This is a genomic window from Streptomyces sp. NPDC001822 (assembly GCF_042892135.1).
In the GTDB taxonomy this organism is placed as follows: Bacteria; Actinomycetota; Actinomycetes; order Streptomycetales; family Streptomycetaceae; genus Streptomyces.
The window spans coordinates 1-53,074 of sequence record NZ_JBIATW010000017.1; the positions used below are offsets into that span (position 1 = coordinate 1).

The window sequence follows — 53,074 nt, forward strand, 5'->3', positions numbered from 1 at the left end:
CCGGCTCACACCCGTCGAATACGAAACCGTCATGACCACACCGGCCCTCCAAGCCGCGTGACTGAACCTGTCACCTGAAGGTGCGGCAGACCCCATCGAGAGAAGTGTGCGCGTGCTTGGTCGGCAGTCGTTATGGCTGGAAGTCCTAGGGTTCGTGCTTACGGACCGCAGATAGGTTCGTGGTTCGTGGTTACCGAGTGCCGACTGCCGACAGGAGGCGCGCGTACTCGTCCGCCATGGTTTTCACGGTCCAGTGAGCGTTCAAGCCGCTGGGATTCGGGAGAGCCCACACACGAGCGCCGCCGACCGTGTGTTCCTGCGGACCGATCTGTGCGTGGCGGTCACCGAAGGCCGTTCTGTAGGCGGTGACTCCCACCACGGCCAGCCACGCCGGGCGAAGCTCTTCCACCTTGGCCGTCAGGGCTTTGCCGCCCTCGCGGAATTCCTCCGTGCTCAGTTCGTCGGCGCGCGCGGTGGGTCTTGCTACGACGTTGGTGATGCCCAAGCCGTAGTCCAGCAGTCTCTGCTGTTCGGACGGTTTCAGCTGCAGAGGGGTGAAGCCCGACAGATGTAGCACCGGCCAGAAACGATTGCCCGGATGGGCGAAGTGGTGTCCGGTAGCAGCCGTCATGATGCTGGGGTTGATGCCGCAGAACAACACGCGCAGGCCGCCCGCGACCACGTCGGGTACGACGCGATCGCGGGCGGCCTGAGACTCTTCCGGCGTCATTCGGTGCGATGCCGTCAGAGGATGGAACCGGGGGTGTAGCTCGCGGCCTCGGGGCGCTGCTTGGCGATCTCTTCGATCCGGGCCACGAGAGCGCTGACCTGGTCGCCAGCCGCCCCGGTGAAGGAGAGCTTGTCGGCCATCAGGGCATCGAGCTGCTCACGGGAGAGCGGGATGCGCTCGTCGGCCGCCAGCTTGTCCAGCAGTTCGTTGCGCTCCGCGCCCTGTTCGCGCATGGCGAGTGCCGAAGCGACCGCGTTCTCCTTGATGGCCTCATGGGCCACCTCACGTCCGACTCCGGCGCGCACCGCACCCATGAGCACCTTGGTGGTGGCGAGGAAGGGCAGGTAGCGGTCCAGCTCACGTGCGACGACCGCGGGGAAAGCGCCGAACTCGTCGAGCACGGTGAGGAAGGTTTCAAGCAGACCGTCGAACGCGAAGAAGGCGTCGGGGAGCGCGACCCGTCGGACCACGGAACAGGACACGTCGCCCTCGTTCCACTGGTCGCCCGCGAGCTCACCCGTCATGGACGCGTAGCCGCGCAGAATGACCATCAGGCCGTTGACACGCTCGCAGGAACGGGTGTTCATCTTGTGCGGCATCGCCGACGAACCGACTTGACCGGGCTTGAAGCCCTCGGTCACGAGCTCGTGTCCGGCCATCAACCGGATCGTCTTCGCGACCGACGACGGGGCGGCGGCCAGCTGCACCAGGGCCGTCACCACGTCGTAGTCGAGGGAGCGGGGATAGACCTGGCCGACGGAGGTGAATGCCTGGCCGAAACCGAGGTGCCCGGCGATGCGCTGTTCAAGATCGGCCAGCTTGTCCGCGTCACCACCGAGCAGGTCCAGCATGTCCTGCGCCGTGCCGACCGGCCCCTTGATGCCGCGCAGCGGGTAACGGCCCAGCAGATCCTCGAGCCGCCCGTACGCCACCAGCAGCTCGTCCGCGGCGGTCGCGAAGCGCTTGCCGAGCGTCGTCGCCTGGGCGGCGACATTGTGCGAGCGGCCAGCCATGACGAGCTCGCTGTACTCCCCGGCCAGCTTGCCGAGACGGGCCAGGACAGCCACCGTGCGGTCCCGCATCAGTTCCAGCGAGAGGCGGATCTGCAGCTGTTCCACATTCTCGGTGAGGTCCCGGGAGGTCATACCCTTGTGGACCTGCTCGTGGCCGGCGAGAGCGTTGAACTCTTCGATCCGGGCCTTCACGTCGTGCCGTGTGACCTTCTCGCGCTCGGCGATCGAGGCCAGGTCGACCTGGTCGAGCACACGCTCGTAGTCGGCCAGCGCCGCATCGGGAACCTCGATCCCGAGGTCCTTCTGAGCGCGCAGCACCGCCAGCCACAGCTGACGTTCCAGCTTCACCTTCTGCTCGGGGGACCAGAGGACGGCCAGCTCCGTGGAGGCATAGCGGCCGGCCAGGACATTGGGGATGCGAGGCTTCGCAGATACAGCAGTCACGTGTCCGGAGTTTACCTGGCGTGCGTGAGGGCTTTTCCCCGTTCATACCGTCCAGAAGTTCCAGGTGGGAGGGCTTCTGGACGGCATGGCGTGTGAGGCGTGTGAGAGATCCGTGAGACGCGGCCTCGCGCCTTCACGACTCCGCGGAGGCGTCTTCCTCGACGTTCGTGATGCGCCTGACCTGCTGTCGGGTGTACCCGGTTACCTCGCAGATGTCCTTTTGCAGGACCCCGTCTGTCTTGGCCTGCCGGATGGCTTCGGCCAGCTCCTGCCGCAGGATCTCTGTCCGGGTCTCCGACTCCCTGAATCGGCTGGCCAGGTGCTCTAGCGATCTCTTGTCCATGGCGCACAGTGTTCCACTGGAAGCGTTCATGGAACATGACGTTACGCGACGCGCGGCTGGATTCCTAGGTCAGAGACGTTGACAAGGGAACACGATGTTCCCTAAGGTTCAGGTGTTGGCAGAAACACCGCCAACGCAAACGGCCCCCGCCGGTGCTGATGACACCGAACGGAGGCCTCACGGAACACCTGCCTGAACAGGAGCCCGCTGTGAGCAATGCTCTCACGTCCCGTAAGCGTCGTATCGACGCAGCTGCGGCCGTCGACAAGGCCGTCCTCTACACCAGCATCTCGGCTGGCATGGTCCTCGCCCGCCGCTACCTCACCGGCCGCGGCATCGACCAGGGATTCGCCGACCAGTACGGCAGCCCCTTCGGCCGGACCGCCGCGAAGATCTACCGCAGCGAGACCGGCACGGAGCCCCGCAAGGCCTGGTCGAACGTCCACGGGAAGTGGCGCCGGGTCAACGGCTTCCTCCCCGCAGAGACGGACGTCCTCGACAAGGCGTTCCTGTCCTACAAGCGGACCGCCGAGTACGTCGCCCCCGCGCCGGCCGTCGAGCCCGGCCCGGCCGAGGTGTACGTGAAGGCCACCGCCGGATACGCCGCCCGCTTCGAGGGCCTGACCGGCGACATGCTGCGGGACCTGGAGACCGAGCACGGCACCGACGAGCCCGGCGACCGGGTCCGCCCGCTCCTCGACACGCTGGCCAACTGGAAGCGGCACCTGGACCGGTTCGAGGCCACGGTCACGGACGCCGACGAGAGGGCCGTTCAGGGCCTGACGGAGGACGACCCGCGCCGTGTGGCATGGCGGGCCGCCAGCACCGGTGTCGACGCGTTCCTGAAGGCGCAGGCAGCCGTCCACGGCGCCTACGTCGACTGGGCGTTCGACCTGACCGGCGACATCGAGATCGTCGACACCCCGCGCCCCGCGGCCCCGGTCGTTCCGGCCGGCTGCCGGATCCCCGGCTGTGACCAGCGCTGGCACTACGACGCGCTGTGTGTCGCGGAGCTCGGCGAGCTGCCGTTCGACGACGGATCGTCCCTGCCGGTGGAGCTGTCCGCTTCGGAGGGCAAGCCGACGAGCATCGTGGCGTTCGCGTTCGAGCCCCGGTCGATGAACCTGCGCCGTGAGATCACCACTCAGGCTGACGCCGCCGCGTTCGCCAAGGCGCTGCGGGACGCGGCTGACGCGGTCGACGACGCCGCGCAGTTCCTCGCGACCGCCTGACAGTCCCTGCTCCATCACCGTGTCCCGCGGTTTCGGGACTGCCCCGCCGGACGTGTCGCTGTCCGTCCGGCCGGGGCCCCTCACAGCCTTCGAGGAGCCCAGCATGCGTAACACCGCCCAGACCACCGTTCCCGCCACGTTCAAGCCGTCCGGTGGCATCGTCGCCCCGGCACCCGTCGAGCCCGTCGTCGAGGCCGCACCGGCCTCTCCCACCGCCACCGCTGACCTGTTCGCTGCCTGGCAGTCCATGACGGTCCGCGAGGCCGCCGAGACGCCCATCGACCAGCTGCTGATCCTGCTCGGGGTCACCGTGACCGAGGTCGAGCCGGACGCCCTGCAGGACGGGATCAACGCCCGGTTCTGCGGTCGGATCGGGTTCGCGGAGATCTGGCTGTCCCGGACCCTGCCGCAGGCGGATCGGGAGCCGGCCGTGCGGGACTTCCTCGCCACGATCAGCACCGACGACCGGATCCTCCTGCGGGGGGCCGCGGCGACACCGCACCTGGTGCGGCAGGTCACGGCCCGCCTGGACTGCTACGACTGGTGCGTCGAGGACCACGACCACTACACGGGCCACATCGAGGACATCAGCCACACCAGCTCGCAGGCGGCGCTGATGGTGGCGGAGCGGCACGGCGACGTGCCGTTGCTCCACGCGTACATCAACGTCGACCCGTTCGGAACTGCCCCAGAGTCCCGGGTGCCGCACCTGATCGTCAGCGACGAGACGGAGACGTGGCCGATGCCCCTGCTGGGGGCGATCGAGTTCGCCGCCCAGCTGACCGTGTTCGCCGACGAGGTCCGCGCGTTGGCGGTGAGGGCCGCCGGCCGTGCCGACGACACCGTCTCGAGCCCGGAGCCCGGCCACTTCCCGTGGTGCGACACCGGGGCCTGCACGACCAACGAGCACGTCGGGCCGGAGTTCAACATGCCGGTCCCGCCCGGCCTGCACGCGGAGCACGACGAGCTGCTGAACGCCAAGCTCGGAGCGCACGAGGAGTTCGGGGGCAAGCCCGAGATCAGTCTCAGCTCGAACGGTGAGGGCACTCTCCTCGACGTGGCCGCGGCCGACAAGGTCATTGCCGACCTGGAGGCCACCGTCGCCGCGATGCGTGCGATGCGCGCCCAGATGGTTCAGGGGCAGCAGGCATGAGCGACGACCGCCCGACCGTAGCCCCTCGCCCTCGCCGGAACGCGGACGGCACGACAACCGTGACCACCTTGGACGCGGGCGACGTGCGGGTCGTCTGCCCCACCTGGTGCACGGTCCAGCACGGCTACCGGCACCCGCCGGCGAAGGCGGAGATCACCCACCGCTCCGAGCCGGTGTGGGCCCTGGCCGACACCCCGGAGAGTGGGCCGACCAGCCTCGTCGAGGTCAGCCTGATCCAGTGGCCGTACAGCAACCAGCCGCAGGTCTCCCTCGGTGTCGACACCGACGACGGCTTCCTCGAGGTCGGCCCGACCGGAGGGCACCGGATCGCCGCCGCCCTCCGCGCCCAGGCCGACCACATCGACACCATGGTCGACCAGTTGGTTGCCCTGCGGGCCGGTGAGGGCCAGTGAGCAGCAAGTGGCCGATCCCCCGGCCCACCGAGAACCGGGCGCTCCGCTCCGTAGAGCGCGCACCGCGGGAGCTGCCCGACTACCCGGAGCTGTTCGCCAGCCTGATGGTCGCCAGCAGGAACACCGACCGGCACGGCTGCAACCTCCTCGGTCACCTCATCGCTCGTGTCGGCGGAGAGGTCGCCCGGTGAGCTTCCGAGACCGGGCCCGCAACGCCCTGTACGAGGCGATGACGAACGGGGACGGCTCGCCGGCATCAGCCCGGCGGGCCACCCAGGGGGCGTCGATGCTCGCCGACACCCTCGCCGACAACGGGCACCACACCGCAGCGGTCGCCGCCTCCCTCGCGGGGGCGGTGGCGGTCGCCGCGGAAGGCGCCCTCGCCGTCTACGTCTACCCGCCCGATACCTACGCCAAATTCCACTAGCAGAAAGAAGGCCTGCGATGAGCACCACGAAACCGCAGCCCAATCTCACCAAGGGACAGATCGCAGTCCTGGTGGGCGCCACCCTCCCGATGATCGCGGCCGGAGTGGCGGGCGGTTGGGGCACCTACACCAACATCGCCGCCGAGTTCCACAGGGCAGCCACCGCGCTCGGCGTGGTCTCCGCCGGCGAGGGCGTCACCCTTGTCCTCGCCCTGGTCATGGTCGGGCTCACGATGCTGGGCCAGGCCGCCCCCGCCCCGGTCCGCGTCGGCCTCTGGCTTGCACCCCTGGCCGCCGCCGTCACTGGCATCGTCGTCGCCGACGACATGACCGAGGGCGTCGTCTACGCCATCACCCCGATGGCCATGTCCGCCGCGGCCGAAGGGCTTGGCCTGCTGGCCCGCCGGATCGTCGTCTACCGCACCGGCATCGACATGGAGGTCCAGCGCCGCAACGCCGACACGATCCAGCGCCTCGCCTACCACCGCGCCCGGGCGGCCAACCACCCCGGGAAGTTCGCCAAGAAGTACTCCGCCCGCGCATCGTGGCGCCTGGCGAAGCAGGTGGGCGTCGGCGACACCGAGCTCGGCGGGAAGCTGGTCGACGTACAGCGCACCCGGATCGTCAACGGGGCGGATGCGGCACTGCTGGACATGCTCACCGTCGACACCCCGCAGCGGGTGACGGAGACCGTCGTGGAGCGGGTCGAGGTGCCCTCGGACACCCCGCAGGAAGTGCCCGACACCCAGCCCCCGGCGATCGAGCCGGCCAAGCCCAGCCCGACCGTAGAACCCCTGGTCATCTGTGGTGACCGCAAGGTGTGGCCCCTGGTGGCACCCGAGCCGGAACCGGACGACGAGGTGTCGGTCGACACCGACGACCGGTTGCCGACCGAAGCCGCCGCCAACGTCATTCGGGCGGGGTGGGTTCTGGGCACCTCGGCCACCGAAACCGCCCGCCAGGCAACCCGCAGCGCCACCTATGTGAAACGGGTCTTCGCCCGCCTCGACGAGGAACGAGACCGCCTCAACATCGAGAAAGACGCGCCCCGGATCGCCCTCGTGAAGGAGCAGGGCGCGTGACCGACTTCGACAAGGCCGCCCGTGACGCCGTCGAAGCCGCCGCGAACTCCGAGCAGCTGGCCCTCATCGCGGCGCTCCTGCAGGCGCAGCAGCTCACCCAGCAGCAGGAGCCCGTGCCGGCGCCCGCCCCCCGGCCGTCCGGTGGTGCGGCGAAGTGGATCGGTATCGGGGTCGGCGGGTCCGTGTTCCTGCTGACCGTGGCCGTGTCCGCGATGGCCGTCGCCATCTCCGCGGTCGCCCTGACGATCTGCGTCCTCGTCCTGCGCTCCGTGTGGCAGGACATCCGCAACAACACCTGACCAGCCCCCCACCCCTTGGAAGGACCCCACTATGAGCGCCCGTAACCGAGCCGCCCGCCAGCGGCAGACGTTCATCGCCCGCCTCGCCCGGACCATGCACCGCCAGCTGGGCCAGGTACACCCCGCCGAGGTCGCCCGGATCGCCGCCTGTGCCGGGCTGAAGACCAGCAACCACGAGGTCCGCTGCGTCCTGAACCGCATCCACCTGCACCGCTGACCCGCCACAACTCAAGGAGAGCCCTATGGACGCGAAGACCCCGCAGGAGATCGGCGCTTACGCCCTCTCCCAGGCCGTGCGCTACGCCGACCAGGCCGCCCACTACGTCACCAGCAGCCCGAGCGTCACGGAGGCCCACGCCCCGTTGATCGCCACCCTTGGTGGCCTGGCCGGCGCCTACGCCGACATCGCCAGGGCCGCCGCCGTCACCGCAGACAACGTCTGACCAGGAAGGACACACCATGGACAGCTACACCCGATCCGAAGCCCGCGAACGTCGCCGCCTGTTCTGGAAGGGCGCCCACCAGGCGCTCGGCGACAACCTCGACCCCGCGGTGACCCGCCGCATCCACGAGATCGACGCCAAGGCAGCCGAGCGCGGCGCCCGCGAACTGGCTGCCCTTCAGTCCAAGGCCGAGACCGACCGGCAGGCCGTCGCCAAGGCCAAGGCCGAGGTGAAGACCAGCAAGTGGGGGACCGACCGGAACGCCGCCCGCGACGCCCTGAAGGCCGCCGAGAAGCAGCTCAGGCGGTCCGAGAACGTCCTCCACCGCGCCGAACAGTCCTAGCTACGCCACGGGGCGGCCGTAAATCCGCCAAGACCACCGGCCGCCCCGTGCCACCCGCCACTCAGCAGAGAGCAGGAGACCCCATCATGACCGACGCCATCGTCCGCCCCCTGAACGGGCACACGATCGAGAAGCTGCACCCGATCCCCCCGGAAGCCCTCGACAAGCCTGAGCCCGCCCCGGCCGCGCCCGAGGAGACCACGGTCGTTGAGGCGGTCGACCGCCCTGACAACCCGCTGGCTGACTGGTTGACCGTGCCCGACGCCCCGGTCCTCCCGGCATGGGCACGTTCCGCTGCGTCGATCAAGGCGAACGTCGGTGCGTTCGTCCGCCTCACGTGGTGGCAGGCCCGCTATCACGGCATCCGCACCCCGAAGTACCTGGTCAAGACGCTGCTGCTGGCCGCCCGCGGCTTCTACCGGGCGACCGTGGGACTGTGGCCGACCCTGTCCGCGCAGGACCACAGCGCGACCGTGAAGGCTCTGCGCGCCCAGTCCAAGGCCAAGCCCGAAGACATCGAGTTGGCGCTGCGCCTGCAGCTGGCCCATGCCAAGCGCACCGAGACCCGCCGTTGGCGCTTTGGCGCCGCAGCTGTCGGCGTTGCCGCGGCCACCATCGGCATCATGCTTGCCGACCCGATGCTGCAGGTAGGCATGGCGGGGGCGATCGTCACCCCGCTCGCCTACCTCGGACGAGGGAAGAACACCCAGCTCCTTGACCAGGGCGCCCCGCCGCTGCGGGTCGACATGTCCGCGCAGCAGCTCAACGACGCGTTGAGGGCGGCCGGCCTCCTGAAAAGCGGCCGTGCCACCGACGACGAGAGGGACGCTCCGCGGGTCTCTTGCTCGATGGGTCCGGTCCGTGACGGCCGCGGCTGGGCTGTGATCTTCGACCTGCCCCGGGGTGGTGGGAAGACCGCCTCTGACGTGCTGGCGAAGCGGGAAGTCATCGCGCAGGAGCTGGGTGTCGACGAGATCCAGGTCATCATGTCCCGCGTCCGCGCGGCGAAGGGCGGCAACGCCGGCCGGGTGTCGATGTGGGTGGCTGACGACGACCCGTACCTCGGTACGCCGAACCCGTCACCCCTGGCCAAGGCGGAATCCTTCTCCATCTGGGACCCGATCCCGTTCGGCCAGGACGCCCGCGGCAACCGCATCGAGGTACCTGTCATGTGGCAGTCGATGTTCTTCGGCGGCCTGCCCCGACGCGGGAAGACGTTCACGCAGCGCCTGATGACCGCGGCCGGCCTGCTCGACGCCTACGTCAGGCACTACGTCGCAGACGGCAAGGGCGGCGCCGACTGGATGCCCATGCGGGCTGTGGCGCACCGCCTGGTCATGGGCGCCGAAGACGACGCGATCGAGGCGCTGAAGGCGATGCTGCGGGAACTCCTCGTCGAGATGGAACGCCGGTTCGCGATCCTGCGGGAGCTGCCGACCAGCATCTGCCCGGAGGGCAAGCTCACTCCGGAGCTGGTCAGGCTGAAGAACCTCCCGGTCATCTTCGTGACGATCGACGAGCTGCAGGAGTACTTCACCGCGATGGAGAAGGACGACCGCGACCAGGTCATCAACGACCTGTGCCGCATCGCCCGCCGCGGGCCGGCCGCCGGGTTCGTGTCCAACTTCGCTTCCCAGCGTCCCGACGCCGACAGCGTCCCGACGAAGCTGAGGGAGATCATCACCTTGCGGTACTCCACGCAGGTCGTCGACAAGGCCAGCTCCGACATGGTGCTCGGCAAGGGCAAGGCCGCCCAGGGCGCCGACGCTTCGGTCCTGTCCGAGGACCACGTCGGCACGGGTGTCCTGGTCACAGGGCCTGCGTCTTACGTCACCGTGCGGGCCGACTACCTCGACGGCACCGGCTTCGCTCTCCTCTGCGCGAAGGGCCGCTCGCTGCGGGAGGCTGCCGGGCAGCTCACTGGGGATGCGGTCGGCGACGTCACCGCGGCGGCCGACGCTGCCGGGATCAAGCTCGCGCCGATCCTCACCGACGTCATGGAGGTCATGCGGCACGCCCCGCGGATGTTCACCGACGAGCTCCTTGGCGGGCTCGTCAACATCGACGAGGACACCTACGGCGACTTCAACGCCGAGCGCCTTGCCGCCGAGCTTGAGGCGGCCGGCGTGAAGCGCATCAGCAAGCAAGTGAAGATCAATAACAAGGGTGGGGCCGGATACCAGCGGCGCGACATCGAGGCGGCCGTGCCCGTCGAGATCCTGCTCGACCCCAACGCGAAGTAGGGGGGTCCCCCTCTACTGGCCCCCTGTGAACGGCCCCCGCTACCGACTCCCTCCACACCCTTTGGAGGGCCCCGAAGGTAGCGGGGGCCCTCTACCAAGGTCATGGGGGAGGTAGAGGGCTGTGACCTGCAAGGTAAGGCCGGTAGAGGGGGGTTGGATCACCCCCGCCAAATCCACCAGGAGACACGTTGAAGACCACCGAGCCCGAATCCCTAGACGAGCACCTGACCAGGCTGCTCGCCCTCGAGGCCGAAGCCGACACGATCACCGGATGGCACCCGACGCTCATGCCCGGGATGCTGCAGAGCGCCGACTACGCGCGGGCCGCAATCACCGCGTCCGCACCCGCCCTTGCCCCCGAGGACGTCGACGAGCGGGCCAACGGCCGCACGGCCCGCATCGACGCTCTGGGACGCGCAGCGGGCCGTACAGCGCGCTTCGTGATTGGTGAGGACGTTCTCGCCCTGCCCGTCGGCGGGCCGGCCACCCTCGCCGCACAGCTCGACCACCTGCTGACGCTCGTTGCGCTGCGCCCGTCCCTCGAAGTGCGGGTCCTGCCCCGCGGTGACGCCCACCCCGGTCTCAACGGCGCGTTCACCATCTACCGGTCCCGCCCGGGCCGCAGCGTGTTCGTCGAGAACCTGGCCAGCACCACCGTGCTCAACCGGCCCGAACACCTGACGGCCTTCATCCACGCGGGAGATCATGTGGAGCAGCGGGCCGCCAGCCCGGCGGAGTCCCTTCAGATGATCAGAGCAGCGAGGACCCGAGTTGCATCTCACGCATGACGACAACCTCGACTGGCAGCTGTCGACCTACACGGACAGCGGGGCCTGCGTGGAAGTGGCCCGCCCGTCGGGTGCGGTCCTGGTCCGCGACTCGAAGCGGCGGACCGGACCGCGCATCAGCATGGAGCCGGCCGCGTTCGCCGCCCTCGTCGACTGGGCAAAGACGCACCAGGTGTAGCCCGACCTCGTGGATAACATCCAAGGCAGCGGGAAGCCCCTGCCGCAGGAGAGTTGCGGCGGGGGCTTCTGTGCTCACCGGCTGGCGGCTATTCCATCGCTTGCCGCAGGGACCTTGAGATAGATCTCGCGGATCCTCTCCGCGATCCTCCCTTGAGTCTCATCTAGCGCGAAGACCGCTCTGACGAGTGCATCCTCGGCCTGCTCTACTGGCGCACGATGCATGCCACTCGGCACGTTCAGGAGTGCCTGGGTCGCTTGCACTTGCTCCCTCAGGGAGTCGTCCAGCACCAAGCCCAGCAGCATGCGCACGTCCCGGTTCGCGGATCCCAAGCCGTCGCTGGCTTCCGCCCCCAACAGCGTTCCCGCATAGTGCCCCGTCTCTCGACTTGTCATGACGTCCGTGTGGTGGGCCCTGCCCACCGCTCGCCCCAAAACCTGCAGCGCTTCACCGAGTCGCTGCAGATGGTCCAACTCGAAGTCCGCGCGCCTCTGCCGAAACGCCGCTGCTGCATCCTCGGCCTTCTCTGCCTGCTGTCGCCGGTGATTCAGCAAGCCGGTTAGTTGGGTGGCCAAGCCGCCCAGGAAGAACGCTGCCACTGGCCACACGGCCATCCATCCACTGTCCATCGCGGCAGTGTACGAGCGCCCTTGTCCTCGCCATCACCGGCCAGGCAGGGGCGCTTTCGTGTGTCCGGGATCAGGTGACGCAGCCCACAAAAAGAGCCGTGCCCCATACCCTGACAGTGACGAGCTGTTCAGAGGAGGGGCACGGCCATGCCAGACGATGCTACCCCGGACCCGTATGCCGACCCGCTGAGATTCGGGCAACGGGTCAACATCCTGCGGACCCGCCGCGGCATGACCCGCGATCAGCTAGGCGGACTGATGGGCCACTCTGGAATCTGGGTGAAGGGAATCGAGACCGGACGGCGAGGAGTCCCGAAGCTCGACGTGATCCTGCGCCTGGCCGAAGTCCTCCGGGTACGGACCCTCACGGACCTGACTGGGCACCACAGCGCCTACCAGCAAGACCTGTTCGTCGGCCCCGGCCACCCCCGGCTCGGCGCCGTGCGGGCCGCTGTGGACGCGTTCCCGTTCGGAGCGGCCGACCAGGCGCCCACCGCTGAGCACCTGGCTGCGCGGCTGGCCCGGGCCTGGTCCGCCCGCCACACGTCACCGCACCACCGTGAGGTCGTCGGCGCGCTGCTCCCTGATCTCATCCGCGACGCACAGGCCACCGTCCGCCAGGCCGACACCGCTGCGGACCGCAGGGCGGCGCAGGCAGTCCTGTCCGAGGTCTACTCGCTGTCGCAGTTCTTCGTGGCGTACCAGCCCGACAGCGCCCTGCTGTGGCGGGTCGCGGAGCGGGGGATGGTCGCCGCGCAGGAATCCGAGGACCCGCACACCATCGGCGTCGCCGCGTGGCTGGCTGCGCAGGCGCACCGCGACTCGGGTCCCGGTCACTTCGACGCGGCCGACCAGGTCACCAACGACGCGCTGCGCTACCTGGCGCCGCTCCTCCCCGACGCCAGTCACGAAGTCCTCGCCATCGCGGGGGCGCTCACCCATGAGGCCGGGTACACCGCGGCCCGCAAGGGCGAGGCGGGCACAGCGTGGCGGCACTGGGACGCGGCACGGACCATGGCGCAGCGGCTGCCCGAGACGTACTTCCACCCGGTGACGAGCTTCAGCCGCGCCATCATGGGCGCGCACGCCGTGACGATCGCGGTAGAGCTGCACGCCGGCGGGGAGTCGGTCCGCCAGGCCGCAGCGGCGGACGCGTCCACCATTCCGTCCCGGCCACGCAGGGCCCGGCACCGCATCGAGGCGGCCCGCGGCTACCAGCTGGACGGGCAGCCGGACGTGGCGCTGGCGACGCTGGCACAAGCCCATGAGGCTGCGCCGGAGACGATCCGGTGGAACGGCTACGCAAAGCGCATCGTGCTCGAGGAGACCGAAGCGAAGTCGCCGGACCGCCGGCGCCGTGCCGCCGACCTCGCGGTCAAGCTCGGTCTGCTCGCCGCCTGACCGTAGGGGTGCAAAGTGCACCCCTGATCCCCTGACGCCGCCCCGACCCTGGTGTGACCAGACCACAGACCACACCAGGGGTGAGCGCATGAGGAGAGAGTGCACGTACTGCCCGGAGCCCGGGGCCGATGTGTGCGTGCGCGTACACGTCGTGTCCAGCGGGACCGGGACGACGATCCTCGCCCACGAAGCGTGCGCCAAGCGGAACAACGCCCCGGTGCTGTACCGGCTCCTCCCTGATGTGGCGGTGGCCCGATGACCGGCCGCGCCGCGTTCGCCGTGCCTGCCCGCGGTCAGGGCGCTTACGAGCGGCTCCTCGCCCACACCATCGCCTGTGAGGCTTGCTCGAAGCTGGACCGTGGGCGAGTGGCCACGTGCCCCGTCCGTGCCAGCCTGAAGCTTGCCCTGGAGAGGGAATCCCGGTGATCTGCGTGGACTGCGACCAGACCATCACCGGGCCTGCCGCGCTGGCTTCGCCTGGCGACTCGATGTCGGGCGCACGGCCACCCGCATATGCCCATCCGGCGCGCAGCCCGCACTGTCGACCGATGGAACCCAGTAAGCGGCTGCTGCGGCAAGCCATGGAGTCCAAGGCGAGCGAGCCACGGCTGAAGTACTGAACTCCTGCCCGCACTCAGGTCGAGGCCGGCCTAATGCGGGGTGTGGGCAGGGTCGTCTATGCCCGTAGTACCCCCTCGACGGGGAGCAGACGACAAGGAGCCCCGACGCTCGCGCGGTCGGGGCTCCTCTACGTGCTGCTGCCTACCGGGAGCGGCTCCTGTTCAGGTTGCGGAGCTCCTCGTTCATCTTCTCCGCCAGCTGCTCCGCCGCACGCTTCTGGTCGGCCGGCGAGGAGAAGTCGAAGGATCCAGCGACGGACACGTTCAGGTTGTGGATCGTCGTCGTCCCGCCGCCCGCGGCGCTGTCGAGGATGGCGTCGAGCCTGGCCGTGCGGGTCGCATCCAGGACGCGCTCAGGGCGCCCCGTCTCGTTGTCGACCACGGTCCGCCCCCTGCCGAGCAGCCCACCTCGGTCGTACTTGGTGGCCGGCTGGAAGCCGTACCGGTCGGTGAACAGGGGGCTGTTGTAGCCGCGGGCGCGGGAGCCGATGACGATGCCGTCGCCGCCTCTGGATTCGATGTTGACGCCGCCGATGGTCCCGGCGGTGTGGCCGACGCCGGCGTTCGTGATGCCGATCATGTAGGGGCTGTTGAGGTTGCGGACCCAGCCGCCGGGCGCGGTCGCCCCGGAGAAGGAGCCGGTGGCCCAGCGGCGGTGCGGGGACTGGCCGCGGATCACGGATTCGACGGCGGAGACCAGGCCGGAGCAGTCCCAGCTGGGGTTGCCGTTGCCGCCCCATTGGTATTTTTTGCCGCCCTGGGTGCGGGCCCAGGACAGGCCGCGCTGCACGGCGGGGCCGCCGACGGCCTTCTTGTCCTCGTTGCCGAGGAAGCCGAGCATCTTGTCGAGGATGTTGTTCGGGACGCCCTTGGCGAGCTTGCCGTACTGGCTGCCGCCGTCGGGGATCCGGTTGATGAGGGGGCGGACGAGGCTGCTGATGGCTTTCTGGGCGGCGGACTTGAGGCCGCCGATGACGAGGTCTTTCGCCCAGCCGATGCCGCCGCTGATGGCCCCACCGATGCCGGAGAGGGCGCCGACGATGCCGCCCTTGTCGAAGTGCTGCATGCCCTGGGCGGTGCGGTTGTCGGGGTTGCCGCCGGTGGGACCTTCGGAGCGGTCCTTGCCGAGCATCGCATCGATGCCCCGGTGGCCGCCGAGGCGGGCGACCTGGTCGAGGGAGAGGACGCGTTCGTTGGGGGTGAGCATGGCGGGCACGGTGTCGCCGGTTCCCTGGCCGGGGACGATGCCGCCCTTCGCGAACTTGAGGCCGATCGCCGGAAGTGTGATCTTTGAGCTGATCTTCCCGGCGATGGTGTTCCACATTTTGCGGATGCCGTCGTTGTACACATGACCGATGACCCATTTGATGGGGGTGGAGAGCTTCGACTGGATGCCGGTCCAGATCCTCCCGATGCCGTCGCGCAGTGTGGTGAACGCGGTCGTCATGCTGGCCTTGAAGTCACCGATCTTGGTACGGATCGTCGTCATGATCGACGTGACCTTGTCGCGGGCTCCGGTCCACAGGTTCGACCAAGTGGTCGTGATGGACGTCTTCAGCCCCGACACCGTGGTCGTGATCCACTTCCAGGCGTTGGCAAGACTGTTCCGGACCGTCGTCCAGGCGCTGTCCCATGCACCGCGGACCGCCTTCCACGTGGCGTTCCAGGCGTTGACGATGCCGTCCTTGACACCGTTGAAGATCCGCTTGGTGTTGTCCCACAGGTCCGTGAACCACTTGACGATGGCCTTGACGAGGTCCGGGATGATGCTGTGCCCGACGAGGACATCGAAGAGCCACTCGAACTTTTCGACGATCCACTCAACGCCGGTGATCATCATTTCGACGAACTTGGTGATCCAGCCGATCACCGTCGTCAGGACCGGCACCAGCACACCGATCCCGCCGGCCAGAGCACCGGCGAGCAGTCCGGCCAGCTGCACGATCAGCGGCAGCAAGGGCGTGATCACCGACATCGCCAGGCCCAGCAGCGACACGATCAGCTCACTGATCGGGGGCAGCAGCGGCAGGAGCGCGCCGATCAACATCGGGAAAATGGGGAGCAGCTGGTTGAGCGCGCCCATGATCGTGCCGATGACAGGGACGAGCGCCTTCAGGATCGGTTCCAACGCGGCTGCCAGCGCGTCGACCAGCAGTACGACGACCTTCATCGTCATATCGATCACCGGCTGAAGCGACGTCATGAACACCGTCGCCAACTCCATGACGACGTCGATGATCGGGGCCAGCGACTTCATCAGCTGCCCCAGGATCGGGGCCAGTGCAACCACCACGCCCAGGACCGGGTTGAACGCGAAGAGGAGAGCGCCGAGCACCGGCAGCAGGGAGTCCGAGCCGGTGAGCATCTGCGTGATGACGTCCGCGATCGGCGCGAGGGCCGGGATGAGCGCCTGCAGCGCAGTGCCGAGCGCGCCGGCCAGTACCCCGGCGATGGAGTTCACGGCCTTGAAGATGGACGTGAGCGCGGCCTGCATCTCCGGCATGGCCGTGATGCGCCGCAGCTCCTTGAAGATGGCGCCCAGGCCGCCGAGGGCGTCACCACCGGCTGCGCCCGCGGCCTTCATGACGTTGCTGACGGTGCCGAAGATGTCGCCGATCAAGTGGCCGAACTGCTTGGCAATGTCGATGGCGTTGTCGATGACCTTCTCAAGGTGACCGGACTCGAACGCCTTGGTGAGCTGGTCACTGAAGCGGGTCATGGCCCCGCCAGCAGCAGTCGTCAGCCTCTTGAGCGCAGGGGCTGCGGCAACACTGAGCTGCACAAAGGCTTGCCCGACCTGGCCGGGCACCTTCTCGAGGGGCTTCATGCCGTTGGTGAAGCCGTCGAACATGCGCTTCAGGACGCCCTGGTTGCCCAGGCGGGTGAAGGTGTCCATGAGGCCGATGCCCATGCGGTTGAGCACGCCACCCATACCGACGAGGCCGCCCCGTACAGCGGGCAGCGTCGCCGTCGACATGCGGGTGAGGGTGGCCCCGAAGTTCTTGAACAGGGCGTCCTGCACGTCCATGCGGACCGCGGACCAGGCCGGGGCGATGGACTTCACGGCCTCGACGAAGCTGCGCGCGTTCGGCGACAGCTTGCTCATCGCGTCGTTGAACTTCGTGGCCTCCGTCGACCCCTGCGCCATGGCGGCGGCAACCGCACGGTTCGCATCGGCCAACGCCTCCTGCGCCCCACGGACCTGCCGTGAAGCGGCGATCTGGGCATCCGCCACACCCTGCTGGGCTGCGGCCAGGGCCATCTGGGCGTCGTGAACCTGCCGGGCCCCGTCGGCTGCGGTCTTCGTCGCCTCTGCCTGCGCGTCACGGACACTGAGCGCCTTGTCGGCGACGGCCTGCTGGGAATCCTTCAGCCGGTCCTGAGCGGCGGTGACAGTGTCGGAGCCCTCGACGCCGGCCGCGTTCGCCTCAGCGGTCTGCTCCTGCAGCCGGACCGTCTCGATCTGCTGCTCCTTGAGCCGCTGCACCGCCCGGTCGTAGGCGATCTGGGCGTCTTCAAGGTCAGCGGCCGACGCGGCGGCACCCTTAGCCTTCACCGCGGCGAGGGACTTCTCGGCGTCCTCGACGTCACGCACGGCCTGGCGCTGGTCGATCTGCGCGCCGGCAAGCCGGTTGTTGATGTCCTCAAGCTGGTCGGCGGCTGTCTCGCGGGCTTCGTTGAGGTCTTCCTGGGCGCGCTGTGCGGCCTTCTGCGCGTCGGCCAGGTCCCGCTCTGCGTCAGCTACCCGGCGCAGCGCCGCTTGCCGGTCAGCGGCTGCCTGAACCTCTGCGTCACGGACGTCCCGGGCAGCCGATGCCACCCGCTTCTGCGCGTCCACGATCTGCCGGGCGGCATCCGCTTGGGCTTCACGGAGCGCCCGCGCGGACCGGGCTACGTTGATCTGTGCGGACTCCACCGCCCGGGCGGCGTTCACAGCAGCCGGGGCAGACGAGGCACCGGACTCGAACGCCGACTTGAAGGCGGCACCGACGCCCTTGAGTCCGACGCCGAGGGCGGCACCCATGGTGATGAGGGAGCCCAGAGCGGGCACAGCTACTGCGGCGGCCGGCCCCATCTGAACCAGGCTCGCGGAGAGGGACGAGACGGCAGGGAACGCGCCGAGGGCGGCAGAGGCCAGGGCGAGAAAGCGGCTGGAGAGCATGCCGGCCGACGACGAGGCGGAGCCGAGACTGCCGCCAAGGCTGCCCAGGCCGCCACCGGTCATGTTCGCCCGGATGTTGACCCGCCGGTCGCGAGTCAGGAAGCGCAGGGTGTTCGTTGCCGCGGCCGTGTCCGCGTCGGCCAGGACTCGCACGGTGCGGCGCCGGGTCAGGTTGTTGATCTCGTCAGCAGCAACACGGGTGTCGACGTCGATGCCCAGGCGCACCCGTTGGCGGCGGGTCAGGTTCCGCAGCTCATCGGCGGCTACCCGGGTGTCTGCTGTGGCCAGGATCCGCACGGTCCGGTCGGCGGTGAGCTTGTCGAGGGCGCGTTCCACGCGGCGCAGCGCGACGTCGTTCATGGTGGCGGCGATGTCGACGCGGCGTCCGGTGAGGCGGGTGAGTGCACGGTCGTCGAGGTCGATCGATGCCTTGATCGTGCGGTCGCGCAGGGCCCGTTGCAGGGACACGCTGAGCGCCCGGTCGTCGAGATCGACACCCGCTTTGATCCGTCGGTCCCGGGTGAGGCGGGCGATTCGCTCGTCGGCCTGCCGGGTGTCGAGATCGACCCGGGCCTTGACCTTGATCTCCTGCCGCTCCAGCTTCCGGATGTCCGCGTTGAGCTTGGTGCGGTCCATCCGCGCTTCGACGTAGGCGCCTGCCAGCCTGAACTCACCCATCAGGCAGCCGCCTTCCGGTCGTCGGCCAGCAGCGTCGACAGCGGCTTGCCCACCGCGTCAGCGAGGGCGTCAGCGACGGGGATGGGTGGCTGGGCTGTGCCGCGTTCGTAGGCGTACAGGGACCAGCAGGTGCGGCCGACGCGGGCGGCGACGTCGTGGATGCTCAGCCCGGCGGCGCGGCGGGCTGTGCGGAAGCGGTGACCGGAGAACGTGCGTGGCACGGGGGGATCCCTTGCGTGGGAGACGGCAGGGCAAGGGCGTGTCCGCGGGCCCGAGTCGGCCCGCTCCATTCGCCTGGCATCCGCATCACGCGATGGCACGCAGCCTGTGGCCCGGCTGCTCGTTCGCCTGCCTCGCCAGTTCCACCGGATCCGTGTGGGCATCGCGCCCTTGGCATCACGCCATTGGATCGTCGGAACCTGACAGCGCTCGGTTCGTCCTCATTGGAAGGATACTCCAATGAGCCTTAGATTCGAAGGTCTTATTGATCTAGGGCCATGGAATCGCAGGCGTGGGTATGGTGCTCTGCGGAAGCCGACGATGGCGAGCCTGAGTGGCCCCGCAAGTTGTCAGGGTGGATTTCATCCGAAGTGCCCCCCGGTGGGACGCAGATGCAAGATGCTGTGCCCTCACGAATCCGCTGGGGGCGATATGACCAACCCGTACATCACCACGCCGATCAGGGCCCGCATGTACGCGAACAACAAGCACAGGGCGATCTGGGTGACGGCTGTCGTGCTGTCCGCTGGCCTGGTTGCTCCGCCGCTGTTCTTCATCGCTGCGAAGAAGGGGGTGGTCAGCTTCGCGCCTGCCGCCATCTACGCGGCGATCATTGTTCTGTTCGGGCTGATCGGCCAGAGCGTCTTCGGTAACCCGGGCAACTGGATCGGCGGCGTTCTCGCCCTGACGATGATCACGGCCGCTGCCCACGCCGCCATCCTGGACGTCGACTGGAAACCTGGGCGGTAACGCGCCCACGACGAAGGGGCCCTCGCACTCGAGGGCCCCTTCGCCTTGCCGCTGGACCGAAGGTGGTCGACGTCAGCCCTGATGCCGGCGCCGGATCCGCCGGCGGACCAGCCTATCCAGTCGCCTTCCAGCGGTCCGACGCCACCTTGCGCTTCTGAAGGAATCCGCGCATCGCCCGCGACAGCGGCCCGCGGACCCGGAACGTGTCGCCGTAGACGGCCTCGAGGTCTGCCCACGCTGCGTCCATGAGCCCCGTGCCACGTTCGAACGGGTGCAGCCAGATCCAGTCCAGGACGCGAATCCCGCGGCTGACGCTCAAGCCGGCTGCGCCTGCAGCGATCGGGAAGGTGGCGGAGACTCGCTGTGCGTCGAAGAGAACGACGTCTGCCTCATTGGGTCTGCCGCGGAAGTCGGCGAGCTCGGCATCGAAGGGTGGGTGGTCGAAGCCCATCTCGCGGAAGAAGTACTTGCCGAGGGTCTCGACAGTTCGTCGTAGGCGCATGTCGTTCGTCGTAGGCGCATGTCGTTCGTCGCCGGGATCAGGGCGTGGCCAGCGGCCGGCTTGTCCGCGTGCAGCAGGGGGATCATCTCGATTGCGTACCGGCGCCCTGCCCCGTCAGTGCCCGGCCAGAAGTTGTCGCGTTCGCGCCTGCGGTCCGCCATGATCTCGCGCCGGATGCTGGGGGGAAGCTCGTTGAGGGGCACGAGGCCATTGTGCGAGATCTGGAGTCCCGCCGGAACCTGGTTCACAGGCCCATAACGGGGTTGTCCTCCCACGGGTCGCCCTCGTCAAAGTAGCGGGAGAGGGACGTCGAGTTGTCCGCCCACCCGCCCTGCCTGGCCACGCGGATCATGGGGGCCCCACCTTTCTGGGCTGCGGTGGCGAACCCGCGGCGCAGGGAGTGGCCCCGCCAACGCCCCTCGAACCCGGCGGCGCCGGCCACGCGCTCGACGACGTCGGACGCGGCATCGGCGGTGAGCCGGCCGGACGGGGCACCGATCGGCTTGCCGCGCCTCACCATCGGCGGCGCGATCCTGCCGTGCCGGTCGATGCGGACGAACAACGGCCCCTCGGTACGTCCCGCCTCACGCATGGCGACGATCAGAGCACGCAGGGCCCGCACGGGGCAGGTCGCCGGGTTCTTCCCGTAGGCGATGGCCGACTCGGTGAACTTCTTCATCTTCACCCGATAGATCGACACCAGGTACCCCTCGTCGCACTCCACGGGCTCGCCGATGTCGATGCCGACCAACTCCGAGGACCGGGTGGCCGCCGCGTAGCCGAGGAGCAGCATGGCCGCGTCCCGCTTACCGATGAGCGTGTCCCGGTCAAGGGTGGCGAGCATCTGCCGGAGCACGGGAGGGAGCGCGGCCTTCGCCTGCTGCTGCTTCCCGCCCGGCTTCTTGTCGACGGCCAACTGGTGCTTGTACCCGGCAATGACGGTGCGGGCGCCCTTCGTCTCGGGCCGCGGCAGGTTCAGTTCGGCATGCATCGTGCTGATCGCGGACAGCAGCCGCTCGAGGGAGCTCGGAGCCGAGGGCCTGCCCGTGCGCGGGCGCGGGGTGAGCGTCAGGTGGGTGACGTACTCGACGAGGAGATCCTGTGTCGCGGGCAACGGCTGCTCGCCGCGTTCGGTGCACCAGGCGAGAAAGGCCTCGCGATCCTCGCGGTACGCCTTCCGTGTGGAGTCGGCGCGGCCGGCGGCGAGCGCGGCTCGCGCTTCGGGCGACAGCTGGCGGACGGCAGGCGCGGACGGCGGCTCGCGCCACTCGATGCCAGTCATGAACTCCCCCTCAGATCGGACCCGTTCCAACTACAGAGAATAAAGATTATCTGGAGTCAGCCTGTTGTCCTAGGGCAACACCGACATTGACTGTCGGTGCCGCCTCTTACGCTCATCACATGACCGAAGAAGAAGAGGACCGCGCCCGCGACGAACTCACCCAGCAACTGATCGGCTTCCTCACCGGCGCCGGCGTCCTGGCCGACACCGACGAAGACGACGAACAGTTCCGAGAGGCGGTCGGCCAACTCGCCATAGCCCTCATGCCCAACTTCGAGATCCAAGGGCGAATGACAGAGGAGGAGCTGAGCGATCGGATCAGCTTCGCCATGGCTCAGCAGATGGTGCAGCTGCTCTCAGTGTTCGCGTTCCTCTTCGGTGAGCTGGCCAAGGTGAACGACAGCGACGTCACCATGTCGTCGGCTGAAGTCCTGCAGACCATCTCGGCCAACATCAACAACCTGCGCAACGACAGTTAACCGCCAGCCACACGCAAGGAGGGCCCATGCCGGAAATCACGGACCGAATCTGCAAAGGCTGCGGACGTCGGTGCCGCCGCGGATGGCTGCGCGTCCATGAGCAAGGCCAGGTGCAAGCCCCGGGAGCAAACAGCGGTGGACAGCCCGAGACGGTCTACTGCTCCGAGAAATGCCTGCGCACCCAGCTCTTCGACGCCGCTGGCAACATGCAGATGGTCGTCGAGCAGCAGAAGGAGATTGACCGGCTGAAGGACACGATCCGCAAGCGGCACGAAGACAGAGAGTGGGACGACGGGACTAGGCGCCACTTCGAATCCGTCCTCCGCTCGATCCTCGATCAGGCAACGACGATTGAGGACGTGGCCACCGCCAAGGACGTCCAGCCAGGTAGCGAGGACGGCGAGCGGTTCAGGATCGCTGCGCACAACATCCTGCAAATCCTCAAGCCCTACTTCCAGCAGCGTCGGCGAGGCTGAAGAATTCACCGCCTGCTGAATTTCGAACACGACTGCGCCCGGCCGTCCGAAGACTGGCCGGGCGCCGGTACGTCCAGGGTCAGGCGGCAGCAGGGGGCTCGCCGGCCTGGCGGGCCCTGAGCCGGTCGTAGTGCAGCTGCGCCGTCGTGCGGGCCTCCACCTCGATTTTGGCGTGCTCGTCCCGGCCGGCAAGGCGTGCGGCGTACCGCTCCGCCGTGGTCGGCTTCCTCGTCTTCGACTTCTCCGTCATGACGCCTCGCTCTCGTCGAGATGCTGCACAGCGGCCGTGATGATCGCCTGATTCCGCTGCTCCCTGGACAGGCCGGGTGCGAGCTTCACGCGCACAGGCTCCGCCGTCCCCATCAGCAGATCCCGCTGAGCTCGGATCCGGGACAGCAGGGCAGCCCGACTGCGGCCCGTGGCCGCCTCCAGCCGCAGGGCCGAACTCTCGGCTTCCGCCAGGCGCTCAAGCTGCACCCGCCGTGCATCCTCCATCGCGGTCACTGCTCCTCCTCCGATGCTTCTGCGGCCAGCAAGACGGACTCCTCGAGAGCCGCCTTCGCCTTTGCCGCGCGGATCATCTCCTGCAGCTCCATGTCCTGCTGAGTGACTTCAGTGACCCGCGCGTCGATGGCGACGGGCCGGTCCAGGCCGAGCATCCGCCGGCGCGACTCGGAAATGCGGACGGCGGTGTTGATGGCCCGGTCGTCACCATCCCTGATCTTCGGGGCGAGGCGAGCAAGGTACTGATCGAGGCGCTGCACCTCGATCTCCCGCAGCTCGTCGGCCAGCGGATTCACTTCGAGGCTGATCGCGTCCCGCACTCGCGTGAAGGCGGTCCCGAGGGACAGGCCGAGCTGGTCGGCGATGGCCCGGAACGAGTGGCCTTCGAGGCGGAGTTCCAGGCAGGCGGCCTGTTCGCGACCCACGATGGCGTCGTTGCTGTGCGCCTGCGGGATGTCCGTCATGGTCAGTTCAGCTCCTTGTGTTCAGGGCGAGGGCCGGGCCCGCGCTGGGCCCGGCCGGCGGGGTCAGGCGTCGATGGGCGGGACGGCGCTGAGGACCTCGAGTTCGTCCTGCAGGCACAGCAGCTTGGCGACGGCCTTGTTCTTGGTGCGCCGGTCGATGCCGATGCGGGCCGGGTCGTTCGCCGCGGTGTCGTACAGGTGGGCGTGGGTGCCGAGGAGCTGCACGGCGGCCTTGGCGTCCTCGAGGGCGCGCCCCAGCTTCCGGGCGGCGTAGGTGTACTGCTCGCGGTGGTGCTGCTGGTTCGCTTCGGCGGTGGCGAACGCGGTGTCGACGAGGTCGTTCCACGCGTCGGTGAGGGCCTGGCCGGTGTCTTCGATGGCGGCCCGGTTGTCGCCCTTCTTGGTGCGGGCCTTCTGGTGGGCGGCTTCGGCGGTCTCGGCCTGGTCGACGGCCTTGAGGATGCGGTCGGGCAGGGCGCTGCGGTCCCAGGGGAGTTCGATGCTGTGGGGGGGATGCTGGGGCGGGGTGATGTGGGTGCTGGTGCCGTTGAACGACATGGGGTTCTCCTTGCTAGGCCGCGGATGCGGCGGGGGTGTGGTTGTCGAGCTGGCCGGCGAAGTGCCGGAGTTTCTGGGCGTGCCGTGCGGCGAGACCGCGCTTACGGGCGGCGGCGAGTTCGGCGCGCACCCTCTGTCGCTCGGCTATCTGCCGGCGGGCGGCCTCGACCTTCGCTGCCACGACGTCGTCGATGTTCACGAGGGACTCCTTCGGTCAACGGATGGGGCGGCCGTCGCGCTGGTGCTGGACGACGTCGACGTAGGCGTGCAGCAGGTCGGTGAAGCTCTCGCGCTGCTGGTCGGGGTCGAGGAGTGCCCACGCCTTTACGCCGATGACGATGGGGAACTGGTCGGGGTCCTGTGCTTCGGCCTGGACGACAGCCCGGTACATGGGGGATGCGCCAGCGTCGAGGTCGACGATGTCCTCGAAGGTGGTGGCCGGGCGTTCCTGTCGCAGCTGGCCGGTCGCGGTGCCCTGGGTGAGGGCGGCGCCAAGGCTTTCGGCCTGGTCGACGGGGATCGCGGTGGAGCTGATCTCTTTGCCGTCGCGGTAGAGGCTGAGGAAGGCGCAGCCGTCGTCGTCGAAGAGGACGAGGTACTTGTCGGCGGTCTCGTAGGTGGTGCCCTCGAGCTCGATGCGGCCGTTCTCGAAGTGCGGGTCAATGCTCATGGATGTCTCCGTCTCAGGGGGGGGGACAGGGGGGACGCTCTTCGTCCCCCCCTCTCTCGCGCGCTACGCGAGTCCGTATGTTTTTGATCTCGATTTCTATATATGCAGGTCAGGCGCTTGGTTCGAAATTGAACCTTTAGCCTTGCGGATGACTCTGTGTGATTCCGGGAGAGGGAGGGGGGGACAGAAGCCGTCCCCGTCCCCCCTCTGTCCCCCCTAGCTGGGAGCGACCGGGCCGGGGGTGAACCGCCCGTCCGTCTCGATGACCCACTCGCGCAGCACCGCGTAGGAGTAGGCGTCGTTGAGGTGCTTCTTGTCCCTGCTCGCAAACCTGGTCCGCAGGGCGCTGCGCGTCATGGAGCCGCTCTCCTGGACAAGCAGCGCGATGCGCGTCGCAATCCGAAGCACGGCCTTATCGGCCCGCTGAGCCTCTGCCGTAACTTTGGCCTGGTCGACCCGAACCTCCTCGATGATTCGGGCTTCCGTGCGCTTCTCCGATTCCACGATGCGGCGCCGGGCGATCTCCCCGAGTAGCGCGTCGCGAGTGCCGCAGGAAGCCACCCAGACCATGTCGGCAAGCTGCCAGTCTTCGAGCGTCACGTGCCGCCGGCCGGTGAGGATGGCGAGGAGCGAGGCGACCTTGACCCGGACCAACGGGGCATGCGAGTCGAGCGGGTTCAGGTTCGCGACGGACACTTCACCGCGGGCCTTGGCTAGGTCGGCCCGCCGGAGCTCCGCTTTGATCTGCTCGTCGAAGGTGACGTGAGTTTCCTCGCTGGCATTGACTGCCTCGCGCCATTTCGTCAGCTCTCCCGGCCACGACGGACGCTCGTCGGGGATGGACGGGTCGATGACCTGAAGCCACAGGAAGCGCTGAGGCGTACCTTCGGCGACCTCGTCGAAGAGAGCTTCGGCTGTCTCGGGCTGGAAGCCGACCAGCATGCCCATGCTGTACGAGCCCTTGGGGATGTAGCGGGTGGTGTCCTTGCTGGCGTTGGTCTGGCCGAGAGTCTGGCCTACCGCTGCGCTGCGCAGGGTCTCGCCGAGGGTCGATCCGGACCGTTCCTTCATCAGCCGGGTGAGGGTGGCTCCCTCGTCGACGTAGAAGAACGCGTTGTGGCGGACTTGCTTGCGGACCCGCTGGGTGACGGGGGTCTCCGTGCCACCACGACCCTTGCGGACTTCACCAGTCGCCTCTTCGACGATGTCGATGAACACTTCAGCGATGCCCTCGCCGGATCCGACGGGCAGGTTGTCGCGGAAGTCGAGGCCCTCGGGGATGGGCAGGAGCCGTTGCGCCACGTCGACACCGGTCGACTTCCCTACACCGGACGGCCCGACGAGGGCACCGAACAGGTTCAGTGAGGCGTATCCGGCAACACCGGTGTCTGCCCGAATGTGGTGAGACACCATGGCGGAGAGCCTGGTGAGGGTCGCGAGGAAGGCGACATCGCCCGAGCGGGTCCAGTGGTGGCCGGCCTGACGAATGTGCCGGAGTTCCTCGCGGCCTGCGTAGAACTCCTCGGGCAGGAGGCCCCCGATGCCGCTGTCGGTCTCACCTGGGCTTTGGTCGGGCGGAGGCTCGGAGGGGCTGGTGAGGTCGGTCCAGTCGATGTCGTCCTTGGTCGGTTGGGGGACAACGGCCAAGACCCCGCAGCGCCGCCTGACTTCCTCGAGGACGCTTTCCGGTAGATGCCCGGCGGGGCCGTGCGTGGTGCGCCCTGCTGCCGCCCGGAGGATGTCCCGAGCGGCTTCAGCGGTGTCTCCTCCGTAGTTCAGGTGCGCGTAGAGGGTCGGGATGGTGAGCTTGCCGCCGGAGGGCTGGGCTCCCACTGGAAGGTCCGAGCGATCAGACCAGTTGACGGCCACGTGGTCGTCGCACAGCAGGCTGTACGCGCTGCTGGCTCGGTCCCCGCTTGCGGCGGGGCGCAGCCAACGTTGGCGGCCGTCGCTGTGTGTGCCCTCGTAGGTGAAGCCAGCGGGCTGGAGTAGGTCGCTGAAGTCGAAGGTGTCGGCGATGACGTCGAGTGGGCCGTCGCCGCTCAGTCCGACGAACTTCGTGGGCCGGGGGCGTGGCACCTGCTGTACGGGTTGGCCGAGGCGCGCCCGCTTGCGAGCCTGCTTCTCCGTGGCGGCCTGGGCCAGGATCTCCCGCGCTTGCGGCACAAGTGCGCTGATGGCTGCGGCTAGGGGGGCGAGCTCGTACATGACCCCGCTGCCGGGGCCGATGGATGCGGGCCGTTCGAGGTCTTCCTTTCGGTTGATGCTGCCCGGCAGCTTCATGAGCCGGTCGAGGTTGCCGACCTCGGTGTCCCATGACCAACCGCATTGGTACGCCTGCGCCGCCAGGATGGCCTGCACGCCTGTGGTGATGTCTTTGACGTGCCTGGGGTCGTTGATGATGTGCGGCTCGGCGAGCATCCACACCGGGTTGTAGCCGCCGCCCGAGTGGGTCCAGCCTGACGGCTCTGGCAGCCCTGATTCCGCCACCACCTTGGAGACGCCATCGGCGTCGGGCGGTGCCGGGAGGTCGTCCGGTCCGGGCTTGTGCCCGATCGTGCCGTAGTCCCCGTCAGCCCAGAGGTGGGTGAGGGCGTGGGCAAGATCTTCCCCGCCGCGCCCCGTGGCGGGGTCCTCGCGAAGGGTGGAGACCTGCGTGTAGATGCCCTTCGGCTTCCGCTTGTCGAGCTGCAGGGCATAGGTGACGGCAGCCTCGATGCCAGCCTCGTCGGTCGAGAACCGGCGGCCAGCCCACTTGTCGGCGTCCGAGCACACGCTGACGAGCCCGGGAGCTCCTGCATACAGGTGCGTGAACCAGGTGCGCATGACGTTTCCGTCTGCGGTCAGCGGCTCCGTCTCAGTGCTCACTCGTTGGTCTCCGTGCTGGTAGCGGCCGAGATGACGGTCTCGGCGAGGGCGGTGATGTCGCGGCACCAACTTCGTGCGCAGGCACGGACGGTGTTCGCTGACGGCTGCTCTTCCAGGTGGCTGCGTATCGAGCCGAGGGTGAGTTCCCGTCGTGCTCGTTCCTGCTGGAGCTGGGTGCGTAGGTCTTCTGTGATCGCCATGCCGGCGTCCTGTTCGCGAGGGCGAGGCGGTGCGGGTGCCTGTGAGGCCGTCTCGCGAAGCTGGTGGGGTGCCCGACCCCGAAGGGTCGGGCGGGCACGTCAGGGGCGGTCGTGCTGGGCGATGGCGAGCCGGTATCGCAGGAGTTCCAGCTCCTTGAGGACGCGTTCCAGCGAGCCGCCGAGGTAGCCGTCGATCACGGTGTCCTCGTCGATCGGTGCCGCGTTCATCAGTGCCTCGTGGATGAGCGGCAGGTCGTCGGGCTGGAGGTACGTTCCGCTGGTGCCGAGTGCGTCATGCTCGTGGGCGCGGCGGGCTTCGGACAGCTGCGTGTAGTAGGCGGTGCAGAGGTCGTCGAATGCCTGCCGGAGTGCCGCTTCGGGCAGTGTGTTCCAGGCGCCGCGGACGATGTCGTGGGCGAATCCGCTTTCGCGCTGGCGCCGGATCTTCGAGATGGACGCTTCGACGGCGCTACGCAGGGCTCCGGAGTTGGTGAAGCTGAAGCTGATTTCGTCGAAGGTGTCGGTGTTCTGTGTCATCCTGGTTCCTGTCTGGTGATGCGCCTGTCTGGTGGACGGTGGCGCAGTGGCGATGGCCCTGGGGTGGCGACCCCGGGGCCGCTGTCGTTTGCGAGCTCAGGCCGCTTCCAGCAGCCGGATCAAGTCGGCGGTCACGACCCTGTGGCGGGTGCCGAACGGCAGGATGCGGACGGGCGATTCGCCGCGCTTGATGAGCGCGTGCATGTGGCTCTTGCTGACACCGAGGGCCCTGGCAGCGTCGGGGACACCGATAGTGGCCGGCCAGGTGCGGATGTCTTCGAGCGTCGGGGCGTCGGTGGGGGCCATCAGCGGGCGCTCCCGTACTGGGCGCTCTGCAGCCAGGCGTCGATGTCCCTGCGGCGGTACCGAATGCGCCCACCCCGTCCCGGGGTCAGCTTGATGAAATCCGGTCCACAGCCCTGTGAGCGCTTGTCCCGCAGCGTGTAGACGGAGAGCTTGACGACGGCGCTGGCCTCTTGAGGGGTCAGCAGCTCGTCAGGATCGTGCGCAACCGATGCGGTTGTCGGCATGACTACCTCCAAGAATCGCAGCGATCACTGCGATGGCTTGAGAGTAGTGGAGTGTCGTTGGCGATGCAAGCAATGGCATGAGACGCTGCGATAATGACAGCGAAGATCGTGGATGCTGACTCAAAGCCCAGCGGATGGGGCCCCGTCAGTAAGCACCTAGAAGAAAACCTCCCCCGCCTCCGAAAGGCGCGCGGCCTCTCGACGACGGCGCTGGCCGAGAAGTTGAAGGATGTGGGCCAGCACATCCCGCCCACCGGCATCACGCGCATCGAGAAAGGTCAGCGCCGTGTAGACGCTGACGACCTGGTGGCCCTGGCCCTGGTTCTCAACGTCTCGCCTATCGCCCTCCTGCTACCTCCGACTTGGGGCGACGAGCAGGTTCGGCTGACGTCAGAGATCTCCCTGAACGCCCGTACCGCCTGGCTGTGGGCGGAAGGTCGCACGCCGGCGAACGATTGGGCCGCCGGGGCGGCAGGGGCCGAGCTGGACGACAAGGCTGAGCAGGAGTTCTTCAGCCAGCGGGAGAGCTACGAGGCGCTGACGCACCCTGAGGCGCGTAGGCGGGCAGCCCAGCACCCCGCTAATACGGCTGCGGAGACGGCGCGCGCAATGGTCGGTCGGCTGGTCCGTGCGGTTGAGAGCCGCAACAAGGGGGCGGTTGAACGGCAGGCGCGCGTCGCGAAGGCGCGGGTCGATCAACTGAAGACCGAGGTGGAGCAACTTGAGCTCGAGCTCGACGATTAGCCGCTGCGGGCGAGAAGGGGGTGCGGCATGGCTGAGCCGAAGCGGGTCGTCCTGCGGGACGGCAAAGTGCGATACCGGGTGGTCGTCGACGCGGGCCTGGACGAGAGCGGTAAGCGCGTCCAGCTGACGATCACGAGGGATACCAAGACGGCGGTGAAGGAGGAGCGGGATCGGATTCTTCACCAGCGGTCGGCGGGAACGTTCATCGCCCCCAACAAGATCACGTTGGGGGAGTGGCTGGAGACCTGGTTGGAGTACAAGCGGCGCGACGTCGAGGAGACGACGATCCGCACGTACCGCCTGGCCTTGGTCCACGTCGTCGACAAGCTGGGCCACGTGCGGCTGCAGGAGCTGACCGAGGACCACATCCAAGAGTTCGTGGACGAGGTGATCCTCAGCGGTCGCAGGCGCGGTGGCGAGCCCGGGACAAGGCTGGCGGTCTCGACGGTCGAGGGCATCCTGACCAGGCTGCGTGAAGCCCTCGGGCGGGCCGTCGTCCGGAAGCTGATCCCTTCAAGCCCAGCCCAGTACGTCCGGGTGGCGCTCGCCGACAAGAAGACCGACAAGCGGGAGCGCACCAAGGTCAAGCCGTGGACCGTGGCTGAAGTGCAGACGTTCGTCCGCGGCATGGAGGACGACCGGCTGTTCGCCCCGCTGCTCCTGTCCCTGATGGGTCTTCGGCCGGCAGAGGTGTGCGGGCAGCGGTGGACCGACGTGGACCTCGACGTCGGCATCCTTGAGATCGCGAACACCCGAACCATGATCGGCAATAACAAGGTTCTCGAGAAGGACACCAAGACGGCGTCCGGCGAACGAGCCCTGCCGTTGCCGCAAGGTCCGTGGGAGGCGCTGCGGCGCTTCCGCGCCCGGCAGGCCGCAGAGAGGGCCGTGGCGGGCGAGGGCTACGAGGACTCGGGGTTCATCGTCGTCGACGAGCTCGGCAGGCCGCTGAACACGCGACAGCTGCGGGAGTACGCCTACCGCCTGATGCGGGACCTTCGCCTGCGGCAGGTCCGCCTGTACGACGCCCGGCACTCCGTGCTGAAAGCCCTGGCCCTGAGTGGCGTCCCCGACGTCATCCTCGCGGCGTGGGCCGGCCACACGAACGCGAGCTTCACCAAGCGCAAGTACGTGTCCATTGAGGCCGAGGACATGCGGGACGCTGCCATCGCTCTCGACGTCTTTCACGGGGCGCCCAAGGAGCTCACGTGAGAAATTGTGAGATTCGATCATGTGGCGAGTGAGTCAGACTGGCTCTGACCTGCGAGGCAACACGATCACGTAGAACAGTGTCCGGATTCTACTGGCGGTTTCTGCAGGTCCGCGCCGCGGGCCGGTCTGTGGCTTCCTATGAAGACCGCCCATGCCGCAGGCGGCGGGCTGTCCCGGCGTCCGGAAGCCCGGTCGTGTGCCGCACCCTCCACCGCACGTGCCTGCGCGCAGGCACGTCGGGAAACGCCGCCAGCACTCCGGCCAAGGGCAGACCAGCGGGACGCGACCCAGACAAGCCGTCACCCAGGTCAGGACGTGACCCAGACAGGCCGTCACCCGAGCAGGCCGTCACCCAGGCACGAAGTGACCAGGCAGGCCGTGAACGAACGCCACACACCGCAGGCATGGGGCGTATCACCGAGGTCGCGGCACCAGCAGCCCCGACCCGCACCCGCGCCGCGTCCCCCGATGTCATGTGAACCGCAGGGTCAGCCGTCCAGCCGGCGCCAGCCCGTGACGGGACCGGGAGCCGACGCGTCCTCGGGGGTGATCCAGAAGGCCTGCCCGAGTGCCGCGTCGTACTGGGCGCCCGCCCGGCCGTCGCCCGACGAGCGCCCCGTGAGGCGCCGCCCGATCCACGGCATCAGGTGCTGTCTGGCGAACCGCGCGTCCTCGACCCGCCGCTGTGCCCAGCGCACGGGGGCCGTGGCGGCCAACGGCGTCTGCCAGTCGCTCTCCTCGGGCATGCCCAGCGTCTGCCAGACCGCTTCCGCGACCCTGCGATGCCCCTCGGCGGTCAGGTGCAGCCGGTCGACGTCCCACATCCGCGGATCGCCCAGCGACGGCGCGCCGTACAGGTCCGTCACCAGCGCACCGTGGCGGTCGGCTAGTTCCCCGACCAGGGAGAACAGCTCCTCCATGCGGGGACGGAACCGCTCCATCACCGGACCGTTCCGACCGGGGCTGCGCATCAGGACCAGGGTCTTGCACGCCGGAGCCAGCCGTTCCACCGCCTCCTCCAGCCGGCCGCGCACCATGCCCATGTCGCACTTCGGCCGCAGGGTGTCGTTGAGGCCGCCGACGAGTGTGATCACATCGGGCCGGAGCTCCGCGGCGACGGGAACCTGCTCGTCGACGATCTGCCCGATGAGCTTTCCGCGCACGGCGAGATTCGCGTACCGGAAGCCGGGGGACCGGGAGGCGAGACGAGTGGCGAGGACGTCGGCCCAACCGCGGTAGGAGCCGTCGGGCAGCAGATCCGACATGCCCTCGGTGAACGAGTCGCCGACCGCTACGAGACTGGTGTAGGAGGCATTCAATTCCATGGCGACGTCGATCGTACCGCGTGCGCACCGGGGGAGACGTGCTGACGGGGAGGTGCGGAACGGTGGCTCCGCGCCCTCCCCGTCGGCCGTACGGCGCCGGTGTCAGCGGGCCTGCGGCCTGCCCACCAGTTCGCGCAGCACGTCCTCCATCGTCACCATGCCGGACAGGCGGCCGTCCTCGTCCAGTACGGCCGCCAGGTGCGTGCGGCTGCGCCTCAGCGCGGTCAGCACATCGTCCAGCGGGGTCGCGGCGCGCACCCGGGCGATCGGCCTGAGGGCCGACACCGGGAAGGGGACATCGCGCGGCGTTGCGTCGAGGGCGTCCTTCACATGCAGGTAACCGATGATGCGCTGTGCACTGTCCATCACCGGGAACCGTGAGAAGCCGGACTCGTGCGAGAGCCGCTCCAGTTCCTCCGGGGTCGTGCCGACCCTCGTGTACAGGACACGGTCTACCGGCATGATCACGTCCCGGACAGGGCGGCGGCCCAGTTCCAGGGCATGCCTCAGCCGGTCCGCCGAACGGTCGTCGACGAGTCCGGAGTCCTCCGCGTCCTTGACGAGGCGCGCGAGTTCGTCGTCGGAGAAGGTCGCGGAGACCTCGTCCTTCGTCTCCACCCGAAGGATCTTCAGCAGGGCGTTCGCGAAGGCGTTGATCGCGAAGATCACCGGCTTCAGCGCCCTGGCCAGGGTCACCAGGGGCGGCCCGAGCAGCAGCGCGGTCCTCGCCGGTTCGGCCAGCGCGATGTTCTTCGGCACCATCTCGCCCAGCAGCATGTGGAGGTACGTCGCCACGGACAGTGCGATGACGAAGGAGATCGGGTGCACCAGACCGTGGGGCACTCCCACCGCGTCGAAGACGGGCTCCAGGAGGTGGGCGATGGCCGGCTCGGCGACGATACCCAGCACCAGGGTGCAGAGCGTGATGCCGAGCTGAGCCGCCGCGAGGAGCGCCGACACGTGTTCGAGGCCCCAGATGACGCTGCGCGCGCGGCGGTTTCCCGCCTCGGCCTCGGGCTCGATCTGGCTGCGGCGCACGGAGATCAGCGCGAACTCCGCGCCGACGAAGAACGCGTTGACGACCAGGGTGAGCAGGCCGATGAACAGCTGAACGGCGGTCATCGCGCATCCTCCGCCGGATCGTCGTCACCGAGCAGCGGTGCGTGGAGCAGGGCGCGAGCCGCACGGTGTCCGGACGCGTCCACGACGTCGATACGCCAGCCCGTGAGCTCGACGGTGTCGCCGACCACCGGAATGCGGCCGACCTCCGTCGCGATCAGACCGGCCAGAGTCTCGTACGGCCCGTCGGGGACACGCAGCCCGATCGTGCGGAGCTGATCCGTGCGGGCCGCTCCGTCCGCCGACCAGAGCGTGCGGCCGTCGGCGTCCTCGCCTGCCGAAGCCAGGTCGGGTGTCTCGTGGGGATCGTGTTCGTCCCGTACCTCGCCGACGACTTCCTCCACGATGTCCTCCAGCGTCACGACTCCCGCCGTGCCGCCGTACTCGTCGATGACGACCGCCATGGCCGGTTTTCCGGAGAGCCGGTCCAGCAGACGGTCCACGGTGAGGGTCTCGGGCACGAGCAGCGGTTCGCGCAGCATGTCCGACACCCGCTTGCGGGGCCGCTGGTCGGCCGGGATGGCGAGGACGTCCTTGATGTGCGCGATGCCGACGACCGTGTCCAGGCCGCCCCGGTAGACCGGGAAGCGGGAGAGGCCGGTCGCCCGCGTGGCGTTCGCGACGTCCTCGGCGGTCGCCTGGACCTCGAGGGCGGTGACCTGCACGCGGGGGGTCATCACGTTCTCCGCGGTCAGCTCGGACAGGTTGAGGGTGCGTACGAAGAGTTCGGCGGTGTCCGCCTCCAGCGCGCCCTCCTTCGCGGAGTGGCGGGCCAGGGCCACCAGTTCCTCCGGTGTACGTGCCGAGGCCAGCTCCTCGGCCGGCTCCAGACCGAAGCGGCGCACGATCCGGTTGGCGGTGTTGTTGAGGTGGCTGATGAAGGGGCGGAAGACCGCGGTGAACATGCGCTGTGGTGCGGCGACCCTCCGGGCGACGGCCAGCGGCGACGAGATCGCCCAGTTCTTCGGGACGAGCTCGCCGACGACCATCAGGACCACGGTGGACAGCGCCGTGCCGATCACGAGCGCCAGCGAGGAGGACACGCCCGGCGACAGCCCGGTGGCCTCCACCGGCCCCCGGATCAGTGCGGCGATGGACGGCTCGGAGAGCATGCCGACCACCAGATTGGTGACGGTGATGCCGAGCTGCGCGCCCGAGAGCTGATAGGTGAGGCTGCGTACGGCCTTGAGGGCTCCAGCAGCACCCCGCTCTCCCTGCTCGACCGCTCGTTCCAGCTGGCCGCGCTCCACGGTGGTCAGGGAGAACTCGGCCGCCACGAACACACCGCAGGCGAGGGAGAGCAGCAAGGCCATGAGGAGCAGTAGCACTTCGGTCATCGGTTCACCTCCGTCCCATGATCGGGCAGGGGCTGGAGGATCGCGCGATGTCGGCGGAATGGACTACTGGGGGGCTCGCCCATGGGCGGACGCTCACACCTTTCGAGTGGGTCGGACGGTCGAACGTCCATAGTAAAGGATCGGCAAAGAGCCGATCATGCCGGACGGACGGCCGGAGTGCCCCCTGTCGGACGGACGGCCGGGGGTGCCCCCTCAACCTACTCATACGCGGAAACGGGCGGCCCCTCCCTGTCTCCCTCCCTCGCTCAATCTCCCCCTTCGCCTTCCCCTTGCCGGTGCTAGCGGTCACGCGCTAGCGTGATGACGTGCCCAAGACTCAGCTGAACGTCCGCGTGGACGAGGCCACCGCCGAGGCGGCGCGACAGCGCGCCCTCCAGCAGGGGGTGAGCGTGAACCGCTACATAGAGGAACTCGTCAAGCGGGATGCCGGCGAGGTCGGACACACGTTCGTCGAGGCCGCGGCCGACTTCATGAAGCAGTACGAGTCGGTGTTCGCCGAAGAGTTCGGCCCGGAGCGCGAAGGCACCCGTTGAACCTCCAGATCGACCTTTCCTGGCTGCTCATGGTCGCCGAGCACAAGACGCCCGGTGATCCCCAGGTCGTCGACTGGGGAGCGCTCGTCGCGGCCGTCAGCCGGCACGAGGCGGAGATCTTCGGCAGCCCCGTCTACAGCGACCCGCACGCGCGGGCGGCCGCCATGCTGCAGCTCCTGCTGCATGTCCCGGCGCTGGAGCACTCCAACGCGATGTTCGCCTCCGCCGTGGCCTACGGCTATCTCATCGCCTCCGGGATGAAGGTCATCACGTCGCCCGAACAGGTCCGCGACCTCGCCCGACTGGTCAAGGAGGGCAAGGCGGACGTCCGGGCCATCGCCGACGAACTGCGCCGCTGGAGCCTCTGACCCCGCCCCTCAGCCCGCCTCCGCGGTCCGGTCGACCACGGCTGACCTGCGGGCGACCCCGATCACGCACGGCGTGGTCGGCAGCTGCACACCCTTCTCCGGGATGCGGAACCTGCGGTACCTCCCCATCCTGAAGCCGGCCTCCTCGATCGCCGCGACGGTGTCGCGCGCCGTGTGGCAACCACCGAACAGGAGGGGCCACACCGTCCGGTCCGCCACCCGCTGCGCCGTCGCCAGCGCCCGGCCGGAGGCCAGGGTGTGCTCGAAGAACCGCAGCTCACCGCCCGGCCGCAGCACACGCTTCATCTCCGCCAGTGCCCGCGGAAGGTCGCGCACGGTGCACAGGACCAGCGACGCCACGGCCGCGTCGAAGGCCTCGCTCTTGACCGGCAGGGCCTCCGCGGTGCCCGGCACCACGTCGACCGGAACCTCCGCCCGCAGTGCGGCGGCGGCCGCCAGCCGCCGCAGACTCCGCTCGGGCTCGATCGCCACCACCTCCGAGACGGCGCCCGGGTAGTGCGCGAAGTTCAGGCCGTTGCCCGCACCGATCTCGATGACCCGGCCGGACAGCCCGGCCAGGAGTTCCTCGCGGTGGGCGCCGACGCCCGCCTTCAGGTCCGCGGTCACGCTCATCCGCGCGTAGAAACGGGCGAAGACGGGGTGGTGCACGGCGTCCTTGGGGACGTTCGTGCTGCGCCGGCGCATTGCAGGCCTCCTCGGAGGACGCGAAGATGCGGCTCTCCTACGATTCTCCCCCGTACGGGCGTGCTCAGCCCCCTCAGCCGGACCGGCGATTCCCTCCGAGCTCCGGCGCGAGCCAACTCCCGGCGCGTGCGCGGAAGTCGGACGGGGCCAGGGCGCCCGCCCCGGCCGGTACCACGCCGAGCAGCGGAGCCCCCGCCGAAACCGGGAGGTCCTCCACATTGCACCGGGACGCCAGGTCCGGGACGGCCGGCATGCTGCCCACGACCACGCCGAGGCACGTCAGCCCTCTGGTCCGCAGGGCCTCCGTCGTCAGCGCGGTGGCGTTCAGTGTGCCCAGGCCCGCCGGCGCCACGACCAGCGCGGGCGCGGCCATCAGCCGCGCGGCGTCCGCGAGCGTGGCCCCCCGCTCGTCGTAGCGCACGAGCAGCCCGCCCGCGCCCTCCACGAGTACCAGGTCGTGTTCCGTCGCCAGCTTCTGCGCCGCCTCCGCGATCTCGAAGGGGCGTACGGGGGTCATCCCGGCCCGGCGCGCCGCCGTCTCCGGGGCCAGGGGCTCCGGGAAGCGTGCCAGTTCCACGGCGGTCACATGGGCGCCGGCCAGTCGTACGACCTCCGCCGCATCACCCGGCTCACCCGGCGCCAGGCCGGTCTGGGCCGGCTTGAGGACCGCCACCCGCCTCTCCGCGCAGGCGGCGGCCACCGCCGCCGTCACGATCGTCTTGCCGATCTCGGTGCCCGTCCCGGTCACCACCAGGATCGTCATCTCATCCCTCCCTCGCCGCCGCGCACACGGCCCGGCCGATCCTCGCCACGTCGTCGTCGCCGGTCACGTAGGGCGGCATCGTGTACACGAGGTCGCGGAACGGCCGCAGCCACACGCCCTCGCGGACCGCGGCCCGTGTCGCGGCCGCCATGTCGACCTCGTGGTCGAGCTGTACGACGCCGATGGCTCCCAGTACCCGGACGTCACGCACCCCCGGCACCTCCGCGGCTTCCGCGAGACCGTTCCGGAGCCCCGCACCGATCCGCTTCACCTCGACCTGCCAGTCCTGGCCCAGCAGGAGGTCCACGGAGGCGCACGCCACGGCCGCGGCGAGCGGGTTGCCCATGAACGTGGGCCCGTGGGCCAGGACGGGCACCTCCCCGCGGGAGATCCCCTCCGCCACGCGTGCGGTGCACAGGGTCGCCGCCAGCGTCAGATAGCCCCCGGTGAGCGCCTTGCCGACGCACATGACGTCCGGTGACACCCCCGCGTGTCCGGCCGCGAAGAGTTCTCCCGTCCGTCCGAAACCGGTCGCGATCTCGTCGAACACCAGAAGTACGTCGTTGGCGTCGCACGCCTCGCGCAGCACCCGGAGATAGGCCGGCGAGTGGAAGCGCATTCCGCCCGCTCCCTGGACCACGGGCTCCACGATCACCGCGGCCAGTTCGTCGCGGTGGGCGGCTATCAGGTCCTTCAGGTGCCGTACGTACGCCTCGTCCGGCTCCGCGTCGAAGCCGTCGGGTGGCGCGTCCGCGAAGACCTGCCGGGGGAGTGCGCCCGACCAGAGGTCGTGCATCCCGCCCTCGGGATCGCACACCGACATCGGCTGCCAGGTGTCCCCGTGGTACCCACCGCGCCAGGTCAGCAGCCTGTGCTTCGCCGGCCGCCCTGCCGAGCGCCAGTACTGCAGGCACATCTTCACCGCGACCTCGACCGAGACCGACCCGGAGTCGGCGAGGAAGACGTGCCGCAGCGGCTCCGGGGTGATCTCCACCAGCCGGGCCGCCAGCCGGACGGCGGGCTCGTGCGTGAGCCCGCCGAACATCACATGACTCATCCGGTCCAGCTGACCCCGGGCCGCGTCGTTGAGCACCGGATGGTTGTAGCCGTGCACCGCCGACCACCACGAGGACATGCCGTCCACCAACTCGTCCCGGCCGTGCACGGGTTCGGCGAGTCGCAGCCGTACCCCGGACGCGGACTCCACGATCAGGGGCTCCTGGCGGCCGGGCATCGGTCCGTAGGGGTGCCAGACGTGTGCCCGGTCCAGGGCGCGGATCTCGGCGGGGGTGAACCGGTCAGGCATTGGGCGCGAGATCCGTCCCGGCACCGCGGCGGCGCACCGCCACCAGATCCGTGCGCGCGACCTGCGCCTCGGACTGCTCCGGAACCGCCCCCGGGGCGTCGCCGCACGGAGCGCAGCCGCCCTCGTGCGAACCGCAGCCTCCGGAAGGTGCCGCCCGGTGCTCGGGGAGCGTCTTCGTCTCCGCCCCCTCCACCTCGAAACCGGCGTCCGCGATCATGTCCAGGTCGGTCTGGCCCGCCTGGCCCTCGCTGGTCAGATAGTCGCCCAGGAAGATGGAGTTGACCAGGTTCAGGGCGAGCGGCTGCATCGAGCGCAGATGGACCTCGCGGCCGCCCGCGAGCCGCACCTCGACGTCCGGGCACACGAACCTGACCATCGCGAGGATGCGCAGGCACCGCTGGGGAGTGAGGTGCCAGTCCTTCGCGAGCGGGGTTCCCTCCATGGGGATCAGGAAGTTGACCGGCACGGAGTCCGGATCCAGCTCACGGAGTGAGAAGACGACGTCGACGAGATCGGCGTCGCTCTCGCCCATGCCCGCGATCAGCCCGGAGCACGCCGAGAGTCCTGCGGCCTGGGCCTGCTGCACGGTGTCCACGCGGTCGGCGTACGTGTGGGTGGTCGTGATGTCCCCGTACGTGGCCTCGGACGTGTTGAGGTTGTGGTTGTACGCGTCCGCGCCGGCGGACCTGAGGCGCTCGGCCTGCCCCTCCGACAGGAGACCGAGGCAGGCGCACACCTCCACGTCCTCGTGCTGACCCTTGATCGCCTCGATGGTCCTGGACACCCGGTCGACGTCCCGGTCGGTCGGCCCCCGGCCGCTCGCCACGAGACACACGCGCTTGGCGCCGCCCGCCACGCCCGCGGCGGCGGCCCTCTCCGCCTCGTCCGGCTTGATCCAGGTGTACTTGAGGATCTCGGCCTTGGAACCGAGACGCTGCGAGCAGTAGGAACAGTCCTCGGGGCAGAGCCCCGACTTCAGGTTGACCAGGTAGTTGAGCTTGACGCGCCTGCCGAACCACTGGCGGCGCACCTTCCCGGCCGCGGCCACCACATCGAGCAGTTCGTCGTCGGAGGTCGCCAGTACGGCGAGCGCTTCGTCACGGGTCGGCAGTTCGCGCCGCAGCCCCTTGTCCACCAGCGTGTTCAGCAGGTCCATGGCGTCGATCCTGGCGTACGACACCGCCTCCGGCCAAGGAGGAACCGGACAGGACCCGCGGACGATGCTGTGTGTATTGCCACACCCTGGCCTGTTGCGCACCGGGCTAGGGTCTGTGAACTGCCTACAAAGGGACCCGCTCATGTCCTACGCCCCGTTCGACTGGATCGACGACGAGGCCCGCCGCCGTACCGACGCCGGACTCGTCCGGACGCTCCGTCCCCGCGCCTCGCGGACGGATCTGCTGGACCTCGCGAGCAACGACTACCTGGGCCTGACCAGGCATCCCGAGGTCACGTCGGCCGCTGCCGAGGCCGCGCGCGAATGGGGCGCGGGGGCCACCGGTTCGCGGCTGGTCACCGGAACCACCACGCTGCACGCCCGGCTCGAACGCGAACTCGCCGAGTTCTGCGGATTCGAGGCGGCCCTGGTCTTCTCCTCCGGCTACGCGGCCAACCTCGCCGCCCTGACCGCACTCACCGGGCACGATGCACTGATCGTGTCCGACGCGGGCAACCACGCTTCGATCGTGGACGGCTGCCGGCTCTCCCGGGCGGCAACCGCGGTCGTGCCGCACGCGGACCCCGAGGCCGTGCGCAAGGCGCTCCTGGCACACACCGGACGGGCTGTCGCGGTGACCGATTCCGTCTTCTCGGTGGACGGCGACGCGGCCCCGCTGGCTCTGCTGGCCGATGTCTGCGAGGACGCGGGCGCAGCCCTCCTGGTGGACGACGCACACGGCCTCGGCGTGCTGGGGGACGGTGGGCGCGGCGCCCTCGCCGCCGCCGGACTCGCGGGCGGCCCGGGGATCGTCGCCACGCTCACCCTCTCGAAGTCACTGGGGAGCCAGGGTGGAGCCGTGCTCGGGCCGGCCGGGGTCATCGCCCATCTGGTCAACTCGGCGCGGACGTTCATCTTCGACACGGGCCTCGCCCCGGCGGCGGTCGGCGCGGCCTCCTGCGCCCTGACGCTGCTGCGCCGGGAGCCGGAGCGCGCAGGAAGGGCGAGGGCGGTGGCCGCCGAACTGCACGGCCGGCTCACCGCCGCCGGTCTCACCGCCGTGCGCCCGGACGCCGCCGTCGTCTCGGTCCGCGCGCCGTCGGCGGAGTCGGCGGTTCGCTGGGCCGCTGAATGCCGTGCCGCGGGGCTCGCGGTGGGGTGCTTCCGGCCTCCTTCGGTGCCGGACGGGGTCTCCCGGCTCCGGCTGACGGCCCGTGCCGACCTGACGGCGGCGCAGATCGAGTTCGCGGTGGCCACGATCGTCGGATCGGCGCCCCGCGGGTCAGTCGAGGCCGCCGACGCGGCCGCCGGGTCCCCGGCGGCCGCGCAGTGAGGTGACGAAGGACGTCCACGCCGCGCTCGACAGGCTCAGGTGCGGGAGCTCCGTGTCCTTGGAGTCCCGGACGGCGAGCCTGCCGGGGGCGATCAGCGCGGTCTCCACGCAGTTGTTCATTCCGGTGCTGCGGCTGCTGCGCCGCCATTCGGTCGTGGGCTGTGGGAGCTGTGCGGGACGGTCGGACATCGTGCCCCCCTCGGGCAGTCTGAAGGTTCCGCCTGACCGCCGCTGCTCAGCGCGGCGATGAGGTCCAGCGAACGCTCGGGCGACAGCGCGTGGGCCTGCATCGTGCGGAAGGCCGAGCTGTACGCCTCGATGTCTTCTCTCCGCTCCAGATAGAGGCTACTCGTCAAATGGTCAAGAACGACCACATCCAGATCAGAAGTGCTCGGAAAGGAGAAGATAACGAAGGGGCCGGTGAGGCCGACGTACCCTCCCGCCGCGAACGGCAGCAACTGAAGTGTCACGTGTGGAAGTTGGGCCGCCCACAGCAAGTGGCGCAGTTGTTCCGCCATCACCCCCGCGCCCCCGACCTGGCGTCTGAGAACCGCCTCGTCGAGCACCACGCTGAGCCGCAGCGGTCCGGTCGTGTGCAGGACGCTCTGCCGGGCGAGTCTGACCTCCACCAGGGAGTCGAGGGCCGCGGGGGGCAGGCCGTCCAGGGTGGAGCGGGTCACGGCCCGCGCGTAGTCGGCGGTCTGCAGGAGCCCCGGCACCACCGATGTCTCGAGCGTGCGCGCGGCATCGGCCTGTGACTCGAGACTGATGAAGTCGCGGTACTGCGGCGGGATGAGGCCACGGTAGGCGTGCCACCAGCCGTTCCCGCCGCCGCCGGCCGATCCGGCGAGCGTCTGGAGCAGGGAGCGCAACTGCCCGTCGTCCACGCCGTAGACGTCCAGTAACCGCGTCACGTCGTCGGGGGACACCCCGCTCGCGCCCGTCTCGATCCGGCTCACCTTCGACTGGTGCCAGCCCAGCATTCCCGCGGCTTCCCGGCTCGTGAGTCCGGATGTGTGACGCAGACCGCGCAGTTCTTCGCCGAGTTTGCGACGGCGTACGACCGGGCCGTTGCGCACGACGGCCTCCCTCCGTTGTACGGAGAGCCGGCCCCCGTTCGGGGGCGGCTCGGAAAGTGGCCAGTGTGGCGCCCGGTCACTGCTCGCGGGGCATGGTTCACCGGAATGGGCGACAGATATATGCATATCTTGGTGGATCGCAGTTACGGACGGCCTCGGGAGTGGCAGTCTGGCGCGAACCACAATCCGGACCGGTCGCGGACCGGTCGGGACGGGAAGGGACGGCGACGCCATGGCAGACCATCAGGAAGCAACCGTCACCTTGCCGAGCGACCCGGTCTCGGTGTCCGCGGCCCGGGCCCACGTCGCGCGGGTGCTCAGCGAGTGGGGCCTGGCCGAGGACAGTGACCTGGCCGACGCGGTCCGGCTGATCGTCTCGGAACTGACCACCAACGCCGTCCAGCACACGTTCGGTCTGTCACCCACGTTCACCGTCGCCCTACGGCTCGACCGGGACGAGGAGCTGTACCTGGGCGTGACGGACAGCCACCCCCGCTGGCCGCAGAAGCTGCCCGCGGCGGTCCGTCAGGACAACGGCCGGGGCATGGTGATCATCAGGTCCCTCGCCAAGGAATGCGGTGGGAGACTCAGCGTCAGCCCCACGCCCGACGGGGGGAAGACCGTGTCGATCGCCCTTCCCTGGGCCGTTCCGGCGCAGGCCTGACGCCGGGTCATGGTGGGCCGGGGCGGCCGAAACCGCTCCGCAGCAGTGCCGGCAGCGTGGCGGCGGTCGCCGTGTTCTCCGTGACTCGCGCCTGCCGCCACGGCGGCCGCACCCGTGGGCGGTTCGCAGTCCGTGACCGCCGGCTCCACGTCCGGGTGGGCGCGCCGGAACGCGGTCGGGGCTGCTCGTGCGCACCGCCCTGGCGGTGGCCGGGCTCGCCGCCGTGCTCGTGGCGATGCCCGTCCTCCTCCGCGCCGTCCAGCTGCTGGGCGGGGCGTACGTGCTTACCGCCCGCGCCATCGAGGGCGGCAGCGGCACGGCGCTCACCGCGCTGGGACTCGTGCTGGTGACCGGGCCCCTGCTGCACGGAACGAGGTGGGGAGCGGTGCCGGCGCGGAAGGCCGGCACCGGGCGGACGCAGGTGTCAGCGGACCCTCCCGTACCAGACGCTGTTCGACCAGATCTTCTCCAGCCGCACCACCGCCCCGGTCTTCGGCGAGTGCCAGATCCGGCCGCTGCCGGCGTAGATCCCCACGTGGTAGACGCTGCGTCCCGCGTGAAAGAAGACCAGGTCGCCGCGTTTCCGCTGCGACCTGGAGATATGGCGGGTCTTGTTGTACTGCTGCTGCGCCGTGCGGGGGAGCTTCTTGCCCGCTTTCCGATACGAGTAGAGCGTCAGCCCGGAACAGTCGAACCGGTGCGGGCCAGTGGCGCCGTATCTGTAGGGCGCGCCCTTCTTGGAGGCCGCGATGTCGAGAGCCCTCGTCGAACGGCTCGCGGCCTCGGCGTCGTCGACGACGCCCGGGGCCAGCATCGTGGTGCCTACAGCGAGAGTGAGAACCGAGGCCGTACCGACCCGGGCGAACAGAGACGGGACATGAACCTGCGCAGTCATGCGCAACCCTTCGTCAGCCGCCTGTGAAGGATGACCTGTCGGGTTCGGGCTGGCGAAGTTGCCCGGCCGCGCAAGGCGGCTTCACCCCGAGGACCGTCCGGATGTCCGGGCGGCCCGTTGTGCTCGGGTCCTCCACTCCTGCCGATCCACTTCTGTCGACCAGGCATCCGGACAGCGGCAGGACTCGGCGTCCGCCCGGACCGCCCCGCCGCGGCGGCGGGGGCTTGTCGTCCCAGGGATCTTTACGCACGCGCTGCCGGATTTCCTCGCTGAAGCTGCGATATGTGAGAGTCGTCACCACTGATCCGTTCGGGTGGACGGGGCGGATCCGGTGACCTCGCGGCCGTGCCGGACCAGCCCCGTACCAGCGATGGAACGACCGATTTCGTTCACTGTCCGCGCTGGGTGCGCAAGTTGGGCTGTCCCTCGGGAGGGGGACCTTCTACGCCGAACGAGCGAGGAAAACTCATCGGCTCGTCGGGCGTGTCGGGAAGGTCGCCGCAATGGAGTCCTCTGCGTGGGCGTCGGGCGCCCCGGTGTTCAGTGCGACGACGCCGGCGGTACGGCGACCCGTCCGGCCCGCCGCTCCCCGTCCAGCAGCCGTAACGCCCTGGCCAGCGTCTCCGCGTGGATCCGGGACTCGCCCCGCTCGTGCATCAGCGTGAGCGCGTCGCGCAGGGCGGCCGCCCGGGAGGCGAGCGCCTGCGCTGCCCGCAACGCTCCGTAGGTGTCGCCGCCGCGGGCGGGATTGATCCGGCCGAGCTGGTCGAGCGCTTCGAGGTAGCAGTCGATGAACTCCGCCTCGGCGCGGGTGAGTGCGGGCAGTGGCGGGAACTGGGGTGTGAGCATCGCTTGTTCACCTCGCGGGGTGCGGCGGCTGGGACGGAGTGCGGTTCTCCACGACGTGGTCCACCAGCCCGAACGCCAGGGCGGCCGGGGCGTCGAGAATGGTGTCCCGCTCGATGGCGGCGCTGATCTCCTGTGCGGATCGCCCTGTGTGGCGGGCCAGCATCGCCGTGAGCAGCTCGCGCTCGCGGGACGACTCGCGCGCCTGGATCTCCAGATCCGAGGGCTGTCCCCGCACCGGCTCCTCCAGAGCGGGTTGCTGAATGACTACCCGGGCCCCGGGCAGCGCATGTCGGTGGCCGGGGGAGCCGGCCGCCAGCAGCACCGCGGCACCGGCACCCGCTTGGCCGATGCAGAAGGTCTCCACCTCGCAGGCGAGGTAGCGCATGGTGTCGTAGACCGCCGTCATGGCGTGGAAGGTGCCGCCGGGCGAGTTGATGTAGAGCGAGACCGGCCGGTCCGGGTCCGCGTGCTCCAGGTACATGAACTGGGCGATCAGGTCGCTCGCCGCGGTGTCGTCGACCGGTGTGCCGAGGAAGACGATCCGCTCCGAGAGCAGCTTGGAGTACGGGTCCATGGGCCGGGATCCGTATGCGGTGCGCTCGGTGAACTCGGGGAGGACGTGACGGGCGGCGGGACGAATCATGACGTGGCCTCTCCTCGGAACCCCCGGGCCCGGGGGCGTACGTAAAAAATGTACAGGACGTACAGAAGTTACGATGTGGGTTATGGCCTACGAGATTCCGGTGACGCAAGCCCGCGCAGAGCTCGCCGAACTGATCAACCGCGTCGTCTACGGCGGTGAACGAGTGGTCGTCACGCGGCACGGCAAGCCGCTCGTCGCGCTGGTGTCCGCGGCTGATCTGCAACGGCTCGAGAGCGAGGAGCAGACGGCGGAGGAGCAGGTGATCAGCTCGGTGTCGTCGATCAGGTCCTCGGCGCCGTCCGAGGGCGGACGCCGCCGCTTCGGTATCGCCGCCGAGCACCGAGGCCACGACCGGGACGAGTGACCGGGGCGCCCGCGCGGCCGGAACGGGAAAGCCGCGCCCTCCACCGCTCGGCGGGGAGGGCGCGGCTCGGCGCGGCGGGCGGGTTGTTCAGCTGAGCGAGGGCTCCGGCGTGCGGTCGGTGGCCATGGTGCGGGGTGCCGGGTCGTCGCGGTGCCGGCGCCCGCCCACCAGTACGGCGGTCAGGCCGAGGACGGCCCACAGGGCGAGGGTGAGCGCCGGTCCGCCGGCCGCGTGACCGTCGAAGAAGGCGACCGACCGCAGCAGTGTGCCGCCCGCGCCGGGCGGCAGCCACTGCCCGAGCATGCCGACGGGGGCGGGGAGCAGTTCGGGGGCGCTGGTCACGCCGGAGAACGGATTGCCCAGCAGCACCATCAGCAGCGCGCCCAGCCCGATTCCGGGAGTGCCGAGCAGGGCGGCGAACCCTGCCACCGTCGAGCCGATCGCTGCCACGGTGAGTCCGATGACGCCCGCCTCGGCCCACCAGTCGCCGGTGATCACGCCGAGCCAGCTGCCGGCCAGGGCGGTCGCCACGAGGCCGACCAGGGCCGCGGCGACGATCAGGGTCGCGGCCGCCCTGGCCCCGCGGAGCTTGAGCAGGGTCACGATCGCTCCGGCGGCGACTCCGGCGAGGGCGAGCGGGAGGATGCTCGCGCCGAGCGCGCTGCCGCGGGGGTCGGCTTCCGGCGCGGCGACGACATCGCTGACGGGTATGCCGCCCCCGCCGGGCGCGGCCGCGGCCACCGCCCCCGTCAGCAGCTGCGAGACGACCGGGCTCGCGGCCGAGGCGGTGAGCAGCCGCGGACCCTGGGCGGTGACCACGACCGCCCCGTATACGACCCGGTCCTCGATCGCGGCGCGGGCCGCGGCCTCGTCCGTGTACCGGTGGATCTCGAAGGCTCCCTCCTCCCGCTCGAACCGCTTCTGCAGCTGATCGGCGGCCGGTGCCGCTCCGGCGATGCCCACGGGCAGGTCGCGAGGCGCGATGCGGGCGGCGGGCCAGGCGAAGGCCCAGAGGGCGAGCGTCACGACCAGGGGGACGAGGAGGACGGCGGCCGCCGCCCGGCGGTTCGGTGCAGCGGGCATGGAGGATGCCTCGTTTCAAAGAGAAGGATCGTTCGTTTTTCCTTCCTCACTGTGACCGCGCGCCGGGAAGCTTGTCAAGAATGAATGTTCGTTCTACGATTTCCGGATGGCACGCGTATCCCAGGAGCACCTCGACGCCCGCCGCCGGCAGATCCTCGCCGGTGCCGCCCGCTGCTTCGCCCGGAACGGCTTCCACGGGACGTCGATGCAGGATGTGCTGAAGGAGGTCGGACTGTCCGCGGGGGCCGTCTACCGCTACTTCGCGGGGAAGGACGACCTCATCGCGGCCATCGCCGACGACGCGTTCGGCGGTATCCGGCACGCCTTCGAGGACGCCGCCGAGATCACCCCGCCGCCCACTCCGGACGTGCTCCTCGGCAGGGTGCTGCGCACCTTCCTGGCGGGGCAGTTGTACGGCATGGAGCGGCGCACCTGCGCGGCGCTCATCGTCCAGGTCTGGGCCGAGGCACTGCGCAGCGACCGCCTGTCCAAGGCCTTCGGTGACGGTTACGCCGGCATGCGCGTGGGCTGGGCGAAGCTCGTGGAGGCCTACCGCGCGGCCGGGCTCATGCACGCCGACGTGTCCGCCGACGACGTCGCCCGCACGATGATCGCCACCGCCCAGGGGTTCATGGTGCAGGAGGCGCTGTTCGGCGGCGTCGAACCCGAGGTCCTGGAGAACGGCCTGCGGGGCCTGATGTCCATGGGTCCGCAAAAGATCAGTTAACGCGCCGGAAAAACTTCCGCCCTAACGTGCAATACCTGGCCGCGGAATCCTCTTCATCGTTCAACAGAGTGTTGAAGGAGGGGTAGGGTCCCGCTGCGCCCGGGGCCGGTACCGGGCGGATGACGAAGAGGGTGGAAGCGTGCAACTGACTCCGCACGAACAGGAACGCCTGCTCATCCATGTGGCGGCCGACGTCGCCGAGAAGCGCAGGGCGCGCGGCTTGCGGCTCAATCACCCCGAGGCGATCGCGCTGATCACCTCGCACCTCCTGGAAGGCGCCCGCGACGGACGGACGGTGGCCGAACTCATGGCGTCCGGCAGAAAGGTGCTCACCCGCGACGACGTCATGGACGGCATCCCGGAGATGATCCACGACGTCCAGGTCGAGGCCACCTTCCCCGACGGCACCAAGCTCGTCACCGTCCACGAGCCGATCGTCTGACGGGGGAGCAGGCGATGATCCCCGGAGAGTTCCTGTACGCGGAAGGCACGGTGCCGCTCAACGAGGGGCGTCCCGTCACCCGCCTCACCGTCCTCAACGCGGCTGACCGGCCCGTCCAGGTCGGCTCGCACTACCACTTCGCCGAGGCCAACAGCGGTCTGGAGTTCGACCGTCCCGCAGCCCACGGACTCCGGCTGAACATCGCGGCCGGAACCGCCGTGCGCTTCGAGCCCGGCATCCCCGTCGACGTCGAACTCGTCCCGCTCGCGGGCCTGCGCATCGTCCCCGGACTGCGTGGCGCAACCGGAGGTCCCCTCGATGCCTGAGCTCAGCCGCCCCCTGTACGCCGACCTGTTCGGCCCCACCACCGGCGACCGCATCCGGCTCGCCGACACCGATCTCGTGGTCCGCATCGACGAGGACAGGTCCGGCGGCCCCGGGCGGGCCGGGGACGAAGCCGTCTTCGGCGGCGGGAAGGTGATCCGCGAATCGATGGGCCAGGCGCGTACCACCCGTGCCGAAGGCGCGCCGGACACCGTCATCACCGGTGCGGTCGTCCTCGACCACTGGGGCGTCGTCAAGGCCGACATCGGCATCCGCGAGGGCCGGATCACCGGTATCGGGAAGGCCGGTAACCCCGACACGATGGACGGTGTCCACCCGGACCTCGTCATCGGGCCCGAGACCGAGATCATCGCGGGCAACGGCAAGATCCTCACCGCGGGTGCCATCGACGCGCACGTGCACTTCATCTCGCCGACCCTGGTCGACCAGGCCCTCTCCTCCGGAATCACCACACTCGTCGGCGGCGGCACCGGCCCCGCCGAGGGCACCAAGGCCACGACGATCACCCCCGGCCCCTGGCATCTTGCCCGTATGTTCGAGGCGCTCGACGGATACCCCGTCAACATCGGACTGCTCGGCAAGGGCAACACGATGTCCCGGGACGCCATGCACTCCCAGCTGCGCGCCGGTGCGCTCGGATTCAAGATCCACGAGGACTGGGGCGCGACTCCCGCCGTCATCGACGCGTGCCTGGGCGTCTGCGAGGAGACGGGGGCGCAGCTCGCCATCCACACGGACACACTCAACGAGGCCGGCTTCGTCGCCGACACGCTGGCGGCCATCGCGGGGCGGTCCATCCACGCGTACCACACCGAGGGTGCCGGCGGCGGGCACGCGCCCGACATCATCAGTGTGGTCTCGGAGCCCTACGTACTGCCCAGTTCCACCAACCCGACCCGGCCCCACACGGTCAACACCATCGAGGAACACCTCGACATGCTGATGGTGTGCCACCACCTCAATCCCACCGTGCCGGAGGACCTGGCCTTCGCCGAGTCCCGCATCCGGCCCTCCACCATCGCCGCGGAGGACGTCCTCCACGACCTCGGCGCCATCTCGATCATCTCCTCCGACTCCCAGGCGATGGGCCGGATCGGTGAAGTGATCCTGCGGACCTGGCAGACCGCCCATGTCATGAAGCGGCGGAGGGGAGCGCTGCCCGGCGACGGCGCCGCCGACAACAACCGGGCCCGTCGCTATGTCGCCAAATACACCATCAACCCCGCCGTCGCCCAGGGGCTGGACCGTGAGATCGGCTCCGTCGAGTCGGGGAAGCTCGCCGATCTGGTCCTCTGGGACCCGGCCTTCTTCGGGGTGAAACCGCAGCTCGTCATCAAGGGCGGTCAGATCGCGTACGCACAGATGGGTGACGCCAACGCGTCGATCCCCACGCCGCAGCCGGTCATGCCGCGGCCGATGTTCGGTGCCGTGGGGAGGGCCCCCGCCGCCAACTCCTTCAACTTCGTCTCCGCCGCGGCCGTCGAGGACGGACTCCCCGAGCGGCTGGGGCTGGGCAAGAGGTTCGTGCCGATCACCAGCACCCGAGGCGTCACCAAGGCGGACATGCGGGAGAACGACGCGCTGCCACAGGTCCGGGTCGACTCCGACAGTTTCGCCGTCACCATCGACGGTGAATCCGTCGAGCCCGCTCCCGCAGTGGAACTCCCCATGGCCCAGCGGTACTTCCTCTTCTGACAGCAGGCGGCACCTCATGACGACGCGCGCAGCACTGCTCGTCCTCGCCGACGGCCGGTTCCCCGCCGGTGGCCACGCCCACTCCGGTGGCGCCGAACCGGCCGTCAAGGCGGGGCACATCCGTGACGCCCGGGACCTGGCGGGCTTCTGCCTGGGCAGGCTCCACACCGCCGGCCTCACCTCCGCCGCACTCGCCGCCGCCGCGGCCCACGGCCTCGATCCGCTCGCGCTCGACGAGGCCGCCGACGCCCGGACCCCCTCGCCCGCTCTCCGCGCGGTCGCACGCAAGCTCGGCCGCCAGCTGATGCGGGCCGCCCGCGCCACCTGGCCCAGCCCCGAACTGTCGGCACTCGCCGCGGCCCTGCCCCGCGGGGCCCACCAGCCTGTCGTCCTCGGCCTCACGGCCCGGGCGGCGGGACTCGGCCCCGAGGACGCGGCCCACTGCGTCGCCTACGAGACGGTCAGCGGCCCGGCCACGGCGGTGGTCCGGCTGCTGTCCCTCGACCCCTTCGAGGCCGCCGCGGTCCTCGCCCGCCTCGCACCCGAACTCGACCGCGTCGCGGAGCAGGCTGCAGAGGCGGCACGCAAGGGCATCGACGCTCTGCCCGCCGCCTCGGCCCCGATGCTCGACATCTCCGCGGAGGCCCACGCGGCCTGGCCGGTCCGCCTGTTCGCCTCCTGAACCGCTGCTCGCTCCCCGCACCCCCGATGCCCACCGCCAAGCCACCACCAGGAGCCGCACCCATGCACCTCGACCACGCCCATCACGGTCCCGCGGCCGTCAGCGCCGACGCCGCACGCCCCGACGGCACGCGCCGGGCCCTGCGCATCGGCCTCGGCGGGCCGGTGGGCTCCGGGAAGACCGCGACCGTCGCGGCACTCTGCCGCGCACTGCGCGACAGGCTCTCCATCGCCGTCGTCACCAACGACATCTACACCCGCGAGGACGCAGCCTTCCTCCTGCGGAACGCCGTGCTCCCGCCCGAGCGCATCCAGGCCGTGGAGACGGGAGCCTGTCCGCACACCGCGATCCGCGACGACATCTCGGCGAACCTCGAAGCGGTCGAGGAACTGGAGGACTCCGTCGGCCCGCTCGATCTGATCCTGGTGGAATCCGGCGGCGACAATCTGACCGCCACCTTCTCCAAGGGCCTCGTCGACGCGCAGGTGTTCGTGATCGACGTCGCCGGCGGCGACGACATCCCGCGCAAGGGGGGCCCGGGGGTCACCACCGCCGACCTGCTCGTCATCAACAAGACGGACCTCGCCCCCTACGTGGGTTCCGACCTGGGCCGGATGGCGAGCGACGCCGCGGAACAACGCGGCGACCTGCCCGTGGTGTTCACCTCCCTGAAGGCCGAGGACGGCGTCGCCCCCGTCGCCGACTGGGTACGGGCCCGGCTCGCGGCCTGGGTCGCATGAGCGTCACGGCCACCGCCCGGATCACCGCGGTCGCCGACGGCCGCGGTGGCACGGCACTCCCCGTGCTCCAGAGCGAGGGTCCCCTCGCCCTCCGCCGGACGAGATCGCCGGACGCCGTGCACACGCGCGTCACCGTGATCGGCGCCATGAGCGCGCCCCTGGGCGGCGACCGGCTCGCCGTCGAGGTACGGGCCGGAGACGGGGCGCGGCTGACGGTGAACTCCGCCGCCGCGACCGTGGCACTGCCCGGCGCCCACCGGGACGACGCCCCGGCGTCCTACGACGTGCGGCTCGACGTGGGGGAGCAGGCGGAACTGCGCTGGCTGCCCGAGCAACTGATCTCGGCCAGGGGCAGCGTCCTCGAGATGACGACCCGTGTCGAGCTCGCCCCCTCCGCCCGCCTGGTACTCCGAGAGGAGCAGATCCTGGGCCGCCACGGTGAGCCCACCGGACGGCTCTCCACGCGCCTTTCGGTGCGCAGGGGCGGGCGGCCCCTGCTCGATCAGCAGCTGACGTTCGGGCCCGGCGCCCCCGGCGGATGGGACGGTGCGGCCGTCCTCGGGGGCCACCGTGCCGTGGGCCAGCTGCTGGTGGTCGACGCCGCCCTCGCCGACGACCTGCCGGCCCCCAGGCTGCTGGGGCCCACCGCCTCACTGGTGCCTCTGGCCGGGCCCGGCGTACTGGTGACCGCCCTCGCCCCCGACGCACGGCTGCTGCGCGGCCTTCTGGACGCGGCGCTGAGCGAGCTCCTGGAGGGGGCAAGGCCGCCCGTGGAGGCCTGAGTTCGCTCAGCGGGACAGGGCGCACCGGTTATTGGTTCGGTAAAGAAACACGTGTACGCCCTGTTCTCGGCAACCTCACAGACGAAAGGATCGGCCGAAGGCATGCACAACGGCGCCGTCATCGGCGGCGCATCACACAGGGGGAGGTTCCACTTTGAGACGCACAGCACTGCTCGGTTCGGCCGGCACTCTGATCGCGGGCACGCTCATAGCGGGCGCGATAGCCGCACCGGCCGCCGGTGCCGACGGGCGCCACCACGGCGACCGAGAGGCGCGCGGTGTGCAGACAGCCGCTGCCCGGGCCGCCAGGGCCGGCATCGACTGGAAGGACTGTCCGGCGGACTGGGCGATAGCCGCTCCCATCCAGTGCGGATGGGTCAGCGTTCCGCTCGACTACAGCAAGCCGGACGGCAAGCAGATCAAGCTCGCGGTCGACCGGCACACCAGCACCGGCACCAAAGCCGAACGCCAGGGTGCCCTGCTCTACAACCCCGGAGGCCCCGGCGCCTCCGGAATGGCGTTCCCGAAGCGCATCGTGACCAAGAACCCCCTCTGGACGAACACCGCGAAGTCGTACGACTTCGTGGGCTTCGACCCGCGAGGCGTCGGCCACTCGGCGCCCATCTCCTGCGTCGACCCACAGGAGTTCGTGAAGGCCCCGAAGGCCGACCCGGTTCCCGACAGCGAGGCCGACAAGCGGGCGCAGCGCAAGCTCGCGGCCGAGTACGCCGACGGCTGCGCCGAGCGCAGCGGCGAGATGCTGCCGCACATGACCACCCCCAACACCGCACGCGACCTGGACGTCATCCGTGCCGCGCTCGGTGAGCGGAAGCTCAACTTCCTCGGTGTCTCCTACGGCACCTACCTGGGCGCGGTCTACGGCACGCTCTTCCCGTCCCACGTACGCCGCATGATCGTGGACAGCGTCGTCGACCCCTCGACGGACAACATCTGGTACGAGGCCAACCTCAACCAGGACGTCGCCTTCCAGACGCGCTGGGACGACTGGAAGGCGTGGGTCGCCGACAACGACGCCACCTTCCACATCGGGAACACCCCCGAGAAGGTCGAGCAGGCCTGGCTGACGCTGCGCGCCGCTGCCAAGAAGAGCCCGATCGGCGGCGTCGTCGGACCCGCCGAGCTCATCGGCTTCTTCCAGAGCGCGCCGTACTACGACTCCGCCTGGGCACCCACCGCGCGGGTCTGGAGCGCCTACCTGGGTGGCGACACCCAGGCGCTGATCGACGCCGCCGCGCCCGACCTGTCGGACACCGCGGGCAACATCAGCGCGGAGAACGGCAACGCCGTGTACACGGCGGTCGAGTGTGCCGACGCCAAGTGGCCCACCAGCTGGAAGAAGTGGGACCGCGACAACACGAGGCTGCACCGGGACAACCCGTTCATGACCTGGGCCAACGCCTGGATGAACCTGCCCTGTGCCACCTGGCCGGCCAAGCAGCAGAGGCCGCTCGAGGTCCGTACCGGCAAGGGGCTCCCGCCGG

65 protein-coding genes, 1 pseudogene and 1 riboswitch (1 of these 67 cut by a window edge) are annotated in these 53,074 nt (G+C 69.6%); of the genes and pseudogenes, 34 read left to right on the forward strand and 32 right to left on the reverse strand.

The genetic code is table 11. The features are described 5' to 3' along the window. Positions 1-190 precede the first annotated feature (190 nt). The 3 genes from mug to ACFYY2_RS29650 form a co-directional block, all read right to left on the reverse strand. The gene (mug, locus tag ACFYY2_RS29640; RefSeq protein ID WP_388748661.1) at positions 191-730 is read right to left on the reverse strand and encodes a G/U mismatch-specific DNA glycosylase; all 540 of its coding nucleotides are present in this window, start codon (positions 728-730) and stop codon (positions 191-193) included. 14 nt (positions 731-744) lie between these two features. After that, the gene (gene purB, locus ACFYY2_RS29645; protein ID WP_388748663.1) at positions 745-2,187 is read right to left on the reverse strand and encodes an adenylosuccinate lyase; all 1,443 of its coding nucleotides are present in this window, start codon (positions 2,185-2,187) and stop codon (positions 745-747) included. A gap of 133 nt (positions 2,188-2,320) precedes the next feature. Further along, positions 2,321-2,530, reverse strand: a complete 210-nt coding sequence (locus ACFYY2_RS29650) for a hypothetical protein (protein ID WP_388748665.1) — start codon at positions 2,528-2,530, stop codon at positions 2,321-2,323. A gap of 209 nt (positions 2,531-2,739) precedes the next feature. On the opposite strand from ACFYY2_RS29650, the gene ACFYY2_RS29655 reads away from it, so the two are divergent. The 13 genes from ACFYY2_RS29655 (at position 2,740) to ACFYY2_RS29715 (ending at position 11,131) form a co-directional block, all read left to right on the forward strand. Further along, positions 2,740-3,762 (forward strand): hypothetical protein, encoded by a 1,023-nt coding sequence (locus tag ACFYY2_RS29655; RefSeq protein ID WP_388748667.1) that lies wholly within the window; start codon positions 2,740-2,742, stop codon positions 3,760-3,762. Between the two features lie 103 nt (positions 3,763-3,865). Next, complete coding sequence (locus tag ACFYY2_RS29660) at positions 3,866-4,915, forward strand: DUF6907 domain-containing protein (RefSeq protein WP_388748669.1); 1,050 nt, start codon at positions 3,866-3,868, stop codon at positions 4,913-4,915. Positions 4,916-4,974: 59 nt separating this feature from the next. Further along, positions 4,975-5,328 carry a DUF6907 domain-containing protein gene (locus ACFYY2_RS29665; protein ID WP_388748671.1) on the forward strand — a complete coding sequence of 118 codons (354 nt, stop codon included), beginning with the start codon at positions 4,975-4,977 and terminating at the stop codon, positions 5,326-5,328. Then, positions 5,325-5,519, forward strand: a complete 195-nt coding sequence (locus ACFYY2_RS29670; RefSeq protein ID WP_388748673.1) for a hypothetical protein — start codon at positions 5,325-5,327, stop codon at positions 5,517-5,519. The genes ACFYY2_RS29665 and ACFYY2_RS29670 overlap by 4 nt, the downstream gene beginning before the upstream one ends. Continuing rightward, positions 5,516-5,755 carry a hypothetical protein gene (locus ACFYY2_RS29675; RefSeq protein WP_388748675.1) on the forward strand — a complete coding sequence of 80 codons (240 nt, stop codon included), beginning with the start codon at positions 5,516-5,518 and terminating at the stop codon, positions 5,753-5,755. Before ACFYY2_RS29670 ends, ACFYY2_RS29675 begins: the two co-directional genes overlap by 4 nt. Before the next feature lie 17 nt (positions 5,756-5,772). Then, complete coding sequence (locus ACFYY2_RS29680) at positions 5,773-6,837, forward strand: hypothetical protein (protein WP_388748677.1); 1,065 nt, start codon at positions 5,773-5,775, stop codon at positions 6,835-6,837. Continuing rightward, complete coding sequence (locus ACFYY2_RS29685; RefSeq protein WP_388748678.1) at positions 6,834-7,136, forward strand: hypothetical protein; 303 nt, start codon at positions 6,834-6,836, stop codon at positions 7,134-7,136. The genes ACFYY2_RS29680 and ACFYY2_RS29685 overlap by 4 nt, the downstream gene beginning before the upstream one ends. Before the next feature lie 31 nt (positions 7,137-7,167). Further along, on the forward strand, positions 7,168-7,353 hold the full coding sequence (locus ACFYY2_RS29690; RefSeq protein ID WP_388748680.1) for a hypothetical protein: 186 nt from the start codon (positions 7,168-7,170) through the stop codon (positions 7,351-7,353). Between the two features lie 25 nt (positions 7,354-7,378). Then, positions 7,379-7,579 carry a hypothetical protein gene (locus ACFYY2_RS29695; protein ID WP_388748682.1) on the forward strand — a complete coding sequence of 67 codons (201 nt, stop codon included), beginning with the start codon at positions 7,379-7,381 and terminating at the stop codon, positions 7,577-7,579. A 16-nt stretch (positions 7,580-7,595) separates the two neighbouring features. Next, entirely contained in the window at positions 7,596-7,922 is a 327-nt protein-coding gene (locus ACFYY2_RS29700) for a hypothetical protein (RefSeq protein WP_388748684.1), read from the forward strand. 86 nt (positions 7,923-8,008) lie between these two features. Beyond that, a complete protein-coding gene (locus ACFYY2_RS29705; protein ID WP_388748686.1) occupies positions 8,009-10,165 on the forward strand; it encodes an FtsK/SpoIIIE domain-containing protein in 2,157 nt (718 codons plus the stop codon). 188 nt (positions 10,166-10,353) lie between these two features. Next, positions 10,354-10,953 carry a DUF5753 domain-containing protein gene (locus ACFYY2_RS29710; RefSeq protein ID WP_388748688.1) on the forward strand — a complete coding sequence of 200 codons (600 nt, stop codon included), beginning with the start codon at positions 10,354-10,356 and terminating at the stop codon, positions 10,951-10,953. After that, the gene (locus ACFYY2_RS29715) at positions 10,937-11,131 is read left to right on the forward strand and encodes a DUF397 domain-containing protein (RefSeq protein WP_388748690.1); all 195 of its coding nucleotides are present in this window, start codon (positions 10,937-10,939) and stop codon (positions 11,129-11,131) included. Before ACFYY2_RS29710 ends, ACFYY2_RS29715 begins: the two co-directional genes overlap by 17 nt. Before the next feature lie 74 nt (positions 11,132-11,205). Here the strand turns inward: ACFYY2_RS29715 and ACFYY2_RS29720 are convergent, their stop codons facing one another. Beyond that, positions 11,206-11,760, reverse strand: a complete 555-nt coding sequence (locus ACFYY2_RS29720; protein WP_388748692.1) for a hypothetical protein — start codon at positions 11,758-11,760, stop codon at positions 11,206-11,208. A gap of 147 nt (positions 11,761-11,907) precedes the next feature. Between ACFYY2_RS29720 and ACFYY2_RS29725 the strand changes: the two genes are divergently transcribed. Beyond that, positions 11,908-13,161 (forward strand): helix-turn-helix domain-containing protein, encoded by a 1,254-nt coding sequence (locus ACFYY2_RS29725; protein WP_388748694.1) that lies wholly within the window; start codon positions 11,908-11,910, stop codon positions 13,159-13,161. A gap of 136 nt (positions 13,162-13,297) precedes the next feature. Beyond that, entirely contained in the window at positions 13,298-13,420 is a 123-nt protein-coding gene (locus tag ACFYY2_RS29730; protein ID WP_388748696.1) for a hypothetical protein, read from the forward strand. Positions 13,421-13,923: 503 nt separating this feature from the next. On the opposite strand, the gene ACFYY2_RS29735 is transcribed toward ACFYY2_RS29730, so the two are convergent. Further along, positions 13,924-18,621 (reverse strand): hypothetical protein, encoded by a 4,698-nt coding sequence (locus ACFYY2_RS29735; protein WP_388748698.1) that lies wholly within the window; start codon positions 18,619-18,621, stop codon positions 13,924-13,926. Continuing rightward, complete coding sequence (locus ACFYY2_RS29740; RefSeq protein ID WP_388748700.1) at positions 18,621-18,842, reverse strand: helix-turn-helix transcriptional regulator; 222 nt, start codon at positions 18,840-18,842, stop codon at positions 18,621-18,623. Before ACFYY2_RS29740 ends, ACFYY2_RS29735 begins: the two co-directional genes overlap by 1 nt. Positions 18,843-19,272: 430 nt before the next feature. Between ACFYY2_RS29740 and ACFYY2_RS29745 the strand changes: the two genes are divergently transcribed. After that, complete coding sequence (locus ACFYY2_RS29745; RefSeq protein ID WP_388748702.1) at positions 19,273-19,590, forward strand: hypothetical protein; 318 nt, start codon at positions 19,273-19,275, stop codon at positions 19,588-19,590. Positions 19,591-19,702: 112 nt separating this feature from the next. On the opposite strand, the gene ACFYY2_RS29750 is transcribed toward ACFYY2_RS29745, so the two are convergent. Continuing rightward, entirely contained in the window at positions 19,703-20,092 is a 390-nt protein-coding gene (locus ACFYY2_RS29750) for a hypothetical protein (RefSeq protein ID WP_388748704.1), read from the reverse strand. Positions 20,093-20,336: 244 nt separating this feature from the next. Beyond that, positions 20,337-21,374, reverse strand: coding sequence for a tyrosine-type recombinase/integrase (locus tag ACFYY2_RS29755; protein WP_388748706.1), 1,038 nt, complete (start codon positions 21,372-21,374; stop codon positions 20,337-20,339). A 119-nt stretch (positions 21,375-21,493) separates the two neighbouring features. Here ACFYY2_RS29755 and ACFYY2_RS29760 point away from each other — a divergent pair, with 119 nt between their 5' ends. Continuing rightward, on the forward strand, positions 21,494-21,853 hold the full coding sequence (locus ACFYY2_RS29760) for a hypothetical protein (RefSeq protein ID WP_388748708.1): 360 nt from the start codon (positions 21,494-21,496) through the stop codon (positions 21,851-21,853). A gap of 26 nt (positions 21,854-21,879) precedes the next feature. Further along, entirely contained in the window at positions 21,880-22,329 is a 450-nt protein-coding gene (locus tag ACFYY2_RS29765; protein WP_388748710.1) for a hypothetical protein, read from the forward strand. A 79-nt stretch (positions 22,330-22,408) separates the two neighbouring features. On the opposite strand, the gene ACFYY2_RS29770 is transcribed toward ACFYY2_RS29765, so the two are convergent. The 11 genes from ACFYY2_RS29770 to ACFYY2_RS29820 form a co-directional block, all read right to left on the reverse strand. After that, the gene (locus tag ACFYY2_RS29770) at positions 22,409-22,579 is read right to left on the reverse strand and encodes a hypothetical protein (protein ID WP_388748712.1); all 171 of its coding nucleotides are present in this window, start codon (positions 22,577-22,579) and stop codon (positions 22,409-22,411) included. Next, positions 22,576-22,824: a hypothetical protein gene (locus tag ACFYY2_RS29775; RefSeq protein ID WP_388748714.1), complete on the reverse strand. Its 249-nt coding sequence runs from the start codon at positions 22,822-22,824 to the stop codon at positions 22,576-22,578. The genes ACFYY2_RS29770 and ACFYY2_RS29775 overlap by 4 nt, the downstream gene beginning before the upstream one ends. Before the next feature lie 5 nt (positions 22,825-22,829). Next, a complete protein-coding gene (locus ACFYY2_RS29780; protein WP_388748716.1) occupies positions 22,830-23,297 on the reverse strand; it encodes a hypothetical protein in 468 nt (155 codons plus the stop codon). 63 nt (positions 23,298-23,360) lie between these two features. Next, positions 23,361-23,855: a hypothetical protein gene (locus tag ACFYY2_RS29785; RefSeq protein WP_388748717.1), complete on the reverse strand. Its 495-nt coding sequence runs from the start codon at positions 23,853-23,855 to the stop codon at positions 23,361-23,363. Between the two features lie 13 nt (positions 23,856-23,868). Continuing rightward, the gene (locus tag ACFYY2_RS29790) at positions 23,869-24,054 is read right to left on the reverse strand and encodes a hypothetical protein (RefSeq protein ID WP_388748719.1); all 186 of its coding nucleotides are present in this window, start codon (positions 24,052-24,054) and stop codon (positions 23,869-23,871) included. Positions 24,055-24,069: 15 nt separating this feature from the next. After that, positions 24,070-24,525, reverse strand: coding sequence for a hypothetical protein (locus ACFYY2_RS29795; RefSeq protein WP_388748721.1), 456 nt, complete (start codon positions 24,523-24,525; stop codon positions 24,070-24,072). A gap of 216 nt (positions 24,526-24,741) precedes the next feature. Continuing rightward, complete coding sequence (locus ACFYY2_RS29800) at positions 24,742-27,351, reverse strand: hypothetical protein (protein ID WP_388748722.1); 2,610 nt, start codon at positions 27,349-27,351, stop codon at positions 24,742-24,744. 38 nt (positions 27,352-27,389) lie between these two features. Then, a complete protein-coding gene (locus ACFYY2_RS29805; protein WP_388748724.1) occupies positions 27,390-27,593 on the reverse strand; it encodes a hypothetical protein in 204 nt (67 codons plus the stop codon). 99 nt (positions 27,594-27,692) lie between these two features. Next, a complete protein-coding gene (locus ACFYY2_RS29810; protein WP_388748726.1) occupies positions 27,693-28,130 on the reverse strand; it encodes a hypothetical protein in 438 nt (145 codons plus the stop codon). A gap of 96 nt (positions 28,131-28,226) precedes the next feature. After that, entirely contained in the window at positions 28,227-28,436 is a 210-nt protein-coding gene (locus ACFYY2_RS29815; RefSeq protein WP_388748728.1) for a helix-turn-helix domain-containing protein, read from the reverse strand. After that, a complete protein-coding gene (locus ACFYY2_RS29820; RefSeq protein ID WP_388748730.1) occupies positions 28,436-28,660 on the reverse strand; it encodes a helix-turn-helix transcriptional regulator in 225 nt (74 codons plus the stop codon). The genes ACFYY2_RS29815 and ACFYY2_RS29820 overlap by 1 nt, the downstream gene beginning before the upstream one ends. A 93-nt stretch (positions 28,661-28,753) precedes the next feature. Between ACFYY2_RS29820 and ACFYY2_RS29825 the strand changes: the two genes are divergently transcribed. Next, entirely contained in the window at positions 28,754-29,404 is a 651-nt protein-coding gene (locus ACFYY2_RS29825; protein ID WP_388748732.1) for a helix-turn-helix domain-containing protein, read from the forward strand. A 27-nt stretch (positions 29,405-29,431) separates the two neighbouring features. Beyond that, a complete protein-coding gene (xerC, locus tag ACFYY2_RS29830; protein ID WP_388748734.1) occupies positions 29,432-30,616 on the forward strand; it encodes a tyrosine recombinase XerC in 1,185 nt (394 codons plus the stop codon). 488 nt (positions 30,617-31,104) lie between these two features. Here xerC and ACFYY2_RS29835 read toward each other — a convergent pair whose 3' ends face one another. The 3 genes from ACFYY2_RS29835 to ACFYY2_RS29845 all read right to left on the reverse strand — a co-directional run bounded on the left by ACFYY2_RS29835 (position 31,105) and on the right by ACFYY2_RS29845 (position 34,397). Next, positions 31,105-31,941, reverse strand: coding sequence for an SGNH/GDSL hydrolase family protein (locus ACFYY2_RS29835; RefSeq protein WP_388748736.1), 837 nt, complete (start codon positions 31,939-31,941; stop codon positions 31,105-31,107). Between the two features lie 102 nt (positions 31,942-32,043). Next, the gene (locus tag ACFYY2_RS29840) at positions 32,044-33,063 is read right to left on the reverse strand and encodes a hemolysin family protein (RefSeq protein WP_388748738.1); all 1,020 of its coding nucleotides are present in this window, start codon (positions 33,061-33,063) and stop codon (positions 32,044-32,046) included. Next, the gene (locus ACFYY2_RS29845) at positions 33,060-34,397 is read right to left on the reverse strand and encodes a hemolysin family protein (protein WP_388748740.1); all 1,338 of its coding nucleotides are present in this window, start codon (positions 34,395-34,397) and stop codon (positions 33,060-33,062) included. Before ACFYY2_RS29845 ends, ACFYY2_RS29840 begins: the two co-directional genes overlap by 4 nt. A 326-nt stretch (positions 34,398-34,723) precedes the next feature. Here ACFYY2_RS29845 and ACFYY2_RS29850 point away from each other — a divergent pair, with 326 nt between their 5' ends. Together ACFYY2_RS29850 and ACFYY2_RS29855 are read left to right on the forward strand one after the other, a co-directional pair. After that, positions 34,724-34,951 carry a toxin-antitoxin system HicB family antitoxin gene (locus ACFYY2_RS29850; RefSeq protein WP_388748742.1) on the forward strand — a complete coding sequence of 76 codons (228 nt, stop codon included), beginning with the start codon at positions 34,724-34,726 and terminating at the stop codon, positions 34,949-34,951. Further along, a complete protein-coding gene (locus ACFYY2_RS29855) occupies positions 34,948-35,319 on the forward strand; it encodes a fic family toxin-antitoxin system, toxin component (protein WP_388748744.1) in 372 nt (123 codons plus the stop codon). The genes ACFYY2_RS29850 and ACFYY2_RS29855 overlap by 4 nt, the downstream gene beginning before the upstream one ends. A 9-nt stretch (positions 35,320-35,328) precedes the next feature. On the opposite strand, the gene ACFYY2_RS29860 is transcribed toward ACFYY2_RS29855, so the two are convergent. The 4 genes from ACFYY2_RS29860 to bioB all read right to left on the reverse strand — a co-directional run bounded on the left by ACFYY2_RS29860 (position 35,329) and on the right by bioB (position 39,249). After that, positions 35,329-36,024 (reverse strand): class I SAM-dependent methyltransferase, encoded by a 696-nt coding sequence (locus ACFYY2_RS29860; RefSeq protein ID WP_388748746.1) that lies wholly within the window; start codon positions 36,022-36,024, stop codon positions 35,329-35,331. A 73-nt stretch (positions 36,025-36,097) separates the two neighbouring features. After that, positions 36,098-36,787, reverse strand: coding sequence for a dethiobiotin synthase (gene bioD, locus ACFYY2_RS29865; RefSeq protein ID WP_388748748.1), 690 nt, complete (start codon positions 36,785-36,787; stop codon positions 36,098-36,100). Position 36,788: 1 nt separating this feature from the next. Then, complete coding sequence (locus tag ACFYY2_RS29870) at positions 36,789-38,093, reverse strand: adenosylmethionine--8-amino-7-oxononanoate transaminase (RefSeq protein WP_388748750.1); 1,305 nt, start codon at positions 38,091-38,093, stop codon at positions 36,789-36,791. Further along, positions 38,086-39,249, reverse strand: coding sequence for a biotin synthase BioB (gene bioB / locus ACFYY2_RS29875; protein ID WP_388748752.1), 1,164 nt, complete (start codon positions 39,247-39,249; stop codon positions 38,086-38,088). The genes ACFYY2_RS29870 and bioB overlap by 8 nt, the downstream gene beginning before the upstream one ends. Before the next feature lie 142 nt (positions 39,250-39,391). Between bioB and ACFYY2_RS29880 the strand changes: the two genes are divergently transcribed. Next, the gene (locus ACFYY2_RS29880; protein WP_388748754.1) at positions 39,392-40,582 is read left to right on the forward strand and encodes an 8-amino-7-oxononanoate synthase; all 1,191 of its coding nucleotides are present in this window, start codon (positions 39,392-39,394) and stop codon (positions 40,580-40,582) included. Here the strand turns inward: ACFYY2_RS29880 and ACFYY2_RS29885 are convergent. Then, the gene (locus ACFYY2_RS29885) at positions 40,532-40,771 is read right to left on the reverse strand and encodes a DUF397 domain-containing protein (RefSeq protein WP_388748756.1); all 240 of its coding nucleotides are present in this window, start codon (positions 40,769-40,771) and stop codon (positions 40,532-40,534) included. The two genes, ACFYY2_RS29880 and ACFYY2_RS29885, sit on opposite strands and share 51 nt — an antisense overlap. Continuing rightward, positions 40,699-41,661: a helix-turn-helix domain-containing protein gene (locus ACFYY2_RS29890; RefSeq protein ID WP_388748758.1), complete on the reverse strand. Its 963-nt coding sequence runs from the start codon at positions 41,659-41,661 to the stop codon at positions 40,699-40,701. Before ACFYY2_RS29890 ends, ACFYY2_RS29885 begins: the two co-directional genes overlap by 73 nt. A 232-nt stretch (positions 41,662-41,893) precedes the next feature. Between ACFYY2_RS29890 and ACFYY2_RS29895 the strand changes: the two genes are divergently transcribed. Both ACFYY2_RS29895 and ACFYY2_RS29900 read left to right on the forward strand, forming a co-directional pair. After that, positions 41,894-42,325 (forward strand): ATP-binding protein, encoded by a 432-nt coding sequence (locus ACFYY2_RS29895; protein WP_388748760.1) that lies wholly within the window; start codon positions 41,894-41,896, stop codon positions 42,323-42,325. Between the two features lie 166 nt (positions 42,326-42,491). Further along, a pseudogene (locus ACFYY2_RS29900) lies at positions 42,492-42,611 on the forward strand (LysE family translocator); the annotation flags it as partial. Between the two features lie 138 nt (positions 42,612-42,749). Here ACFYY2_RS29900 and ACFYY2_RS29905 read toward each other — a convergent pair. From ACFYY2_RS29905 to ACFYY2_RS29915, 3 genes are all read right to left on the reverse strand, one after another. Then, positions 42,750-43,220 (reverse strand): C40 family peptidase, encoded by a 471-nt coding sequence (locus ACFYY2_RS29905; RefSeq protein WP_388748762.1) that lies wholly within the window; start codon positions 43,218-43,220, stop codon positions 42,750-42,752. A gap of 3 nt (positions 43,221-43,223) precedes the next feature. Then, a riboswitch (cyclic di-AMP (ydaO/yuaA leader) is annotated at positions 43,224-43,396 on the reverse strand. 364 nt (positions 43,397-43,760) lie between these two features. Then, entirely contained in the window at positions 43,761-44,069 is a 309-nt protein-coding gene (locus ACFYY2_RS29910; protein WP_388748764.1) for a hypothetical protein, read from the reverse strand. 7 nt (positions 44,070-44,076) lie between these two features. Next, complete coding sequence (locus tag ACFYY2_RS29915; RefSeq protein WP_388748766.1) at positions 44,077-44,712, reverse strand: ATP-dependent Clp protease proteolytic subunit; 636 nt, start codon at positions 44,710-44,712, stop codon at positions 44,077-44,079. A gap of 82 nt (positions 44,713-44,794) precedes the next feature. On the opposite strand from ACFYY2_RS29915, the gene ACFYY2_RS29920 reads away from it, so the two are divergent. Beyond that, entirely contained in the window at positions 44,795-45,076 is a 282-nt protein-coding gene (locus tag ACFYY2_RS29920; protein WP_388748768.1) for a type II toxin-antitoxin system Phd/YefM family antitoxin, read from the forward strand. 87 nt (positions 45,077-45,163) lie between these two features. On the opposite strand, the gene ACFYY2_RS29925 is transcribed toward ACFYY2_RS29920, so the two are convergent. Then, complete coding sequence (locus ACFYY2_RS29925; RefSeq protein ID WP_388748770.1) at positions 45,164-46,159, reverse strand: ABC transporter permease; 996 nt, start codon at positions 46,157-46,159, stop codon at positions 45,164-45,166. A 106-nt stretch (positions 46,160-46,265) separates the two neighbouring features. Here ACFYY2_RS29925 and ACFYY2_RS29930 point away from each other — a divergent pair, with 106 nt between their 5' ends. The 8 genes from ACFYY2_RS29930 to ACFYY2_RS29965 all read left to right on the forward strand — a co-directional run. Then, complete coding sequence (locus ACFYY2_RS29930) at positions 46,266-46,886, forward strand: TetR/AcrR family transcriptional regulator (RefSeq protein WP_388748772.1); 621 nt, start codon at positions 46,266-46,268, stop codon at positions 46,884-46,886. Between the two features lie 139 nt (positions 46,887-47,025). Beyond that, complete coding sequence (locus tag ACFYY2_RS29935) at positions 47,026-47,328, forward strand: urease subunit gamma (protein ID WP_104790628.1); 303 nt, start codon at positions 47,026-47,028, stop codon at positions 47,326-47,328. 14 nt (positions 47,329-47,342) lie between these two features. Continuing rightward, complete coding sequence (locus tag ACFYY2_RS29940) at positions 47,343-47,654, forward strand: urease subunit beta (protein WP_388748775.1); 312 nt, start codon at positions 47,343-47,345, stop codon at positions 47,652-47,654. Beyond that, entirely contained in the window at positions 47,647-49,368 is a 1,722-nt protein-coding gene (locus tag ACFYY2_RS29945; protein ID WP_388748777.1) for an urease subunit alpha, read from the forward strand. Before ACFYY2_RS29940 ends, ACFYY2_RS29945 begins: the two co-directional genes overlap by 8 nt. A 16-nt stretch (positions 49,369-49,384) precedes the next feature. Further along, complete coding sequence (locus tag ACFYY2_RS29950) at positions 49,385-50,050, forward strand: urease accessory protein UreF (RefSeq protein ID WP_388748779.1); 666 nt, start codon at positions 49,385-49,387, stop codon at positions 50,048-50,050. Between the two features lie 62 nt (positions 50,051-50,112). After that, the gene (gene ureG, locus ACFYY2_RS29955) at positions 50,113-50,790 is read left to right on the forward strand and encodes an urease accessory protein UreG (protein ID WP_388748781.1); all 678 of its coding nucleotides are present in this window, start codon (positions 50,113-50,115) and stop codon (positions 50,788-50,790) included. After that, on the forward strand, positions 50,787-51,572 hold the full coding sequence (locus tag ACFYY2_RS29960) for an urease accessory protein UreD (RefSeq protein ID WP_388748783.1): 786 nt from the start codon (positions 50,787-50,789) through the stop codon (positions 51,570-51,572). The genes ureG and ACFYY2_RS29960 overlap by 4 nt, the downstream gene beginning before the upstream one ends. Positions 51,573-51,726: 154 nt before the next feature. Further along, positions 51,727-53,074, forward strand: the 5' portion of a protein-coding gene (locus ACFYY2_RS29965) for an alpha/beta hydrolase (RefSeq protein ID WP_388748785.1). It continues 230 nt past the right edge of the window; the window shows 1,348 of its 1,578 coding nt (coding positions 1-1,348); it begins with the start codon at positions 51,727-51,729; its stop codon lies off the right edge, out of view.

Coding starts and splice junctions, on each gene's coding strand:
- ACFYY2_RS29860 (WP_388748746.1), bottom strand. CDS start 36,024: ATGCGCCGGCGCAGCACGAACGTCCCCAAGGACGCCGTGCACCACCCC.
- bioB (WP_388748752.1), bottom strand. CDS start 39,249: ATGGACCTGCTGAACACGCTGGTGGACAAGGGGCTGCGGCGCGAACTG.
- ACFYY2_RS29870 (WP_388748750.1), bottom strand. CDS start 38,093: ATGCCTGACCGGTTCACCCCCGCCGAGATCCGCGCCCTGGACCGGGCA.
- ACFYY2_RS29940 (WP_388748775.1), top strand. CDS start 47,343: ATGATCCCCGGAGAGTTCCTGTACGCGGAAGGCACGGTGCCGCTCAAC.
- ACFYY2_RS29750 (WP_388748704.1), bottom strand. CDS start 20,092: ATGCGCCTACGACGAACTGTCGAGACCCTCGGCAAGTACTTCTTCCGC.
- ACFYY2_RS29905 (WP_388748762.1), bottom strand. CDS start 43,220: ATGACTGCGCAGGTTCATGTCCCGTCTCTGTTCGCCCGGGTCGGTACG.
- ACFYY2_RS29690 (WP_388748680.1), top strand. CDS start 7,168: ATGAGCGCCCGTAACCGAGCCGCCCGCCAGCGGCAGACGTTCATCGCC.
- ACFYY2_RS29960 (WP_388748783.1), top strand. CDS start 50,787: ATGAGCGTCACGGCCACCGCCCGGATCACCGCGGTCGCCGACGGCCGC.
- ACFYY2_RS29755 (WP_388748706.1), bottom strand. CDS start 21,374: ATGACTGGCATCGAGTGGCGCGAGCCGCCGTCCGCGCCTGCCGTCCGC.
- ACFYY2_RS29720 (WP_388748692.1), bottom strand. CDS start 11,760: ATGGACAGTGGATGGATGGCCGTGTGGCCAGTGGCAGCGTTCTTCCTG.
- ACFYY2_RS29925 (WP_388748770.1), bottom strand. CDS start 46,159: ATGCCCGCTGCACCGAACCGCCGGGCGGCGGCCGCCGTCCTCCTCGTC.
- ACFYY2_RS29885 (WP_388748756.1), bottom strand. CDS start 40,771: ATGTCCGACCGTCCCGCACAGCTCCCACAGCCCACGACCGAATGGCGG.
- ACFYY2_RS29845 (WP_388748740.1), bottom strand. CDS start 34,397: ATGACCGAAGTGCTACTGCTCCTCATGGCCTTGCTGCTCTCCCTCGCC.
- mug (WP_388748661.1), bottom strand. CDS start 730: ATGACGCCGGAAGAGTCTCAGGCCGCCCGCGATCGCGTCGTACCCGAC.
- ureG (WP_388748781.1), top strand. CDS start 50,113: ATGCACCTCGACCACGCCCATCACGGTCCCGCGGCCGTCAGCGCCGAC.
- ACFYY2_RS29950 (WP_388748779.1), top strand. CDS start 49,385: ATGACGACGCGCGCAGCACTGCTCGTCCTCGCCGACGGCCGGTTCCCC.
- ACFYY2_RS29650 (WP_388748665.1), bottom strand. CDS start 2,530: ATGGACAAGAGATCGCTAGAGCACCTGGCCAGCCGATTCAGGGAGTCG.
- ACFYY2_RS29780 (WP_388748716.1), bottom strand. CDS start 23,297: ATGACGGACATCCCGCAGGCGCACAGCAACGACGCCATCGTGGGTCGC.
- ACFYY2_RS29910 (WP_388748764.1), bottom strand. CDS start 44,069: ATGCTCACACCCCAGTTCCCGCCACTGCCCGCACTCACCCGCGCCGAG.
- ACFYY2_RS29660 (WP_388748669.1), top strand. CDS start 3,866: ATGCGTAACACCGCCCAGACCACCGTTCCCGCCACGTTCAAGCCGTCC.
- ACFYY2_RS29705 (WP_388748686.1), top strand. CDS start 8,009: ATGACCGACGCCATCGTCCGCCCCCTGAACGGGCACACGATCGAGAAG.
- ACFYY2_RS29725 (WP_388748694.1), top strand. CDS start 11,908: ATGCCAGACGATGCTACCCCGGACCCGTATGCCGACCCGCTGAGATTC.
- ACFYY2_RS29800 (WP_388748722.1), bottom strand. CDS start 27,351: ATGCGCACCTGGTTCACGCACCTGTATGCAGGAGCTCCCGGGCTCGTC.
- xerC (WP_388748734.1), top strand. CDS start 29,432: ATGGCTGAGCCGAAGCGGGTCGTCCTGCGGGACGGCAAAGTGCGATAC.
- ACFYY2_RS29775 (WP_388748714.1), bottom strand. CDS start 22,824: ATGGAGGATGCACGGCGGGTGCAGCTTGAGCGCCTGGCGGAAGCCGAG.
- ACFYY2_RS29920 (WP_388748768.1), top strand. CDS start 44,795: ATGGCCTACGAGATTCCGGTGACGCAAGCCCGCGCAGAGCTCGCCGAA.
- ACFYY2_RS29795 (WP_388748721.1), bottom strand. CDS start 24,525: ATGAGCATTGACCCGCACTTCGAGAACGGCCGCATCGAGCTCGAGGGC.
- ACFYY2_RS29700 (WP_388748684.1), top strand. CDS start 7,596: ATGGACAGCTACACCCGATCCGAAGCCCGCGAACGTCGCCGCCTGTTC.
- ACFYY2_RS29945 (WP_388748777.1), top strand. CDS start 47,647: ATGCCTGAGCTCAGCCGCCCCCTGTACGCCGACCTGTTCGGCCCCACC.
- ACFYY2_RS29745 (WP_388748702.1), top strand. CDS start 19,273: ATGACCAACCCGTACATCACCACGCCGATCAGGGCCCGCATGTACGCG.
- ACFYY2_RS29765 (WP_388748710.1), top strand. CDS start 21,880: ATGCCGGAAATCACGGACCGAATCTGCAAAGGCTGCGGACGTCGGTGC.
- ACFYY2_RS29895 (WP_388748760.1), top strand. CDS start 41,894: ATGGCAGACCATCAGGAAGCAACCGTCACCTTGCCGAGCGACCCGGTC.
- ACFYY2_RS29815 (WP_388748728.1), bottom strand. CDS start 28,436: ATGGCCCCCACCGACGCCCCGACGCTCGAAGACATCCGCACCTGGCCG.
- bioD (WP_388748748.1), bottom strand. CDS start 36,787: ATGACGATCCTGGTGGTGACCGGGACGGGCACCGAGATCGGCAAGACG.
- ACFYY2_RS29820 (WP_388748730.1), bottom strand. CDS start 28,660: ATGCCGACAACCGCATCGGTTGCGCACGATCCTGACGAGCTGCTGACC.
- ACFYY2_RS29760 (WP_388748708.1), top strand. CDS start 21,494: ATGACCGAAGAAGAAGAGGACCGCGCCCGCGACGAACTCACCCAGCAA.
- ACFYY2_RS29785 (WP_388748717.1), bottom strand. CDS start 23,855: ATGTCGTTCAACGGCACCAGCACCCACATCACCCCGCCCCAGCATCCC.
- ACFYY2_RS29735 (WP_388748698.1), bottom strand. CDS start 18,621: ATGGGTGAGTTCAGGCTGGCAGGCGCCTACGTCGAAGCGCGGATGGAC.
- ACFYY2_RS29915 (WP_388748766.1), bottom strand. CDS start 44,712: ATGATTCGTCCCGCCGCCCGTCACGTCCTCCCCGAGTTCACCGAGCGC.
- ACFYY2_RS29695 (WP_388748682.1), top strand. CDS start 7,379: ATGGACGCGAAGACCCCGCAGGAGATCGGCGCTTACGCCCTCTCCCAG.
- ACFYY2_RS29825 (WP_388748732.1), top strand. CDS start 28,754: ATGACAGCGAAGATCGTGGATGCTGACTCAAAGCCCAGCGGATGGGGC.
- ACFYY2_RS29835 (WP_388748736.1), bottom strand. CDS start 31,941: ATGGAATTGAATGCCTCCTACACCAGTCTCGTAGCGGTCGGCGACTCG.
- ACFYY2_RS29770 (WP_388748712.1), bottom strand. CDS start 22,579: ATGACGGAGAAGTCGAAGACGAGGAAGCCGACCACGGCGGAGCGGTAC.
- ACFYY2_RS29930 (WP_388748772.1), top strand. CDS start 46,266: ATGGCACGCGTATCCCAGGAGCACCTCGACGCCCGCCGCCGGCAGATC.
- ACFYY2_RS29680 (WP_388748677.1), top strand. CDS start 5,773: ATGAGCACCACGAAACCGCAGCCCAATCTCACCAAGGGACAGATCGCA.
- ACFYY2_RS29880 (WP_388748754.1), top strand. CDS start 39,392: ATGTCCTACGCCCCGTTCGACTGGATCGACGACGAGGCCCGCCGCCGT.
- ACFYY2_RS29840 (WP_388748738.1), bottom strand. CDS start 33,063: ATGACCGCCGTTCAGCTGTTCATCGGCCTGCTCACCCTGGTCGTCAAC.
- ACFYY2_RS29805 (WP_388748724.1), bottom strand. CDS start 27,593: ATGGCGATCACAGAAGACCTACGCACCCAGCTCCAGCAGGAACGAGCA.
- ACFYY2_RS29810 (WP_388748726.1), bottom strand. CDS start 28,130: ATGACACAGAACACCGACACCTTCGACGAAATCAGCTTCAGCTTCACC.